The 56,561-nt window shown below is 68.8% G+C and carries 52 protein-coding genes and 3 pseudogenes (1 of these 55 running past the window's edge); 30 read left to right on the forward strand and 25 right to left on the reverse strand.

Annotated features, from left to right (window positions below; translation table 11 throughout):
* The first annotated feature begins 135 nt into the window (after nt 1-135).
* The 3 genes from IEZ09_RS46705 (at nt 136) to IEZ09_RS46710 (ending at nt 1,131) form a co-directional block, all read left to right on the forward strand.
* Complete coding sequence (locus tag IEZ09_RS46705) at nt 136-483, forward strand: alcohol dehydrogenase catalytic domain-containing protein (protein WP_268247648.1); 348 nt, start codon at nt 136-138, stop codon at nt 481-483.
* Nucleotides 437-559 (forward strand): hypothetical protein, encoded by a 123-nt coding sequence (locus tag IEZ09_RS47505; protein WP_268247649.1) that lies wholly within the window; start codon nt 437-439, stop codon nt 557-559. The genes IEZ09_RS46705 and IEZ09_RS47505 overlap by 47 nt, the downstream gene beginning before the upstream one ends.
* A gap of 425 nt (nt 560-984) precedes the next feature.
* Entirely contained in the window at nt 985-1,131 is a 147-nt protein-coding gene (locus IEZ09_RS46710) for a hypothetical protein (RefSeq protein ID WP_229812910.1), read from the forward strand.
* A gap of 667 nt (nt 1,132-1,798) precedes the next feature.
* On the opposite strand, the gene IEZ09_RS24590 is transcribed toward IEZ09_RS46710, so the two are convergent.
* From IEZ09_RS24590 to IEZ09_RS24605, 5 genes are all read right to left on the reverse strand, one after another.
* Nucleotides 1,799-2,986 carry an FAD-dependent monooxygenase gene (locus tag IEZ09_RS24590; protein ID WP_189256206.1) on the reverse strand — a complete coding sequence of 396 codons (1,188 nt, stop codon included), beginning with the start codon at nt 2,984-2,986 and terminating at the stop codon, nt 1,799-1,801.
* A 27-nt stretch (nt 2,987-3,013) separates the two neighbouring features.
* Nucleotides 3,014-3,259, reverse strand: a complete 246-nt coding sequence (locus IEZ09_RS46720; RefSeq protein ID WP_229812911.1) for a chorismate-binding protein — start codon at nt 3,257-3,259, stop codon at nt 3,014-3,016.
* On the reverse strand, nt 3,243-3,452 hold the full coding sequence (locus IEZ09_RS46725) for a chorismate-binding protein (RefSeq protein ID WP_229812933.1): 210 nt from the start codon (nt 3,450-3,452) through the stop codon (nt 3,243-3,245). Before IEZ09_RS46725 ends, IEZ09_RS46720 begins: the two co-directional genes overlap by 17 nt.
* 11 nt (nt 3,453-3,463) lie before the next feature.
* A complete protein-coding gene (locus tag IEZ09_RS24600) occupies nt 3,464-3,613 on the reverse strand; it encodes a hypothetical protein (RefSeq protein WP_189256116.1) in 150 nt (49 codons plus the stop codon).
* Nucleotides 3,614-3,790: 177 nt separating this feature from the next.
* Nucleotides 3,791-4,684, reverse strand: coding sequence for a serine hydrolase (locus IEZ09_RS24605; RefSeq protein ID WP_189256117.1), 894 nt, complete (start codon nt 4,682-4,684; stop codon nt 3,791-3,793).
* 904 nt (nt 4,685-5,588) lie between these two features.
* On the opposite strand from IEZ09_RS24605, the gene IEZ09_RS48145 reads away from it, so the two are divergent.
* From IEZ09_RS48145 to IEZ09_RS24630, 8 genes and pseudogenes are all read left to right on the forward strand, one after another.
* On the forward strand, nt 5,589-5,723 hold the full coding sequence (locus IEZ09_RS48145; protein WP_370467748.1) for a hypothetical protein: 135 nt from the start codon (nt 5,589-5,591) through the stop codon (nt 5,721-5,723).
* Nucleotides 5,724-5,888: 165 nt separating this feature from the next.
* Nucleotides 5,889-6,101, forward strand: a pseudogene (locus tag IEZ09_RS47960) (condensation domain-containing protein); the annotation flags it as partial.
* Nucleotides 6,102-6,121: 20 nt separating this feature from the next.
* Nucleotides 6,122-6,289 (forward strand): hypothetical protein, encoded by a 168-nt coding sequence (locus IEZ09_RS46735; protein ID WP_229812912.1) that lies wholly within the window; start codon nt 6,122-6,124, stop codon nt 6,287-6,289.
* Between the two features lie 145 nt (nt 6,290-6,434).
* Nucleotides 6,435-6,824 carry a hypothetical protein gene (locus IEZ09_RS24615; RefSeq protein WP_189256119.1) on the forward strand — a complete coding sequence of 130 codons (390 nt, stop codon included), beginning with the start codon at nt 6,435-6,437 and terminating at the stop codon, nt 6,822-6,824.
* Entirely contained in the window at nt 6,730-7,416 is a 687-nt protein-coding gene (locus IEZ09_RS47965) for a condensation domain-containing protein (RefSeq protein ID WP_368856187.1), read from the forward strand. Before IEZ09_RS24615 ends, IEZ09_RS47965 begins: the two co-directional genes overlap by 95 nt.
* Nucleotides 7,417-7,489: 73 nt before the next feature.
* Nucleotides 7,490-7,768, forward strand: coding sequence for a hypothetical protein (locus IEZ09_RS24625; RefSeq protein WP_189256121.1), 279 nt, complete (start codon nt 7,490-7,492; stop codon nt 7,766-7,768).
* Between the two features lie 198 nt (nt 7,769-7,966).
* The gene (locus tag IEZ09_RS46740; protein ID WP_229812913.1) at nt 7,967-8,239 is read left to right on the forward strand and encodes a hypothetical protein; all 273 of its coding nucleotides are present in this window, start codon (nt 7,967-7,969) and stop codon (nt 8,237-8,239) included.
* Between the two features lies 1 nt (nt 8,240).
* Complete coding sequence (locus IEZ09_RS24630) at nt 8,241-8,492, forward strand: hypothetical protein (RefSeq protein ID WP_229812914.1); 252 nt, start codon at nt 8,241-8,243, stop codon at nt 8,490-8,492.
* A 22-nt stretch (nt 8,493-8,514) separates the two neighbouring features.
* Here the strand turns inward: IEZ09_RS24630 and IEZ09_RS24635 are convergent, their stop codons facing one another.
* Nucleotides 8,515-9,543: a ribonucleotide-diphosphate reductase subunit beta gene (locus tag IEZ09_RS24635; protein ID WP_229812915.1), complete on the reverse strand. Its 1,029-nt coding sequence runs from the start codon at nt 9,541-9,543 to the stop codon at nt 8,515-8,517.
* 9 nt (nt 9,544-9,552) lie between these two features.
* Nucleotides 9,553-9,879, reverse strand: a complete 327-nt coding sequence (locus tag IEZ09_RS24640; RefSeq protein ID WP_308427935.1) for a ribonucleotide reductase barrel domain-containing protein — start codon at nt 9,877-9,879, stop codon at nt 9,553-9,555.
* On the opposite strand from IEZ09_RS24640, the pseudogene IEZ09_RS24645 reads away from it, so the two are divergent.
* Nucleotides 9,785-10,615: pseudogene (locus IEZ09_RS24645) on the forward strand (M48 family metalloprotease); the annotation flags it as partial. The gene IEZ09_RS24640 and the pseudogene IEZ09_RS24645 overlap by 95 nt on opposite strands.
* 52 nt (nt 10,616-10,667) lie before the next feature.
* The gene (locus IEZ09_RS24650) at nt 10,668-11,033 is read left to right on the forward strand and encodes an STAS domain-containing protein (protein WP_189256123.1); all 366 of its coding nucleotides are present in this window, start codon (nt 10,668-10,670) and stop codon (nt 11,031-11,033) included.
* A gap of 91 nt (nt 11,034-11,124) precedes the next feature.
* Here IEZ09_RS24650 and IEZ09_RS24655 read toward each other — a convergent pair whose 3' ends face one another.
* The 5 genes from IEZ09_RS24655 to IEZ09_RS24675 form a co-directional block, all read right to left on the reverse strand.
* Entirely contained in the window at nt 11,125-13,287 is a 2,163-nt protein-coding gene (locus IEZ09_RS24655) for an amylo-alpha-1,6-glucosidase (protein ID WP_189256124.1), read from the reverse strand.
* Nucleotides 13,284-14,441 (reverse strand): glycosyltransferase family 4 protein, encoded by a 1,158-nt coding sequence (locus IEZ09_RS24660; protein WP_189256208.1) that lies wholly within the window; start codon nt 14,439-14,441, stop codon nt 13,284-13,286. The genes IEZ09_RS24655 and IEZ09_RS24660 overlap by 4 nt, the downstream gene beginning before the upstream one ends.
* Nucleotides 14,442-14,623: 182 nt before the next feature.
* Nucleotides 14,624-16,855: an SseB family protein gene (locus IEZ09_RS24665; RefSeq protein ID WP_189256125.1), complete on the reverse strand. Its 2,232-nt coding sequence runs from the start codon at nt 16,853-16,855 to the stop codon at nt 14,624-14,626.
* 34 nt (nt 16,856-16,889) lie between these two features.
* Nucleotides 16,890-17,447, reverse strand: coding sequence for an SMI1/KNR4 family protein (locus IEZ09_RS24670; protein ID WP_189256126.1), 558 nt, complete (start codon nt 17,445-17,447; stop codon nt 16,890-16,892).
* Complete coding sequence (locus IEZ09_RS24675; RefSeq protein WP_189256127.1) at nt 17,444-20,503, reverse strand: DUF8616 domain-containing protein; 3,060 nt, start codon at nt 20,501-20,503, stop codon at nt 17,444-17,446. Before IEZ09_RS24675 ends, IEZ09_RS24670 begins: the two co-directional genes overlap by 4 nt.
* 646 nt (nt 20,504-21,149) lie before the next feature.
* On the opposite strand from IEZ09_RS24675, the gene IEZ09_RS24680 reads away from it, so the two are divergent.
* On the forward strand, nt 21,150-21,815 hold the full coding sequence (locus IEZ09_RS24680) for a hypothetical protein (protein WP_189256128.1): 666 nt from the start codon (nt 21,150-21,152) through the stop codon (nt 21,813-21,815).
* Between the two features lie 61 nt (nt 21,816-21,876).
* Here IEZ09_RS24680 and IEZ09_RS24685 read toward each other — a convergent pair whose 3' ends face one another.
* From IEZ09_RS24685 to IEZ09_RS24695, 3 genes are all read right to left on the reverse strand, one after another.
* Nucleotides 21,877-22,710: a WXG100 family type VII secretion target gene (locus tag IEZ09_RS24685; protein ID WP_189256129.1), complete on the reverse strand. Its 834-nt coding sequence runs from the start codon at nt 22,708-22,710 to the stop codon at nt 21,877-21,879.
* Between the two features lie 17 nt (nt 22,711-22,727).
* The gene (locus IEZ09_RS24690) at nt 22,728-23,234 is read right to left on the reverse strand and encodes a YbaB/EbfC family nucleoid-associated protein (protein ID WP_189256130.1); all 507 of its coding nucleotides are present in this window, start codon (nt 23,232-23,234) and stop codon (nt 22,728-22,730) included.
* A gap of 118 nt (nt 23,235-23,352) precedes the next feature.
* On the reverse strand, nt 23,353-23,748 hold the full coding sequence (locus IEZ09_RS24695; protein WP_189256131.1) for a hypothetical protein: 396 nt from the start codon (nt 23,746-23,748) through the stop codon (nt 23,353-23,355).
* A 58-nt stretch (nt 23,749-23,806) separates the two neighbouring features.
* On the opposite strand from IEZ09_RS24695, the gene IEZ09_RS24700 reads away from it, so the two are divergent.
* Nucleotides 23,807-24,295: a hypothetical protein gene (locus IEZ09_RS24700; RefSeq protein WP_189256132.1), complete on the forward strand. Its 489-nt coding sequence runs from the start codon at nt 23,807-23,809 to the stop codon at nt 24,293-24,295.
* On the opposite strand, the gene IEZ09_RS24705 is transcribed toward IEZ09_RS24700, so the two are convergent.
* Genes IEZ09_RS24705 through IEZ09_RS24715 form a run of 3 tightly spaced genes read right to left on the reverse strand, consistent with a single transcriptional unit; the run spans nt 24,292 to nt 28,423 of the window.
* Nucleotides 24,292-26,376 (reverse strand): M6 family metalloprotease domain-containing protein, encoded by a 2,085-nt coding sequence (locus IEZ09_RS24705; RefSeq protein WP_229812917.1) that lies wholly within the window; start codon nt 26,374-26,376, stop codon nt 24,292-24,294. The genes IEZ09_RS24700 and IEZ09_RS24705 overlap by 4 nt on opposite strands.
* Before the next feature lie 29 nt (nt 26,377-26,405).
* Complete coding sequence (locus IEZ09_RS24710; RefSeq protein WP_229812918.1) at nt 26,406-27,761, reverse strand: sensor histidine kinase; 1,356 nt, start codon at nt 27,759-27,761, stop codon at nt 26,406-26,408.
* Nucleotides 27,758-28,423: a response regulator transcription factor gene (locus tag IEZ09_RS24715; RefSeq protein ID WP_189256133.1), complete on the reverse strand. Its 666-nt coding sequence runs from the start codon at nt 28,421-28,423 to the stop codon at nt 27,758-27,760. Before IEZ09_RS24715 ends, IEZ09_RS24710 begins: the two co-directional genes overlap by 4 nt.
* A gap of 155 nt (nt 28,424-28,578) precedes the next feature.
* Here IEZ09_RS24715 and IEZ09_RS24720 point away from each other — a divergent pair, with 155 nt between their 5' ends.
* The 4 genes from IEZ09_RS24720 (at nt 28,579) to IEZ09_RS24735 (ending at nt 34,290) form a co-directional block, all read left to right on the forward strand.
* Nucleotides 28,579-29,796: a bifunctional glycosyltransferase family 2/GtrA family protein gene (locus IEZ09_RS24720; RefSeq protein ID WP_189256134.1), complete on the forward strand. Its 1,218-nt coding sequence runs from the start codon at nt 28,579-28,581 to the stop codon at nt 29,794-29,796.
* The gene (locus tag IEZ09_RS24725) at nt 29,793-31,772 is read left to right on the forward strand and encodes an ArnT family glycosyltransferase (protein ID WP_189256135.1); all 1,980 of its coding nucleotides are present in this window, start codon (nt 29,793-29,795) and stop codon (nt 31,770-31,772) included. Before IEZ09_RS24720 ends, IEZ09_RS24725 begins: the two co-directional genes overlap by 4 nt.
* A gap of 294 nt (nt 31,773-32,066) precedes the next feature.
* On the forward strand, nt 32,067-33,377 hold the full coding sequence (locus IEZ09_RS24730; RefSeq protein ID WP_189256136.1) for a DUF2252 domain-containing protein: 1,311 nt from the start codon (nt 32,067-32,069) through the stop codon (nt 33,375-33,377).
* Between the two features lie 46 nt (nt 33,378-33,423).
* Nucleotides 33,424-34,290: a Scr1 family TA system antitoxin-like transcriptional regulator gene (locus IEZ09_RS24735; RefSeq protein ID WP_189256137.1), complete on the forward strand. Its 867-nt coding sequence runs from the start codon at nt 33,424-33,426 to the stop codon at nt 34,288-34,290.
* Between the two features lie 400 nt (nt 34,291-34,690).
* On the opposite strand, the gene IEZ09_RS24740 is transcribed toward IEZ09_RS24735, so the two are convergent.
* Nucleotides 34,691-37,657, reverse strand: coding sequence for an ATP-binding protein (locus IEZ09_RS24740; RefSeq protein ID WP_189256138.1), 2,967 nt, complete (start codon nt 37,655-37,657; stop codon nt 34,691-34,693).
* Between the two features lie 232 nt (nt 37,658-37,889).
* Between IEZ09_RS24740 and IEZ09_RS24745 the strand changes: the two genes are divergently transcribed.
* Nucleotides 37,890-39,014, forward strand: a complete 1,125-nt coding sequence (locus IEZ09_RS24745) for a hypothetical protein (protein WP_189256139.1) — start codon at nt 37,890-37,892, stop codon at nt 39,012-39,014.
* 92 nt (nt 39,015-39,106) lie between these two features.
* Here the strand turns inward: IEZ09_RS24745 and IEZ09_RS24750 are convergent, their stop codons facing one another.
* Both IEZ09_RS24750 and IEZ09_RS47510 read right to left on the reverse strand, forming a co-directional pair.
* A complete protein-coding gene (locus tag IEZ09_RS24750; protein WP_189256140.1) occupies nt 39,107-41,122 on the reverse strand; it encodes an NB-ARC domain-containing protein in 2,016 nt (671 codons plus the stop codon).
* Nucleotides 41,123-41,326: 204 nt separating this feature from the next.
* Nucleotides 41,327-41,449 carry a hypothetical protein gene (locus IEZ09_RS47510; protein ID WP_268247647.1) on the reverse strand — a complete coding sequence of 41 codons (123 nt, stop codon included), beginning with the start codon at nt 41,447-41,449 and terminating at the stop codon, nt 41,327-41,329.
* Between IEZ09_RS47510 and IEZ09_RS24755 the strand changes: the two genes are divergently transcribed.
* From IEZ09_RS24755 to IEZ09_RS24765, 4 genes and pseudogenes are all read left to right on the forward strand, one after another.
* On the forward strand, nt 41,436-41,750 hold the full coding sequence (locus tag IEZ09_RS24755) for a nucleotide disphospho-sugar-binding domain-containing protein (RefSeq protein WP_229812919.1): 315 nt from the start codon (nt 41,436-41,438) through the stop codon (nt 41,748-41,750). The two genes, IEZ09_RS47510 and IEZ09_RS24755, sit on opposite strands and share 14 nt — an antisense overlap.
* 63 nt (nt 41,751-41,813) lie before the next feature.
* Nucleotides 41,814-41,894 (forward strand): annotated as a pseudogene (locus IEZ09_RS47515) (TetR family transcriptional regulator); the annotation flags it as partial.
* 32 nt (nt 41,895-41,926) lie between these two features.
* Entirely contained in the window at nt 41,927-42,199 is a 273-nt protein-coding gene (locus tag IEZ09_RS46750) for a hypothetical protein (protein ID WP_229812920.1), read from the forward strand.
* Entirely contained in the window at nt 42,196-42,795 is a 600-nt protein-coding gene (locus IEZ09_RS24765; protein WP_189256141.1) for a DsbA family protein, read from the forward strand. Before IEZ09_RS46750 ends, IEZ09_RS24765 begins: the two co-directional genes overlap by 4 nt.
* 2 nt (nt 42,796-42,797) lie before the next feature.
* Here IEZ09_RS24765 and IEZ09_RS24770 read toward each other — a convergent pair whose 3' ends face one another.
* Nucleotides 42,798-43,694, reverse strand: a complete 897-nt coding sequence (locus tag IEZ09_RS24770; protein WP_189256142.1) for a GGDEF domain-containing protein — start codon at nt 43,692-43,694, stop codon at nt 42,798-42,800.
* Between the two features lie 241 nt (nt 43,695-43,935).
* Here IEZ09_RS24770 and IEZ09_RS24775 point away from each other — a divergent pair, with 241 nt between their 5' ends.
* The 4 genes from IEZ09_RS24775 (at nt 43,936) to IEZ09_RS24790 (ending at nt 47,837) form a co-directional block, all read left to right on the forward strand.
* Nucleotides 43,936-44,643 carry a helix-turn-helix transcriptional regulator gene (locus tag IEZ09_RS24775; RefSeq protein WP_189256143.1) on the forward strand — a complete coding sequence of 236 codons (708 nt, stop codon included), beginning with the start codon at nt 43,936-43,938 and terminating at the stop codon, nt 44,641-44,643.
* Between the two features lie 64 nt (nt 44,644-44,707).
* Nucleotides 44,708-45,265, forward strand: coding sequence for a hypothetical protein (locus tag IEZ09_RS24780; protein WP_189256144.1), 558 nt, complete (start codon nt 44,708-44,710; stop codon nt 45,263-45,265).
* Nucleotides 45,252-46,460, forward strand: coding sequence for an MAB_1171c family putative transporter (locus IEZ09_RS24785; RefSeq protein ID WP_189256145.1), 1,209 nt, complete (start codon nt 45,252-45,254; stop codon nt 46,458-46,460). The genes IEZ09_RS24780 and IEZ09_RS24785 overlap by 14 nt, the downstream gene beginning before the upstream one ends.
* A complete protein-coding gene (locus tag IEZ09_RS24790; protein ID WP_189256146.1) occupies nt 46,461-47,837 on the forward strand; it encodes an FAD-dependent oxidoreductase in 1,377 nt (458 codons plus the stop codon).
* On the opposite strand, the gene IEZ09_RS24795 is transcribed toward IEZ09_RS24790, so the two are convergent.
* Nucleotides 47,821-48,294, reverse strand: a complete 474-nt coding sequence (locus IEZ09_RS24795; protein WP_189256147.1) for a VOC family protein — start codon at nt 48,292-48,294, stop codon at nt 47,821-47,823. The two genes, IEZ09_RS24790 and IEZ09_RS24795, sit on opposite strands and share 17 nt — an antisense overlap.
* A 438-nt stretch (nt 48,295-48,732) precedes the next feature.
* Between IEZ09_RS24795 and IEZ09_RS24800 the strand changes: the two genes are divergently transcribed.
* Nucleotides 48,733-49,692: a helix-turn-helix transcriptional regulator gene (locus tag IEZ09_RS24800; protein ID WP_189256148.1), complete on the forward strand. Its 960-nt coding sequence runs from the start codon at nt 48,733-48,735 to the stop codon at nt 49,690-49,692.
* On the opposite strand, the gene IEZ09_RS24805 is transcribed toward IEZ09_RS24800, so the two are convergent.
* The gene (locus tag IEZ09_RS24805; protein ID WP_189256149.1) at nt 49,667-50,146 is read right to left on the reverse strand and encodes a DUF4262 domain-containing protein; all 480 of its coding nucleotides are present in this window, start codon (nt 50,144-50,146) and stop codon (nt 49,667-49,669) included. The genes IEZ09_RS24800 and IEZ09_RS24805 overlap by 26 nt on opposite strands.
* Before the next feature lie 368 nt (nt 50,147-50,514).
* Between IEZ09_RS24805 and IEZ09_RS24810 the strand changes: the two genes are divergently transcribed.
* A complete protein-coding gene (locus tag IEZ09_RS24810) occupies nt 50,515-53,643 on the forward strand; it encodes a TIR domain-containing protein (protein WP_189256150.1) in 3,129 nt (1,042 codons plus the stop codon).
* 44 nt (nt 53,644-53,687) lie between these two features.
* On the opposite strand, the gene IEZ09_RS24815 is transcribed toward IEZ09_RS24810, so the two are convergent.
* Nucleotides 53,688-56,561, reverse strand: the 3' portion of a protein-coding gene (locus IEZ09_RS24815) for an SdrD B-like domain-containing protein (RefSeq protein ID WP_189256151.1). 3,354 nt of this gene lie beyond the right edge of the window; only the last 2,874 of its 6,228 coding nucleotides appear in the window; its start codon lies beyond the right edge, outside the window; its stop codon occupies nt 53,688-53,690.

Genomic DNA, 56,561 nt, shown 5'->3' on the forward strand with positions numbered 1-56,561 from the left:
GACCGAGTGGTCACAACCCTACCCATCAAGGTTGCACAAGGAATGGTGGCCTAATGAGCAGCGACATTGACCACGTTCGGCTCTCAGCTGAAGGTGCACGAGATACCGGACCCGCAAGCCGGTGGCGGTGAGGTGGTGGTCGAGGTCCTCGCGACGTGTGTGCCTCCGTACGCGAACGAGGTGTTCAGCGGCGAACGGCGTTACCCGCTCGAACCTCCGCCGGTCGTGCCGGGCGTCGGCGGAATCGGCCGCGTGGTGGCCGCGGGTCCGGACGCGACCAAGCTGCGTCTGGGGGACCTGGTGTGGTGCGACACGACGGTGCGCGCCCGCGATGAAGCCCTGACACCGGACATCACGCTGCAGGGCTGGAGCCCCCCGCGGCGAGGGCGGCGCACGCCTGGCCCAGTGCCTGGACGACGGATCGTTCGCCGAACGCATGCGGGTGCCCACCGAGAACGTCTACCCACTGCCCGCGTTCGCTGATCCGGCACGGCGGTCCGCGTTGGGCGTGAACACCATTCCCCACGGTGGGCTGCTGGCCGGACGGTTCGAGGCCTGAGAGACCTTGCTGGTAAGCGGGGCGACCGCCAACCTCGGCAACAGCGCGGTAGCCATCGCGCTCGCCATGGGCGTCGGCCACGTGGCGGCTCCCGGCCGCAACCGCGCCGTCCTCGACCTGCTCGCCGACCGGTTCGGCCGGGGCGCCCGGTCGAGCTCAGCGCGGACGAAGACACCGACCGTGTCGCGATGGCCGCAGCCGCCGACGGTCCGATCAAATGGTGCTCGACCTCCTGCCGCCTCGGGCACCCAGCTCGGCGGCACGTGCGGCGGCCATGACCGTGCGCGAGTACGGGCGGGTCGTGCTGATGGGCGGGGTTCGGCATGCTCGGCGGCACGGACTTCGCCCTGCCCTACCCCTGGATCATGCGCAACTCGGTGACCGTGCGCGGGCAATGAATGTATCCGCGCACCGCGAACGTGGGCATGATCCGGCTCATCGCCTCGGGCGCCCTGGACATCGCCGCCGACCGCATCACCCGATTCGATCTCGACCAGGTCAACGACGCGGTCACCTACGCCGCCGCGCACGGCGGGCCCTTCGACCACACCATCCTCATCCCTCGGGTCTGACGGCCACGGAGCTCAGCCGGGGAAACCGCGCCGTCGGCCTCCGTCGTGGCGGGCCTGGTCCTCATCCGCAGTGCGAGACACGTCTGCTGCAGCATGGCCCCGGCGGACGTGCTGGAGAAACGCGACGAGCAGCTACCCTCCGCCAGCCGCGAACGCTCCCACGGGCGCCGGCCCCTTGCCACAGGCGTGTTCGCCTGGTGTCCGTGGTGTCCTGGAGCACCTTCCGCGGACGGCCTCGTCGGCGCACCCCGCACCGGTGACCCCGCATCCTTCTTACGCCGTTCCACCGGTACAGGATGACCTTCGTGTCCCTGTCCGGGCGACCGAGCAGGAGCGAAGGCGTTCAAAACGATCATTCCCGCCCAGCAGGAACCACGCGACCACGACCCCGCAGACGCACGAAGGCTTCGAATGGCTGAATGAGATCGCAGCAGCGCAACAGCACAGCTGAGCGCTACCACCGCGTCCTGGCCTAAGAACTCCTCTTCGCCCGAACCTGGACCAGCGAACAACAGCGTACCGACACCCAGATGGTGTGGAACATGCGTGCAACAACCATCGCTCAGACGCCACCACCGGCCACCCTGCTCCACACCACCGTCACCAACGTCATGGCCTCATATACAGCTACCCGTCCGCTCTATTCCCACGAGTGGCAAGTGCGCCCTCAGCGCGCTGCACGGAGCAACGCGGCGGACTCGACTGGTCCGACATCATGCATGTGAATCCACGCGATCTTGTCAGCCAGTCCGGCAAGCTCTGCGTTTCTCACTCGGGCTTCAGGGCCGTCCGGCAGGTGCAGGACGGCCGACGCCTGCCAGGAGCTGCGTTGCACCGCGCGTGTGCGGGCCTGCCTGAGGAACTGGTAGCGCGCGAACCGCGCCTGATGGTCGTCTCGTGCCGCACCCAAACAGTTCGCAAGCACCACGGCGTCCTCGATTGTCTGGTTAGCGCCTTGTCCATGGTGCGGCAGCATCGCGTGGACTGCGTCGCCAAGCAGTACCACACGGCCCCGGAACCAGCGACGCAGCGGCGGCTGAGTGAGCAGCGCCCAACGAATGCCCGGCCGAGCTGCCGCGAACATCTCTCGCACGCAGGGATGCCAGTCAGAGAACGGCGAGGTGGCCTGGCCAAGGTCGATGGGCTCCGTCCAGCCGGATGCCGTCCAGGTCGCGGGTTCGTCCACAACAGCCAAGAAATTGATGAGCTTCCTACCGTCGAGCGGATAGTGCAGCACATGGGCACCAGGGCCCATCCAGAACTGCATAGCGCCAGAATCAGGCAGGGACGGGATGTCCTCGGCACGCACCAAGCCCCGTATCCCGCTGGTGCCCGAGTGGGCTGGCCCCGGCTCGGTGGTCACCCAGCTGCGCAGCACAGAATTCACGCCGTCAGAACCCACTACGAGTTGAGCCTGGATCTCTTCGCCATCATCGAACGTGAGCACTGCTGATGAGGGCAGCTCGCGCACCGACCGGACCTCGCGTCCCAGGTGCAGTTGCCGCGGATCCACTGCCGAGCTGAGCAGCCGCTGCAGATCCGCCCGGCGCACGCCGCAGTACGGAGCGCCGAAGCGATCGCGGTAGCTGCCGCCGATCGGATGGGCAGCTACCCGTCCGCCTGCCCTGTCCCTGAAGATCAGTTCGGTTGGCTCCGTACCCACCACGTCCAGTGCCTTGCCGAGTCCTAGACGGCTGAGCAGTCGCGTCGCGTTGGCCGACAGGGCCACTCCCGCTCCCACATCGCGCAACCGGTTGGCTCGCTCGAACACCGAGGCCTCGATGCCCTGCTCACGCAGGGCGATGGTGAGGGTCAGGCCGCCAATACCGGCCCCCACCACGGCGACTGGGATCATCACGGGCCCTTCTATCTCTAAAGTGTGTCAGTCGTGGCTGCGCGCTCCAGCGAGATGTTCGGCCACCGAACGCAACTTCTCGCAGGTCTCCTCAAACTCGCGCTCGGGCTGGGACTGTTCCACGATCCCCGCCCCTGCCCGCAACCATGTCCGACCGTTGCGCTGGAACACCGTTCGCAGCACCAGGGCGGCGTCCATCATGCCGCTTGAGTCCACCCAGAGCACGGCACCGCTGTAGAGCCCGCGCTCCTGCTCTTCACGTTCCGTGATCATCCGATAGGCAGCCCTTCTTCGGCACGCCCGAGGCGGTGGCAGCAGGGAACAACGCGGCCAGCGCCTGCCACGGTCCAACTTCTTTTGGAGGTTGTGCGCTCACTGAAGATGCCAGATGCTGCACGGTGCCGCGTTCCTTGATCGACATGAAATCCTCAACCACGACGCTGCTGCGGCCGCACAGTTCTGCCATCTCGTCCACCGCTATCCGAGACGGTCCTCGACCTTCACGGCACCGCTCTCGACCGCACCGCAGTCGCGGACGGACGCATCCGTCTTCCGGCCGCTGCCGGGCAGCAGCGCCTGTGCCAGCAGCCACAACGGCCCCAGGCACCACTTCTCCACATCGTCCATTGTTGATCAACGATATCGCCTAACTCGCAACACACCCAAACGAGATGCGGTCTTAGCACCCGCTGCCCGCCCCGTGTCACGTGCACCCAGGCGACGTAGGACGGCACCGCGCTCGACCGCATCGCCCCCTAACGCCCGGCGCCGGTCCCGGGCCCTGGACGCGGGACCGGCAGCGGGTCAGCCGAGGATGAGGTCCGCAAGGTGCACAGCGCGCGTGAGCCTGGTGATCCGATCGGCGGAGACGTTCCAGGTGGTGCCCACCGGCTCCAGCGTCAGCACGACCATGATCTTGCGGTCGTTGTGCCCGTAGGTGCCGGTGGTGTGCATCGCCGGACGCGTCAGGTCGACGTCGGCGGCCGAACGAGCGCCAAGGCCCAGCGGACCGTCCTTGGCGACGCCGGCGTAGGTCGGCGGCCTCGGCGACTCGACACACGGCTTCGGCGGCGTGTCACCGAATCGCGACCACCCCTGTTTGTAGGCCACCTCGCCGTGCACGACGCTCGGCAGGCCAAACGACTGGTCGAAGCCGTCGGTCGCGCACTTTGTCGCCTTGTGCAGGTTACCCATGATGAAATCGCGGAACTTCGGGTGTGCCCGGTCGAGCACATAACGGTAGATCTTGACGACGTCGGCCGCGCTGAGCGCCGTGTAGCCCCAGAATCCGACGTTGACCGGCGGTGCGGTGTCCTGAAGCCCAAGCTTGACGACCATGCGTTCGACGATCTTCTCCCAGCCCTCCTGGACCCAGAGCTCCGAAGCCGCGTTGTCGTCGCTCGACCTCAGCATCGGCTCCAGCCGTGCCAGGTCGGCCGGAGGGATCTCGGCATCGGGGCCGCGCTTCTCCAGGTAGTCGAGCGCGATGAGAATCTTGACAACCGACGCCGAACGGAACTGCGCGTGTTCGTCCCAGGCGATCGTGGTACGTCCGGTCTTGCGGTCGAACACGGCGAACGCCGCCTTGGCGTCCGGCGCGATCTCGGCCTGGGGGTCAGCGTTCGCGGGCATTGGCGCCAGGAGGATTGCCGTGACGGCTGCGGTGACGGCTGCGGCGACCAGGCGAAGTTTCTTCATGCTCTGTAGACGCTAGCCGTGCCGCCGAGGATGCCCAGTAGAATTACCCGCGTTTACCAAGTCGAGGGTCTAAAGGGGCAGCAGAGTCTTAAGGCCTGAGGTGGCGCAGGAGGCCCCACCAATGGCTGATTGCGAAGCATTCTTCCGGAACCCCGGCCGCCGGCCACCTTGGCGAACTTGTCGCCAGGCTTGGTCGATTCGATGCGGTTCTGCACATCCCACACGTGCTTGACCTGGTAGTACATGACCTTGCCTTGGATGAAGTTGTACTGGAACCACGACTCGAAATCCATGAAGACGAATCCGCCGTCGTTGTAGATCTTGTTTTCCTGCGCCGAGGAGGCGTTGTGCTCGTGAGCGTGAGAACATCGCCGTGACCAACGATGACCAGCCGGTAAGCGACTTAGCCGACCGTGTTGCAGACGCCGTTGCGACACTCAACCTTGTTGACCTTGATGGCAGCGCCGACGCAGGAGTTGAACCGATCCTAGTACCAGTACTTCGGCTCCTGTCGGGCGCCGAGGTCGTCGATGGTGCCCCTCCCGAGGAGCGCAAAGGAGGCGCTTGACGACCGGACCTCCTCCCGGATGACGTCCAACAGGTGCTCGTGAACTTCGCTAGCCAGGCGGTGGCCACGGTCCCAGTGATCACAGTTAACAGTGACCAAGGCTACCGCGCACAACGCCGGAGCAACCTGAGGCCGAACTGGCAATGGGCCATACAAAAGCGCTGGTCGGGAAGTGTTCTCCCAGCACGCGCGGGGGTGGTCCCAAGGGTTCCAGCAAAGTCGTGTTGGTACTGGTCAGGGGTGGATTCTGAGCAGGGTGAGTGGCCGGGTGAAGTCTCGGCTGGCGTGGGGGAGTCCGGTGGTGATGCTGGTGTGGCCGCGAGGCGATGTGCGTCGATGGCGAGGTTGCGTAAGGACGCCATGGTGCGGGGTGCGTGGCCGGTGCGGATGCGGGAGGCGTCTTCGGTGTGGGCGGTGTCGCGGATCCAGTGCAGCCGGTTCTCGATGCGCCAGTGGTTGCGGGTGTGGTAGGCCAGTTCTGTGGGACCGGCTCGGTCCGGGGTGAGGCTGGTGATGCCGAGGACGGCCACCGCGGTGCGTTTGGCGGTGGTGGGTGACGTAGCGTTCGATCAGAAACGCTTGTGCCGCACGGGGAAACGACACGTCCTCAGGTACCGGCAGGACCTGGATGGTGCGATGCTCCCGGCGGCCGTCGCCGGTGTCTACTGTGGTGAGTCGCTGCTGCTCGTCGTGCACCACCTCGCGGTGGACGGCGTGTCGTGGCGGATCATCGCGTCCGACCTCTCCTACCTGTGGACCATGCGAACGACAGACCTACCGTTGCCCGCCACGTCGTTCCGCCGCTGGGCGGCCAAACTGACAAGGACGGACCGAACTGCGGAGCTCGCGCAGTGGCGGGAGGGGCGGAGGTGCCCGATCCTGTGCTCGGTGCTCCGACCGGCGACACGGGTCGCAGCAACGGCCACCTTGCCACCGAGTTGCCACCGACGACCGCCACGCCGCTGTTGACGAGCGTCCCGGAGTCGTTCCACGCGAAGGTGGACGAGATCCTGCTCGTGGGTACGCCATCGCGATGAACCGGCACCACGTCGCGGGCCAGGCGGCACGGACAAGGGTGCTGAGGGTGGGGCCGCGGTCGCGCGCGGTTCCGCAGGACGTCGCGGATCGTTCGGCGGGACGGCCGACGAGCGTTCAACGCTGTCGCACACCCTCGAACTGAACGTGCTCGCCGAGGAGACACTGGACGGCACGGTACTCAGCGCCCACTGGTCGTGGGACAGGGCGAAGCTCACCGCAGTCGAGGTGGAACGGCTCGGACGGGCGTGGTGCGACGTGCTGTCACACCTCGCGGTACTCACAGCGGACTCGGGCGGCCATACCCCCTCGGACTTTCCGCTCGTGCGGCTCGACCAGGAACAGGTCGAAGAGGTTGAAGCGCTCTACCCGACGGTCGTGGACGTGTTGCCGGTCACGCCACTGCAGCAAGAATTGCCCCGCCACACGGCCCGCGTGAAGCATGGCGGCGACGTCTACAACGTCCAGGTCGACCTCGATCTCGACGGCGAGGTCGACCCGGACATCCGTGCGGCGGGCCGGACAGCGGCTGGTTGACCGGCACCCTGCTCTGCGGGCATGCTTCCCCGAGCCTGATCTCCAGATCGTGATGGGACACGCGGAGGTGCCGTGGCGACACACCGACGTGACCGGCATGGATGTCGGCACACGTGATTGCGCGCTGGAGTCGGCACTCACTGCCGATCGGGCTCAGCGGTTCGACCCAACGCTTCCACCGCTCGTGCAGTACCACTTGACCAAAATCGGGCCGGAGCGACACAGGTTCGTGCTGACCGTCCATCACGCCGTCTCCGACGGATGGTCACTATGGTCGGACCGTGGACGGCGGCAGAACCGAACCTGGCGCCCCAGGCGAAATCCGCCCGCCTCTCCCCCATTTGACCGACGTCCTGCGGAACCGCGCGCGACCGCGGCCCCCACCCTCAGCACCCTTGTCCGTGCCGCCTGGCCCGCGACGCTGCTGGGGGTGGCCGGCGGTGACGACGGGTTCGCGGCGACCGTCGCGGCCCGCTCGCCAGAAGTACCTGCGATGACGGAGATCGTCGGCCTGCACACCAACCTGGTACCGGTCCGGGCGAGGCGGCGGCCTAGCTACAACCCTGCTCGACCTGGCTCAAGAGCTGCATGAACAGCAGACCGCGACGTACACCCACCAGCACGACGACTGGCGCCTCGGTAGAAGCGGCCTGTTCACCGCGCACATGGTGTTCCACAACTACCCGCTCGACGCGGCAACACTGACTCGGATGGGAACGGTTACCGCGCGGGGAGTGGAAGTACGAGACGGCACGCACTACCCGCTGTCCCTTGTCGCCCGATTGGATCGTGACGCACTGGCGTTGCGGATCGACGACCGGCCGGATGCGTGGGGAGAGGAGGAAGCGCGCGCGTTGCTGTCGAAACTGACAAATCACCTACAACAGATGGCGCTGCCCCTCAGCACGACCCAGCAGGTTGTGGCAGCGCGCACATCCGCCTGAGCAGGCAACAGTAGAACGAGCGGGGACACAGTCGGTCGCACACCAGCGTCGTGTGCGCCGACCGGCCGAACCCGAGCTCGTGGTTGGCCAGGGCACGACCCCGACAAGATCAACTGAGGTAGGACACGGCGGTGCCCCTAAACGGGTTCATGGGCGGGGCCCGCATCCCCTCCCCGCACTGCCACACCGCTCACGCACATGCGCAAGCGTGAAAGCCTGTTCCGAACTTCTTGCCCAACAGTTGGACCTTCTGCTCGCGGCGCGCCGTTCTCATTCATCCGCATCGACTGTGCCCAGCGGGCGTTCCCGCAGGTCGGCCGCACGCTGGCGATCGACGAGAACCACGGCACCTTTTCGCACTATCCCGTGAACGAGTACAACAAGATCATGACGTCACGGATCACAGTCTGCCTAGGTTGCTGCTGCGGCACCAGCACAAGCACCCCGGCGTCGACCACGACCGGCAGCTGAGATGCTGCCTGAGCAGCTCCCGTCCGTAAAGGCGGCCGACTGCCTGGAGACGTGCGAGGTGTCGAACGTGGTCGTCGTGCAACCCAGCCCGGCAGCGAGAGCCGCCGGCGCGAAGCCGGTCTGGGCGGGGTCGATCCTCGACGTCGACGCGGTGCATGGCGTCGCCGACTGGGTCGACGCGGGCGGGCCCGATCTTGCCGCGCCACCACCCGCGATCGCAGACCTGATCGTCGCCACACCTGGCAGGAAGTGATCGCTCCGACCCCGGCAACGGCTCAGAAATCCTCGTCGAACGCCACCGTGCCGGTCACCCCTACCTGATAGGCCGACACGCGGCGCTCGAAGAAGTTCGACAGCTCTTGCACGTCCTGCAGCTCCATGAACGCGAACGGGTTCTTGGCCCCGTAGATCGGCTCGATGCCGACCGCCTGCAGGCGCCGGTCCGCGACGTGCGCCAGGTACGAGCGCATGTCGGCCACCGACATGCCAGCGACACCGCCACCGAGCAGGTCCTCGGCGAACTGCACCTCGGCGTCGACAGCCTCGCGCAGCATCTGCTTGACCTGCTCGTTCAGCTCGTCGTCGAACAGGTCGGGCTCCTCGCGCCGCACGGTGTCGACGACGTCGAACGCGAACGCCATGTGCATGGACTCGTCGCGGAACACCCAGTTGGTGCCCCAGGCGAGGCCGTTCAGCAACCCGCGCGAGCGCAGGAAGTAGACGTAGGCGAAGACGCCGTAGAAGAACAGGCCCTCGATGCAGGCCGCGAAGCAGATCAGGTTGAGCAGGAACGACCGGCGGTCCCCCCGCGTCTCCAGCCTCGTGAGGTCCGAGATCGAGTCGATCCACTTGTAGTAGAACTCGGCCTTGGCGCAGATCGACGGGATCGCCTCGACGGCGGCGAACGCGTCGGCGCGGTCGTTCACGTCGGGCAGGTAGGTGTCGAGCAGCGTCAGGTAGAACTGGACGTGCACGGCCTCCTCGAACAGCTGCCGCGACAGGTAAAGCCGCGCCTCCGGGGCGTTCACGTGCTCGTACAGGTTCAGGACCAGGTTGTTGGCGACGATGGAGTCGCCGGTCGCGAAGAACGCGACGAGCCGGTTCACCAGGTGCCGCTCGGCCTCCGGCAGCTTGTTCAGGTCGGCGAGGTCCGAGTGCAGGTCGACCTCTTCGACCGTCCAGGTGTTCTTGCTCGCGTCACGGAACCGGTCGTAGAACAGCGGGTAACGCATGGGCCGCAGCGTGAGGTCCATGCCGGGGTCGAACAGGGCATGCTTGCGGGTGGTGTTCCCGAGCGTGGTCACTGGCAGGCCTCACAGACAGGACTCGGGGTTTTCCGGGGAGCAGGCGACGGTGCCGGCCGAGGTGACCGTCGGAACGGTCGCCTGCTGGATGCGCGTCGCCGGGCGGGAGCGCAGGTAGTACGTGGTCTTCAGCCCGGCTTTCCAGGCGTCGAGGTAAATCGACGAGAGCTTGCCGATCGTCGGCGAGGCGACGAACAGGTTCAGCGACTGGCTCTGGTCGACGTGCGGGCCGCGCTGGCTCGGCCGCGGTCCAGGACTGATCATCGCAACCACGCTCTCGCTGGCCATGAACGGCGCGGCGTACTTCTGGTCCGACAAGCTCGCCCTGCGGGCCATGGCGGCCCGGCCGGTCGCCGAATGGCAGGCGCCGGAGCTGCACGCGACAGTGCGCGAACTGGCCACCGCGGCCGGGCAACCGTTGCCGCGCCTGTACATCAGCCCCATCGCCCAGCCGAACGCGTTCGCCACCGGCCGCAGTCCGCGCCACGCCGCGGTCTGCGTCACCGAAGGCGTCCTGCGCCTGCTCAGCCGACGTGAACTGCGGGCTGTCCTGGGGCACGAACTGTCCCACGTGTACAACCGGGACATCCTCATCTCCAGCGTGGCCGGGGCACTGGCCGGCATCATCACCTCGCTGGCCAACCTCGCCCTGTTCCTCCCACTCGGGGCCGACGACGAGGAGGCGCCCAACCCGCTGGCAGCGCTGCTGATGATGGTCCTCGGCCCCGTCGCAGCCGGACTGATCCAGCTGGCGATCAGCCGGAGCCGTGAGTACGAAGCCGACGCCGACGGTGCACACCTGTCCGGCGATCCGCTCGCGCTGGCCAGCGCCCTGGACAAGATCGAGCGCGGAGCACAGCGGCTCCCGCTGCCCTCCGACGGCCCGCACGCCTCCCAGGCCCACCTGATGATCGCCAACCCGCTCACCGGTGACGGGCTGGCCGCGCTGTTCCGCACCCACCCGCCCACAGCCGACCGCATCCGGCGCCTGCGCGAGATCGCGGGCCTCCCCGTGCACGGCGGTGGTCGAAAGTCCCGAATCAGTCCGTTACGTTTCGAAACGACCGGTTGAGCCAACAGCCGTCCGATGACGTCCGAATCTGGGTTTCGCGCGGAGGCTGGTCATGGATCTGGACGCGTTGACGGTGCGCATGGGGCGAGTGGGCAATGCCTTCGTGATGCGGGTGGCCGGCGAAATCGACATCGCGACGCGGCCGCTGCTGACCGCCGCCCTGCTCGACGCGTGCGGGCTCGTGGCCCCGTCGACCGTGCTGGTGCTGGATCTGAGCGGGGTGACCCACTTCGGCGCGGCCGGGATCGATGCCGTGGAGCTCGCCGAGCGGTGGTCTCGCGCTGAACGGATCGCGTTGCGAGTGGTGGTCACACCGCGGATCGGGTTCGTGCTCGGGCTCACGGAGGTCGGCCGGCGGGTGCGGCTGGAGGAGTCACTAGACGACGTGGTGTGCGGGACGGACGAAGCGGTGGGGTGACCGGCTGCCTCGTCTCGAACTCGCCGGGGAGGGACGGCCGGCGTCCGGCGTGGATTCAGCCGTCCCGTCCCCGGCTTCACCGCAGCAGGAGTCAGCCGTGGTGTTCGGGTTGCGTCGTCGAATCCTGCGCCTGGCAACGACCTTCCAGCGTCCAGTCGCCGGGCATTCCGCTCACGGTGGCGCTTTCGCCGGTCGCGCTGACGTGCAAGGTGGCGTTGCCCAGCCGCAGGTCCGTGAGCTTCACCGTGCCCCAGGCGGACGGCAGGTGCGGGTTCAGCTCCAGGCGGCGGCCCGGGACGTGTGGCCGCAGCCCGAGGAAGGACCGCACCAGCAGCAACGGTGCCGCGCTCGCCCACGCCTGCGGCGAGCACGAGGTCGGATAGGGCACCGGCGGGCTGAACTCCGACCGGGCGAACCCGCAGAACAGCTCGGGCAGCCTCCCGCCGAACGCCGCCGCCGCGTCGAGCAGTCCGAGCGCCAGCCGCTGCGCCAGCTCCACCGCGCCGGGAACGTGCGCGTACCGCAGCAGGCCCGCGACCGCCAGCGCGGTGTCGTGCGGCCACACCGACCCGTTGTGATAGCTCATCGGGTTGTACGCGCCCATGTTCGAGGCGAGCGTCCGCAAGCCGTAGCCGGTGTCCATGTCCTCGGACGCGAGACGTTCGACCAGCACGGCCGCGTGCTCGTCCGGCACGATGCCGCTCCACAGGCACTGCGCGGCGTTGCTGGTCAGGGCGTCCACCCGGTCTCCGCGGCCGTCCAGCGCCACCGCGTACCAGCCGCGGTCGGGCAGCCAGAAGGCCTCTGCGAACCGGTGCCGCAGCTTCGCCGCCTGCTCCCGCAGCCGGACCGCGGTCTCGGTGTCGCCGAACGCCTCCGCGAGCTCGGCCCGCGCGAGCCACGCGGCGTACACGTAGCCCTGCACCTCGCACAGCGCGATCGGCGAGGACGCGAGCCTGCCCGCGGCGTCGTTGATCCCGTCGAAGCTGTCCTTCCAGCCCTGGTTGATCAACCCGACGTCGGTGGATCGCCGGTAGGCCAGGAACCCGGCGCCGCACGACCGGTCGATCCACTCCAGCGCGGCGTCGGCGGCGGGCAGCAGTGCGCGGATCTCCGCCTCGTCGGCGCCCCACCGCCAGCACTCGCCCAGCAACGCGACGAACAGCGGCGTGGCGTCGACCGTGCCGTAGTAGTGACTGCCGCCGAGCACCCGGTTCGAGTCCGGGCCGACCCGCAGCTCGTGCAGGACGCGGCCCGGTTCTTCCTCGGTCACCGGGTCCACTCGCCTGCCCTGCTTGTCGGCCAGCGTCTGCAACGTGCCCAGGGCGAGACCGGTGTCCAGCGGCAACGCCATCCACGCGGTGAGCAGGCTGTCGCGGCCGAACAGCGTCATGAACCACGGCGCGCCCGCCGCGACGAACGGCCTGTCCGGCAGCGACGGGTCCCGGATCTGCAACGCGCCGAGGTCCCTCTCGCTGCAGCGCAGCACGTTGTCGAGCACGACGTCGTCCGCCTCGATCGTGGTGCTCGCGTCGCGCCACGCCTGGATGGTGCGCGCCGGGCCGCTGCTCTCGAGGTGCTCGCCGGGGTGGAACCGCGGCTGCACCCGCAGGTTCGCGACCGTCGGCTGCACCACGATCTCGGTCGTCCACACCTGCTGCGGCGGCACCACGACGCGCCAGACGAGTTCGCCGGGAAGGACGGTGGGCTCGGCCGATGCGCTGACCGACAGGCCGCGGGCACCGCGGGACCGGTCCCACAGCAGGAGCTCTGCGCCCACCACCGTCGCGTCCGCGCCGCCCCCGGACGTGCGGCCCTCCTTGACCGCGAACAGGTCGGCGAAGTCGGCGTCCACGTGCAGCGACAACGAGACCGCCGTGGCTTCCCTGCCGAGGTTGTGCAGAGTGATCGTCTCCCGCAGCCCGTCGCCGAGCAGCCGCTCGCGCACCACCAGCAGCGTGCTGTCCGCCTGACCGGGCTTCGGCGGCCTGCGCAGCATGAACCGCGCCGCGAACGCCTCCGGTGCCACCACGGACAACGCGTGTGGCGGCTGCCCGTCCAGGCGCAGTTCCCACCGCGACACCATCCGCGCGTCGCGGTAGAACAACCCGTGTGAGGTGCCGAGCTCGACGTCGCCGGTGGTGTTGGACAGGCAGAACGTGCTGCCGTCGACCAGCGTGACCGTGCCGTTGCCGGCCTGGCTCATCACCGGCTCGCCGGCGTTGAGCGCCGTGGGCGCCGGTCCCTCCGTCATGACCGATCTCCGCTGGTGCGCAGGCTGGCCGTGTCAGCGTTGTCGCGGAACCGCTTGCCGTAGCGCTGTTCCAGCGCGGAGTCCAGCACCGGGTACTCCTGACGCAGCGTCTCCAGCGCCGGCTGCGACCGTCGCAAGGCCTGGCGGTAAGCGGCCTCGTAGCCGGCACCGAGCCGGTCCGCGCCGAAGTTGTCCTTGACGTGCGCACGACACTTGGCCGGTTCGATGTCGCGCACGTCGTGCAGCGCGCTCACGAGCTCTTGCGGCTCGTCGCGGACCAGTCCGGTGACACCGTCCACAACGACCTCGGGCACCGCACCGCGGCGCAGCGCCACCACCGGCGTCCCGCACGCCATGGCCTCGATCATGACCATGCCGAACGGCTCCTCCCACTGGATCGGGAACAGCAGGCAACGCGCCCCTGCCAGGAGCTTGCGCTTCTGGGCGGCGTCCGCGACGCCGAACACGTGGTCGTTGTCGGTGAGTCGCGGCCGGACCTCGCGCTCGAAGTACTCCTGCTCGATCGGCTCCGCGCACTTGCCGGCGAGGATCAGCGGCACGCCGGCGGCGTGCGCCACGTCCAGGGCGAGGTGCGGCGCCTTGTCCGGGTGGAACCGGCCGAGGAACAACGCGTACTCGCCCTTGCGCTCCTCGTACGGCCAGTCCTCGACGTTCAGAGCGTTGTGCACGGTGCCGATCCAGTTCAGGTCCGGCGCCAGCTGACGTTGCCGATCGCTGATCGCGACCAGGTGCACGTCATCACCCAGTTCGCGGTAGTACCGGTGCAGGTCGTCGTTCACCGGCCCGTGCACCGTGACGACGGTCGGCACCCCCAGCGCGCGGTACGCGGCCGCGTTGAGCGGCCCCGCGAACGTGTGGTCGTGCACCACGTCGACACCCCCGGTCTCGACGAGCCGCTCGACCGCGCGGCGGCTGGCCACCGCGTGCACCACCTCGGGATAGGGCTCACCCAGGCGCTCCGGAACCGTGCGGTCCCAGACCGGTACGAACTCCGCCGCGGCGTCGCACTGACCGGCGCCGATCAGGGTCACCGCATGACCGCGGCCGGACAGTGCGTTCGTGAGGTCCGCGACAACGGCCTCGACGCCGCCGTATGCCTTGGGAGGAACGTCGAAGTAGGGCGGGGCGACCATGGCAACCCGCAACGACGAATCGACACAAGACACACTGCTCAACACCACTTCCCCTCCTCGAACCCCGAACCCGGGATTAGCACTCTTCGACATAGACTGCTAACAGGATTCGCCCACTGGCGCAACTGCCCTGCTGATCCAGGTCTTCGGGAGTGCCAGGGCCGGTTCGGGGCGGTGCTCGGCTAGGAAGTCGTGTTCAGGGCGGCGATCAGGTCGTCGCCCGGCAGCTCCACACCGAGCACGCCGCCGGGGTTGATCACCAGCACGCCGCCGGCGAGGGCCGGGGCCAGTTCGCGGCCGGTCGTCTGCATCGGGGAGGCGGCGTCCTGCGGTACGTGGCCCGGTGCTGTCCACACGGCCACGAAGCGTTGGCCGTCCCGGGTCACGCCCATGCGCAGGTTGCCCTGGCCGTCGGTTTCGGCGATCAGGTTGGCTTCCAGCGTGGCCGTCAGCAGGCGTTGCTGAGTGGCCCAGCCGACGGCGACGTAGCCCAGGACGACGTCGAGGTCCGACAGCGGTTCCGGGAAGCCGCGGCGGCGGGGGCCCGGGCTGTAGTTGGGGTTCAGGTAGGTCTCGCCGGTCAGTTCGCCGTCCTCGCCCACGGCGTAGGCGCCGAACAGGGTCGCGTCCGGGATGCCCTCGATGTAGTTCGGGTTGACCTCCGGGTCCGCGCACCACAGCCACTTGTCCGGGACCTGGCGGCGGGCCTGGTCGCGCAGGGACTCCGTGGCCGGGGGGAGGCCGGGGTGCAGGGTGAAGTCGTCGATGTAGTCCGGGTACTCGAGGAACGGCTTCGGCAGGACGTAGACGCGGGCGCCTTCCGCGGTGACGGCGGTGATCAGCGCCCACGGGCCCTTGAGGCGGTACAGGTGGTGTTCGCGGTCCGACTCGATCTCGGTCTCGTAGGCGAGGTTGCCGTCCGGGGCGCCGTAGCGGTGCACGAACAGGTCTTCGACCTTGGTGAACCGGATGTCGGACATCGTGTCGAGCGGCGGGTCGAGTTCGGAGATGACCTGGTACGGCGACTGCCACGCGGGGAGTTCTTCCCCGATCTCCCACTGCAGCGCGTCCTGGTTCTCGATGAGCTGGCCGATCAGGTAGGTGACGGCGTTGCGGATGTCCCCGAAACGCTCGTGCTTCTTCTTCAGGTCGCCCTCTGCCCAGTAGACCTCGTACCAGTCGCCGTCGCGGACCAGGCACCACGCCTGGTCGCGGTGACCCTCCAGGCTGTAGAAGCGCGGGCTGGTCTGGACGCGCTTGATCACGTCGAGGAGCGGGGTCAGGGCCTTGCGGAACGTCGCTTCGACCTGGTTCTCGCTGAACGGCCTGCCCATCGCGAGTGCGGCGGCGCGGGCTTTCGCGATCTCCGGGACGGCGTGGATCTCGTAGCGCTGCTGGCGGATGTGGTCGACCAGAGCCATCGACGGCGGGATCTCGTGCTTGCGCAGGTAGTACGCCACGCTCGCGGGCCACACCCACCGGCCGTCGGTGTGGAAGGCGAGCGGCACGACTTCCTCGTCGTCGCCGGTGAAGAGGTCCTTCGCCGAGCCTCGGGACGACAGGACGACAGGAGCGTTCTCCAGGTAGCGCAGCAGCAGAATCTGTTCCCAGGCACCGATCATCGGCCGGTACCAGACTCCCCTGCCGTCCTCGACCGCGTCGAACGGGCGCGCCAGTTCGAGCTTGGTGTCGGTGTCCTGCTGCGGTGTGATCACTCGGGAAAGGCCGTCCGCGTGGACCTTGCCGGCCGCGTGCCACATCCAGTCCGGCACCGCTTCGGGCCGCCGCGGCAACAGGCGCAGTTCGTCTGCGGCGTGTTCCAGTGCGACGTGATCATCGCGGCCTGGCGGGATCAGCCACTCGGGCCCGCCTTCGACCAGGAACCGGCGCGTGGTCTCACCACCGGCGACGAATTTGAGGTTCGCGACGAACCAGGTGCCCAGACTGTTGCGGAAGTCGCGCAGCCGCTGCCGGTGCAGCCACTGGCTGACCATCACCGGCGGCACCCACACGTGGGTGGTGCCGTCGATGATGACCGTCGCCTCGATCTCCATGCGGCGGACGAGCGCACGGCACTGGAGGTTGATCTGCTGCCAGCCCTCCGGAGCGTGCGCGACGAGAGCCTCCCCGACCTGGCCGGCGATCGAGGTGTTGGTGCGCGGCATCTTGTCGCCGGACGGCAGTGAGGGGTACTGCGGCCACGCCCCTGGCAGCGGTGGCAGTTCGCGGAGGAAGACCAGCCGTTCGTCGCTCAGGTGGCCCTGCAACGGGTCCAGGTCGGTCGGGGCCGCGCCCTCGTCGGTGACGCGCCAGATCTCGGCGCCCAGCACCGTCTCGAACTGCGCGGTCGTCGCGTCCGCGCCAGGCTCGATCCGGAACGCCTTGTTCCCGTCGATCGCGATGTCGAACTGCACGTGCTTCACTCCTCGGCGCACACAGGGAAAACGGTCACGACTGTCGCGGTTCGACGAACTCGGCCCACTTCGGCGGCTGCTTGCCCATCTCCTCCATCATCTCCAGCATGTCGCGGAGATCGGTGACGTTCGGCGAGGTGCCGGCGAACCAGTCGCTGACGCTGTCCCACGCCTTGCGCGCGCCCTCGCCCTCGACGACGTCCCAGACGGGCGGGTCGTCCTGGTCCAGGTCGGCGCCGTCGACGACGTGGTAGGCGTAGCCCTGGTGGGCCGTGAGGGCGAGCAGGCCGCGCGGGTCGGCGAGCTCGTGGTCGAGCTGGTTCAGCGTGGCGACGACGTGCCGTTTGCGTTCGGCCGTCATCGCGTTGACCCCGAACGCCGTGCCGGCGAGCCACAGTCCTGATTGGACACCCATGATCCGCAGAACCTCGCGCACCGCCTCGGGAACGCGGTCCACGCCCTGCTCCGCCGCCATCTGGTCGATCTCGTCGTCGGACGCGCCGACCACGGACCCGCGGCGCAGACCGGCCGCGCACACGCGGTCGAAGATGGCGTCGATGCGCTCGATCGGGTTGTCAGTCGGTTGGTTCACAGCGGGTAGAGCCTTTCTCCAGCTCGGTTGACGACTTCCAGTCGCATGTTCGGGAAAATGCGCTCGTAGGCGAGCATGACCTTCTGGCACGACATGCAGATCTGGAACTCGGCCGGTGTCCCGTCGCGCTTGGCCGACGGCAGGTCGACCACCATGCGGAGATCGCCCGAGATGTCGGCTGCGGAGAACGGCGTGTACGTCGTGCCGTTCGCCTCGGCCTGCGCCGCGGCGCGCTTGTTCAGCTCGTCGATCGCGAGGGACATGCGGTCCTGCGTGCGCTGCACCTCGCCCTTGAAGCCGTCCCGGTAGTAGTTCGGGTCTTCCTTGGCGAGGGTGTCGACCATCTTGTTGGCCTCGCGCAACGCCGCGTCGACCTCCTTGCGGGACAACCCGCTGTACTCGGCGAGCTGGTGCCGCGCGAGGTCCTCGAACATCTTCGGTTCCGAGTCGTTGACCCTGGGCGTGCCGCTGCCGTCGCGCCAGCCGCCGCTCTCCGGGTCGTACGAGGTCGCGTTGGACGTCTCGAAGAGGCGCTCGTTCTTCGGCGGCTGCTGCGGGGCTTCCGCCGCGGGACTCCAGTCGTGCTGCTTGCCGCTGAAGTTGTAGAAGTCGGCCGACTCGCCGTCGCGGTCGCTGCGGTAACGCGCCGTCGAGAGGGTGCGCTCGTGCGGGCGGCGTTCGGCGTCCGTGCTCGGGTTGCGGCCGGTCATCTCGCGAACGGAGTCGAGCCCCTCCTCGCGCTTCTCGCGGTTCTCCTCGCGCAGCTCGCGGAAGTCGTCCTCCCGCTCGCCTCGCCGCTCGGCGGACTCCGGCGCGGACTCGGGCGTTTCGTCGCCCCAGTTGGGCTCGTGCCCTGGCGGGTGAGGACTTTCGTGAATGGTCTGCGAGCCGTCCGGACCGAACGTGCGCCACTCGCCGTCCGGCGGCCAGCCGGGGCGGTTGTTGCTGTCGCTCCTGCTGGCGAAGAGGTTGCCGTCGTAGTCGACCCAGGCGTCCGTGTTCGGTGCGGTGACCGGCACGCCGAGCTCCTGGGCGAGCTGGGCCGCGAACCCGTCGTCCTGCTTGCCCGCGTCACAGCCGATGAGGGTGATCGGGTCGCCGGGCTTGTAGTCGGGGTTCGCGCGGACGATGTCTGCCACGTCCCTCGCGGTGAGAGGGTAGTTGCCCACATGTGCGTTGACCGCGTTGCTGTGCACGTCGACGACGAACTGGCCCGGGATCCTGGGCAGTGCGTCGGCCGAGTAGATGCTGTTGCCGTCCACGCTCTTGTCGTAGATCGACATGCCGGCCGGAGTGCTGCGCACGTGGTCGCGCACGACCGGGTCGAGTTCCTCGCTGAGCGAGCCGAGGCGGTCGCTGAGCGGTTTCCGCGGGCGTTGCGGGGGCTCTTCGTCGCGGCGGTCGGTGTCGTGGTGCTGGTCGTGATGCTGGTCGTGGTCCTGTTTGGACGGTTCGTCGTGGTGGTGCGCCTGGTCTTGCGGGGCCGGGTCGTGGTGTGGGCGGTCTTGGTCGTGGTGCGGGCGGTCCTGGTCGTGGAGCGGGCGGTCCTGGTCGTGGTGTGGACGGTCCTGGGCCGGATGCGGCTGATCCTGAACCGGGCGCGGCTGATCCTGGACCGGGCGCGGCTGGTCGGTCCGATCGGCTTCGGGCTTGGGATGGCTCGGCGGGGTGTGGTCCCGCGCGGTGTCGGGAGCCGGTCGGCTGGTGGAATCCTGCGCGTTCAGGCGGTCGAGCATCGACGGCGTGGACTGCCGGTCGGTGCGCGTCGGCGGCTGCTGGGACGTCGGCTGGGACGGCTGCGAGGTGTTGAGCCGGTCCGCGATGGACGGGCGTGGCAGGTCCGACTGCCGCGGCTGGGACGGCAGTGGTTGCGTCGGGCCTTGCCGGCGCTCTTCGGACGTGTCGGCCTTCGCCGGACTGTCACTGTGCTGCGGTGACACCGGTTCCCGGCTCGGACGCGGCCGCTCAGCTGGGCTGTCCGACTGCGCGGTGGTGCTGTCGGAGGTGGTCTTGTGGCCGACGAAGTCCGGGTTCGGCACGAACGGCCCGAGCACGTATCCGCCCGCCTCGTACCGGACCTGGTGCCAGCCCTCGACGTAACGCCAGTCGATGCCACCGGGGAAGAGCGTCTCCTTCTCGGAGTACTCGCGGTGATGGCCGACGTTGTGCAGCGTGTCGTCGGTCATGATGCCGCCCGGCGCCTTGACCACGTACATCTTGCCGGCGCCGACGCCTGCCTCCTCCATCGCGACGCGCTGGTCGGAGCTGGTGCTGACGTAGGCGTTGGTGTGCCCGTCGACGTGCCGGACCAGGTCCGGCTTCTCGTCGGGCCGCGGCACGTCGAAGCCGCCGGCCGCCTTGATCTCCTCCGGTGACCGCCGGTCGCCCCGGTACAGGGCGTTCTCGTCGCGCATCCAGCCGGGAACGTCCCGGTGCACGACCTTCGACGGGTCCACCCCGTACGTCGACGGATCGACGTACCGCATGGCGACCGGTGGGCCGCCGTCCGGGCCGGGAGGCGGCGGGGTGTGTTGCTGTTGCGGTTGCCGGGTGTCGGGCGTCCGGTGCTGAGTGTCCGGTGTGGACTGATGGGTGTCCGGCGTCCGGTGCTGGGTGTCCGGCGTCGGCTGGGAGCCGGTCGGGCCGAAGGAACCGGGGGCGGGCGGCACACCCGGATGCGGGCGCACGGGAGGCGCGAACGACTGCGGCGGCATGCCGGGACGGCGGTCGCCACCGTGCGGGACGGGCGGGTTGCCGTGGCCGGGCGGTGCCGGACGTGCCGGAGCGTGTCCCGCCGGCGCGGGCTGCTGGTGGAAGCCGGAGGGCGGACCGCCAGGACGAGGCGCACCAGGCCCGTTCGGAACGTTGGGGTGCAGGCCCGGCTGACGTCCGCCCATGCCGGGACCGTTGGGGTGTCCGGGGGCCATGCCGGGACGCATGGGCGGACCACCGGGAGGCATGCCCTGACCACCGGGACGCATGCCGGGACCGCCAGGAGGCATGCCGGGGTGAGCGCCTGGGCCGTCGGGGTGCGGGCCGGGTCCTCCCGGACGCATGCCGGGAGGTGCGCCGGGGTTCGGGCCGCCGAAGCCTTGAGGTGAGGTGCGAGGCGGCGGGCCGCCCGGGTTGGGAGCCGTGTTCGCCGGGCCGGGGCCGCCTCGGCCGGGTGCGGGGTGAACGGGTGCACCGGGATTGGGCGTGCCCATCGGGTGCGCCGGGGCGCCCGGCGGGCGGTTTTGGCCACCGGCCATCGGCGTTCCGGCGGGTGGCCCGCCAGCAGGGGTACGTCCCGGACCAGCCGCGGGCGCAGGTCCATGACCACCGCGCGCAGGTCCATGACCACCTGCCATCGGCATCCCAGCGGGAGGGCCACCAGCAGGACCACGTCCCTGACCGGGCGCGGGTGCGTGGCCACCAGGTGCACGGCTCTGACCGGCGGGCGCGGGTCCATGACCACCGGCCATCGGCGCACCAGCAGGCGGACCGCCGACAGGAGCGCGGCCCTGACCAGCCGCTGACGCAGCCACGGGCTGGCCACCGGGCGCACGACCCTGACCAGCCGCAGGCGGACCACCGGCAGACGGACGTCCTTGGCCACCGGCCATCGGCGCACCAGCGGGCAGACCACCCGCAGGAGCACGGCCCTGACCAGCCGCAGGCGGACCACCAGCGGGTGTCGTGCCAGGACGAGGTGCACCACCGGTGCCGGCGTTCAGCCCTGCCGGGCTGGGCATGCGCGGCGGCGCGCCACCCGAAGGCGGCTTGGCACCACCGGCAGGTGCCGTGGGAGCCGAAGACTTGGCCGGGCTGGTCGTCGGCGCACCCGAAGGCGTGGTCGAGCCGCCCGGCCGATCGGGCAGTTTCACCGACGGACCGGAGACGGAAGGCGTCTTCACGGACCCGTTGCCCGAGGTGCCGCCCGGAATCGGAGGCGGTGCCGAGGTGCGGTTGCCCGAGGATGACGACGTGGACGTCGGCGTGCTGGTCGACGAGGTGCTGGAGGTCCGGGTCTGCGCGTTCGGCTGGATGCGGTTCATCGACGACGCGACCGACTGGTCGGTGTTGCGCGCCGTTTGGGCGGTTTCCCTGGTTTTCGTGCCCGCGTGGTCTGCGGCGGCGGCTGCCTTCTCGGCGCCGCCGCGGGCGGTCTGGATCGCCTTGTCGGCTTGCTGCATCGCCACCTGGCCGAACACGCCCGCGCTGCCCGAGGTGGCGTTGATGTTCAGCTTGCTCGCGACGCTGGAGCGGACCTGGTCACCGCGGTTGGTGATCTTGCCGCCGAGCGACTCGACGGCGTCCGGGTCCATCCGGGTGCCGCGGCCACCCACACCACCCGGAGAAGACGACGGTGTCGACGGTGTGCTGTGACCGCTGCTGCTGTGTGAGCTACCGCCGTGATGAGAGGAGGATCCCCGAGTCTTGCCGGTCATCAGGCGGTGGCAGGCGGCATGTCGTAGGGCTTCACCGCGTCGTACGCGGACTTCGCGTAGCCGCCGTACTCAGCGAACCTCTCCAGCCCCTTGACCAGGCCTTCCATCTTCTGCGCCAGCTTGGCCATGCGACCGCCGAAGCGGGCCATCGCCGACGCCAGCTTCGACAGCCTGCCCGCGATCTTGGTCGCCATCATCGCGGCGCGCGTGCCCGCGTAGCCGGCGAACGCGGCGATGGAGCTGCCGAGCGTGACCACCGCCGACGCCGCGGCGATCAGCGCGCTCGCGATCAGCTCACCGATCAGGTCCGAGATCCAGCCGAACACCAGCGACCGCAGTTCGCAGACGAGCGCGCCGGAAAGCGCGTAGATCGCCGCGGTGCCGTCCATGGTCTTGCCGAGCGCCTCGTACTCGGCGGCCATCTGCTCCATCTCGCGCTTGAACGCGTCGCCGGCCTCGCCCTCCCAGTCGGCGACGGCGCGCAGGTCCTCGCGGTGCTCCTGGGCGATCATCTTCATCTCCAGCGCGGCCTGCTTGAGCTGGTCGGTGTTCGCGTTGATCTCGTCAGGGTTGCCCAGCAACGCGTCCAGCGGCTCCCGCAGGAAGTCCACGTGCTCCAGCAGCCAGCCGACACCGGCGGACGCGAGCATGCTCAGCGGGTTCGCCATCGTGGCGACCACGTCCACGACCATGCCGGCACCGCCGAGCGCGACGTCGATGACGTCCGGCCCTTCACCTTCCGACTCCGACGTCAGCGAATCGACGAAGCTCGCGACGCTGTCCACCACGCCGGCGCCGGACGACCACGTGGTCGTGCTGTTCTCCTCTGCCACGGTTCCCCCAGGGCCGATCAGCGGTTCTTGAAGATCGAGCTGTCGCCGAAGTCCTCGTCCTCATCGATGCTCGGACGCGGCGCGGGTCGACGGGCAGGCGGCGGTGGCGCGGCAGTCGCGGCGCGTTCCTCGTACTCCTCGTTGAACGCGTAACCCGACGTCTGCGGCTGCTCTTCCTCCTCCGGCGGCGGCAGGTACTCGGTGATCAGGCGATACGTCTCGGAGCCCTCGCCCTCGACGGCACCGAAGGTCTCCGCGACCTTCACCGCCGCACCGCGCTGCGCCTTGCGCGCGATCTCGAGGATCTCCCCGGACAACTGACCTGGCGCCTTCCGCATGGCGTCCGCCGTCAGCTCCAGGCCCGTCAGCGCACCGTTCGGCGCCACGGTCACCGTGATCGCCCCGTCGTTCGACGACGCCGAACCGCCCGCCTGTGCCAGTCCCTCCTGGACAGCGGCGGCCTTCGCCTGCGCCGCGGCGATCTTCGCCTCGAAGTCCCGCATCCACTCTTCGGGCGTCTTCACCTGCACTCCACCCCACACTCGACCGTACGGACCAGAGGATGGCACACCTCAGGCCGACGCGTTGTCCGAACGACCGGACCGGGGTCATCCGGGTTTCGTCGGAGGTCCGCCCAGAGGCTTACGCGATGCTGCCCTCCGCCGACGACGAGCAGTAGCGCACGCCGTTCACCTCGTCGAGGTTGTCGAAGGTGACCTTGTACCCGTTCAGGGTCGCGCCCTCGTAGTACAACGCCTGCTCGCCGCCCTGCACCACATGCCGTGCCACGCCTGAGGAGTCCGTTGTGGCCTGTGCGATCAGGCGCCCCTCCTCACCTGCGGGACCGGTGGCTCGCGTGTAGAACGCCACCCGGCCGCCGGAGACCGGTGTGCCGTCGGAGGACAGCACGGCCTCCAGAGCCAGGGGCGTGCCGGACGCCGGGCGGGCTTCGAGTGACGTGTCCGTGCAGAAGACGCCGCAGCCGGTCGCGGTCGTCGAGGCGGCGACCAGCACGACCGGCAGGAGATTCCTGATCACGAAACGAGATTCGCAGATCGGCAGTCGTCGCACCGGCGAAACTGACATCCTGGCCGCCATGATCGAGACAGCGAGGCTGGCAGGCTTCTTCGCCGCCCACGGTGTTTGGTGTGTCTCAGAAGGAGAGACGCTGATCCCGTTGCTCGGGTACCTGCACCCCGACGGCGAGTACGGAATGGACCGGCTGATGTTCGACGACTACGCCGAGGGTGCCCGCGCCGGGCAGGACGCGCTGGCGGACGGCGATCCCAGCTGGCTCGGCGCCGTGCTCGTGGCCGACGGCTACATCCACCTCGACCAGGGCAAGACGGACGCGTTGCTGATCGAGGCCGTCCACTACGGACCGCAGCGGCAGAGCATGCGGCTCGCTCTGCCCTACCGGCCAGCTCAGGACTCGCGCGGATTCGCCGTGCACAAGCCGAAGTTCATGGACGTGGACTGCGACGACCCGGAGTTCGACGCGATGGCGGAGGCGTTCTTCGTCGGTGCCGCGTCCCACACCGAGGCCCACGCGGTGTGGGACGCGCACCTGGACGAAACGGTCTAACGGCCGGTCACCGTGCAGGTGGCCGTGGCGGTCTTGGCCGGGTTGCTCTCCGAGGTGGCCGTGAGGGTCACCTTCGACGAGATCGGCCCACCGGTGCGCTGAGCGTGCACCGCGACGTCGACGCGCCCGCCGAACTTGGCCGTGGCCAAGGCGTTCGGCACGGAGACGGACCAGCCGTTCTCCGCCTTCGCGGTCACGCGGTACACGTCACCGTCGAGGTACTGGTCGACGGGCTCCGGGTGCTGGCTTCCCGGCGGCGCGGTGCGGCCCGTGTTGGTCAGCGGGAAGCGGCACGTCGCAACGCCTGTGCCGTCGACGCGAGCCGCGGTCGGGGTGACCCGCACGCCTCGCTGCTGCGGACCCGCGCCGTCCAGCGACCGGATCGCCACCGTGTAGGACAAGACGCCGCGCGAGTCGCGTTGCACGTCCAGCACGTAGAAGTGCAGCCGGTTGGCCGTGTCGACGTACTCGTACTCGCTGCCGGAGTTCGTACCCGCGTGGAACAGGGCGTCCGCCAGCTGCCGGTAGTCGCCGACCGTGATCGGGACCTTGGTGCCGTCGGGCAGGACGTAGTCGGTCATGCCGATGTCCTGCGGGTTGGCGTCGATCACCCACGTGAACGGGGCCGCGTCCTGGTTCTTCGTCTTGGCCAGCAACACACCCGCGTCCGGAGTGAACGAGTCGGCGCCCATCCTGTCGACGACCTCGAGCGTGTAGTTGTTGTAGCCGCCGCCATCGCAGAACGGGTTGGTCGCCACGTTGCAGGCGGGCGACTTGTCACCGGTGCCGAGCGCGAGGTTGATGCCCGTCAGGCCGGTCATCCCCGGGTTGACCTCGCGGGCGGTGATCTTCGCAATGACCACGCCGGAGCCGGAGAGCGCTTCCCTGGACAGCCGCAGCACGTTGCGCTCGTCGATGATGCCGAGCTTGATCCGGTTGCGGAACGTCTGCTGTGCGCCGAGCGACCCGCCACCGGTCGCGGGGATCGTCCAGCGCGAGTGGGGGCCGCCGGGGCCGTTGAACGAACCGCGCGACAGCATGTCCCACGGGCCGCTGTAGTCGCGGCGCGGCGGGCTGCCGTACGGGTTGTTGTAGTTGTCGCCGATGCCGAGGATGTGGCTCAGCTCGTGCGCGTACACGCCCTGGCCCGAGCTCTCGGCCTGCGCGGAGGAGCCACCGCCCGCGTTGGGCCAGATGCTCGAACCCGCGGCCCACGACGTCCAGTCGACATAACGGGTCTTCGACCAGTTCGGCAGTGCGGGGTCCGGCGGGCCGAAGTCGTCGGTGACGTCCTCCTTGGTCCGGAACTTCATCATCCCGAACTCCTGCCACGTGCCGGACTCGTCCTGGCCCGCGGACAGGTAGTAGATGAAGTCGTACCCGTTGGGCACCTCGTTGCCGACGTCGGCGACCCACGCGGCACGGCCGTCGGTGCGGATGTTGCGGTTGCACGAGTCACCGGCGGGGCAACCGGTGCCGCCCTGGAACTCCATGGCGTACTCGTGGTCCTTGCCCGGCATCGTGTACGGGCCGAACGCCTTCAGCTCGACGCCGTAGCGCCCGCCGGAGGTCTCCATCCAGTACTCGTGCACGGTGTGGCCGCGGTTGAGCCCGTTCGGCTTGTTGAGGAAGTCCTGGTAGAACTGCGCGACCTGGTTGCGAGGGACGTTGTTGGCCTCCGCACTCGGGTTGCCGAACACCGTGGAGTTCTTCGGTTGCGTGACGACGAACGGCTGGTTCGGGTAGTCCAGGAGGACCGGCGCGCCCTTGAAGTTGCGCACCGAGCCGCGGACAGCCGGGTCGGCCCAGTTCGTTCCCGGGATCTTCCTGTAGTCCCGTTCCCACGTCATGTGGTCCGGGTTGACCCAGTTCTGCGGGTCGATCGGGCCGGGGAACCCGTCGACGGCGGCCACGCGCGCCGCGTCCCTGGTCTGCTGCCAGGGCTGCTGCTGGGGCCAGTGGTCGTACTGCCACGGATGTGTTGGCTGGTCAGGGGAAGCGGCTGAGTTGCCGGCAGTGATCATCGCGACCGATAACAGCGCGGTGATCATCAGGGCAGGGCGCCGGTGTCTGCGGTCCATACCACCACCGTGGTGCAGAGCCGCCCGCGTCAACCACCGACGATCGTCGGCAGCTTGAGGCGTACTGAGGCGCCTTGTCCGGTGGGCAGGAACCGCACGGCACCTCCGTGCACCGCAACGATGTCCGCCACGATCGCCAGCCCCAGGCCGGAACCGGGCAGGCCGCGGGCACCGGGCGCGCGCCAGAACCGTTCGAACGCCGCCTCCCTGTGTTCGGCCGGCAGTCCGGGGCCCTCGTCGGTGACGGTGAGCCAGCCCGGCCGGGAGCGGACGGTGATCGTCGAACCGGGCGGGCCGAACTTCACCGCGTTGTCCAGCAGGTTCAGCACGCTGCGTTCGAGCGCGGCGGCGTCGCCGAGGGTTCGCCACGGCGAGCGGTCGACGTCGAAGACGTGGTCGTGGGCACGGCTGCGGGCGCGTTTCACGGCGCGGTCGATCACGTCGGCGACCTCGACGGGTTCGCGGGCCAGTTCGCGGTCGTCGCGGGCGAGCACGACGAGCTCGGTGACCAGGTCGCTGAACTCCTGGCTCTGGGCCTGCAGGCGGTCGAGGACCTCACCGCGCTGGGGCAGCTCGCGGCCCGTGCGTTCGCTGCGCACCAACAGATCGATGTTGGTGCGCAGGCTCGTCAACGGTGTGCGGAGCTCGTGGGCGGCGTCGTTGACGAGATCTCGCTGCCGGCGGCGGGATTCGGCCAGTGCGGCGGTCATCGACGTGAAGGCGCGGCCGAGTCTGCCGACCTCGTCCTGACCCGAGACGGTGACCGGGGTGCTCAGGTCCTCGGTGCGGGCGATGTGCTCGGCGGTTTCGGTGAGGCGTTCCATCGGGGCGAGCGCGCGGCGGGTCAGCCAGAGGCCGAGTGCGGCGACCAGCACCGCGCCGAAGACGGCGACGCTCACCAGCACCCCCGCCAGCGCGGCCAGCGTGTCGTCGATCTCGACCAGGCTGCGGCTGAGGATCAGGACGTCGCCGTTGTCCAGCGGTACCAGCAGAACCCGCACCGACGCCCCCGACGCCGTCAGGCCGTCGCGGAACGTCGTGGTGGTCACCTGGTCGTCGCCGGCGATGGTGACGACCGGGTCGACGCCGGGCGGCGCGCAGGTGCTGCCGTCGGACTTGAACAGCTGGATGCCCTGGAGGACCAGTTGCAGCCCCTGGCCGGGAACGCCCTCGTCGCACCGCAGCTTGAACTCCCGCCGCATCCCTGGCTCCGGTGGCCGCAGGACGGGTGGCGGCAGGCTCGCGAGCATCGACTTGTCCAGCTGGGTGCGCAGGTTGTGCTCGGTCACGAGCCAGGTGACGACGCTGATCCCGGCGATCGCGACCGCCACCACGCAAGCGGTGATCAACGCCAGTTTGCTGCGCAGCAACACCGGGGCCTTCACGACGACTCGCGCAGGATGAAACCCATGCCGCGCACCGTGTGCAGCAGACGGGACCGGCCGCCTGCCTCGGTCTTGCGGCGCAGGTAGCCGATGTACACGTCGAGGTTGTTGGTGCCCTGGTCGTGACCCCACACGGCGTGCTTGAGGTGCTGCTTGGTCAGCAACCGCTGCGGCTCGCGGAGGAACACCGCGAGCAGGTCGAACTCGGTCGGGGTCAGGTCGAGCCGCGTGCCGGCCCTGGTGACCTCGCGGGCCTGCGGATCCATGGCCAGGTCGGCGAAGCGCAGCGCGCTCGGGACCGGTCTCAGCCGGTTCTGCTTGAGCAGCGCGCGGACGCGGGCCAGGAGCTCCTCCAGCGCGAACGGCTTGACCAGGTAGTCGTCGGCGCCGGCGTCCAGGCCGGTGACCCGGTCGCCCAGCGCGTCACGGGCGGTGAGCATCAGCACCGGCAGGCGCTCTCCCGCCGCGCGCAACCGGCGGCAGGCCTCCGAACCGTCGACGTTCGGCATCATCAGGTCGAGGATCGCCAGGTCGATGCCGGTGAGCAGGCGCAACGCCTCGGCTCCGTCGGCGGCGGTGGTGACCTGGTAGCCCTCGAACTCGAGGCTGCGCCGCAGACTGTCCCGGACGTCCGGGTCGTCGTCCACCACGAGCAGTCGCATGCCGGTGACGGTAGAGACGGAACCTGTGAGCCCGCTGTGTGAAGCGGCCGCCTCTCACGAATCTCTCAGCAGAAGCCAAGGACGTTCTCACGACCGCGTCACCACTCTCGGTGGTGCAGCGATCACCGCTGTGTCCACAGTAGAACGGAGATCCAATGGCGGTGAGCACCGCACAGGCCACGGGGACGGTGGACATCATGATCCCCGTCTACAACGAGGAACGCGCCCTGCCTGGTTGCGTCGAGGTGCTGCACGCATTCCTCGAAGAGCAGTTCCCGTTCGACTGGTCGATCGTGGTCGTGGACAACGCCAGCACCGACGCAACCCTGGCGGTGGCCGAGAAGCTGGCCGCCCGGTACGAGCGGGTCCGCGTGCACCACCTCGACCGCAAGGGCCGCGGGCTCGCGTTGCGGGAGTCGTGGGGTGCCAGCGAGGCGGCCGTCGTCGTCTACATGGACGTCGACCTCTCCACCGGACTGGACGGGCTGCTGCCGCTGGTCGCGCCGCTGCTCAACGGGCACTCGGACCTCGCGATCGGCTCTCGGCTCGCACCCGGTTCGCGGACGGTGCGCGGACCACGCCGTGAGCTGGTCTCCCGCGCGTACAACGCGTTGATCCGGCTGACGCACGGCGCGCGGTTCAGCGACGCCCAGTGCGGCTTCAAGGCGGCGCGGACCGAGGTCGTCCGGCCGTTGCTCGACCGGGCGCGCGACGAGGCGTGGTTCTTCGACACCGAGCTGCTGCTCCTGGCCGAGCACAACGGTCTGCGGGTGCACGAGGTGCCGGTCGACTGGGTCGAGGACGTGGACAGCCGGGTCGACGTCGTGCGCACCGCGATCGACGACATCAAGGGCCTGATCCGAGTGGCGCGCGCCAAGGCCAACGGCACGGCGCTCGTTCGCGGTCTGCCGCAACGGCCCCAGCCCCGCGCCATCCACCCCGACGCCGTGCTGAGCCGCAGCGAGGGCGGGCTCTCCTGGCAGATGCTGTCGTTCGCGGTGATCGGCGTGATCTCCACGCTCGCGAACCTGGCTCTGTACGGCGTCTTCCGGCTGTGGTGGCCGGTGCTGACGGCCAACCTCGCCGCTCTGGTGATCACGACTCTCTTCAACACGGAGGCCAACCGCCGCTTCACCTTCACGGCCCGCAACACCGCCCGCGGCAGAACGCATCTGCAGGGCTTCGTGGTGTTCGGCCTCTACTACGCGTTCACGTCGGCCGCGCTGCTCGTCCTGCACGCGGCCGTTCCCGACCCGTCCCGCGCGCTGGAGCTGGCCGTGCTGCTCGGCTCGTCGGCCATCGGCACGGTGGGGCGCTTCTTCCTGTTGCGGAGCTGGGTGTTCCGCCGGGTCAACCGAAAGGACCAGGCATGACCGCCACTGCCGAAGTGGCTTCTCCCGCCGACACGCCGGAATCCCACCGGCCTTCCCGTTGGCACGTGTGGGCGCTCGTCGCGATCTGTGTAGTGGCAGGGGTTCTGTACGTGTGGGCGATCGGCTCCGGCCAGATCGGCAACGCGTACTACTCGGCCGCCGCGAAGTCCATGTCGACGAGCTTCACCAACTTCCTGTTCGGCTCCTTCGACCCCGCCGGGGTGGTGACCGTCGACAAGCCGCCGATGGCGTTGTGGCCTCAGGCCGTCGCCGTGTGGCTCTTCGGGTTCCACGGGTGGGCGGTGTTGCTGCCGCAGGTGATCGAGGGTGTGGCGGCGGTGTTCCTGTTGCACCGCACGGTCCGGCTGTGGGCGGACGAGAAGGTGGCGTTGCTCGCGGCGCTGATCCTGGCGCTGACGCCGATCACCGTGGCGATCAACCGGGACAACAACCCGGACACGCTGCTGGTGTTGCTGCTCGTGGCCGCGGCCTACGCGTTCACACGGTCTGTTCGCGCGGACGGGAGCAGGAAGTGGTTGCTGTGGTGCGCGTTCTTCCTCGGCTGCGGGTTCCTGACCAAGATGCTGCAGGCCTGGATCGTGGTGCCTGCCTTCGCTCTGGCGTACCTCGTCGGTGTGTCGACGCCGGTGAAGCGGCGGATTCTCGACCTGCTGGCGGCCGCCGCGGTGCTCGTGGCGTCGTCGTTCTGGTGGGTGGCGCTGCACGCGTGGTGGCCGGGATCCAAGCCGTACATCGGCGGCAGCACGGACGGCGGCGCCTGGGACCTGATCATCGGGTACAACGGTCTCGGCCGGGTGTTCGGCGGTGACGGCAACCGGGGTGGTTCCGGGCCGCCTCCGGAGATGGAGTTCGCCGGGCCCGGCGGTGGTGCGATGTTCGGCGGGCAGCCGGGGATCACGCGCATGTTCGACGCCTCGGTCGGTGGGCAGATCTCGTGGCTGTTGCCGTTGTGCCTGGTGGTGTTGGCCGCGGTCTCCGTCGCCGGCGTGCTGCGGTGGCGGGCGAAGGCCCCCGGCAATCCCGCCGAACGCGCCGGCTGGTTCATGTGGGGTGGCTGGCTGCTCGTCACGGCCGCGGTGTTCAGCTTCGCGCAGGGCATCTTCCACCCGTACTACACGACGATGCTGGCGCCGGCGGTGGCCGCGATCAGTGCTGCCGGGATCGTGATGTTCTGGCGCGCCAAGAGCTTTGTGCGGTTCCTGCTGCCGCTGACGGTCGCGATCACCGCGGTGTGGGCGTTCGTGGTGGTGTCGCGCGACACGTCGTTCCACGGGTGGACTCGCTGGGCGACGATCGGAGTCGCCGTGGTCGCGGTGGTCGTGCTCCTTCTCGGTCTGCGGCGGGTCGGGCTGGTGGCCGCGCTCGTCGCCGTGCTGCTGACCCCCGCGGTGTGGTCCACCGCCACCGCTGCCAGGGCGAGCAACAACGGCGTGATGCCCGCGGCCGGGCCGATCGATCGCGCCGGCGGTGGGTTCATCTACCGCAACGGCCAGCCGCCGCCGAACGGGATGCAGCCACCCGCTGGAATGCAACCACCCGGAGGCATGCGCAACCGCGGGCCGATGATCGGTGGTCCGGGTGGCATGCGCGGCGAGCTGACCGACGAGCAGAAGCGGATCCTGAAGTACGCCAAGGAGAACAGCGGCGGCGCCGAGATCACCCTGGCGGTCGACGGATCGGCGCAGGCGGCTTCGCCGTTCATCATGGGCTCGGACGAGGTGGTGATCGGCATGGGCGGGTTCTCCGGCTCGGACAACGCGCCGTCGGTCGACCAGCTCCAGTCGTGGGTGAGCGAGGGCAAGCTGAAGTTCGTGCTCGGCGGCGGAGAGCGCGGCGGCCCGCGCGGCGGCCGCGGCGACCACGGCCGCCAGGAGTGGATCCAGCAGCACTGCTCCACAGTGGACCCGAGCGCGTACGGCGGATCCACCGAGACCCTGCTGGAGTGCCACGCGTGAGGTGATGCGCCCAGGCCACGGCCCAGGCGCACGCCCCTAGTCCCGCGGCCGGTCTTCAGCCGCGGGAACGAGCACCTCCTCCCGTGGCAACTCCTCGTCATCGAGGCCGAGCACGTGACACACCTGTTCCCTGCTGGCTCCGAACATGAAGCACATGCCGTCGACGCTAGGCCGGCCCTCTCGCCGCAAGCTTCTCGATTCCTGCCCGTCTCGTGAAATTTGCAGACGCATGGCTCCGCACGAGCATCCTCGTGCTGGGATCTGCGTCCTGGAGGAGCGAGAGGGAGGGGCACCATGACCGATCGCGGTGACCGCATTGTGAGCGTGCTCGAGGACGCCTTCGCCGGGCTGATGTCCGCCGATCCCGCCGCGTTCCGGCACAAGTTCCGCAAGATGGCGGCCGAACCGTTCGCGTTCTACAGAGGCAGCGCCTGCCTGTTCTACGCCGACATGGCCGAATTGCCCGACGAATGGACCGACGACCGCACCAGCCGCATCTGGATCCAGGGCGACCTGCACGCGCAGAACTTCGGCACCTACATGGACTCCGAGGGCACGCTCGTCTTCGACGTCAACGACTTCTACGAGGCCTACCTCGGCTCGTTCACCTGGGACCTCCGCCGCTTCGCCGCCTCCATGGCCCTGCTGGGCTGGCGCAAGGCACTGCCGGACAGCGCGATCACCGACCTGATCCGCACCTACGTCGCCGCCTACGTGGCCCAGGTCCGCTCGTTCGCCGAACACCCGAACGACGAACTCTTCAGCCTGCGCCTCGACAGCACCGAGGGCGCCCTGCACCGAGTCCTGCAACGCGCCCGCCTCGCCACCCGAATCGGCCTGCTGGACGAGAAAACCGTCATCGTCGACTACGAACGCGTCTTCCGCCGCGACCGCGAGGGCACCCACGAGCTCGACCCGCAGGCGCGCGCCACCGTCGAGGAGGCCTTCGCGTCCTACCTCGACACCATCCCGACCGGCAAGCGGGCGAGCAGCCGCACCTACACCGTCAAGGACGTCGTCGGCCGCAGCGGCTTCGGCATCGGCTCAGCCGGCCTGCACGCCTACAACATCCTGGTCGAGGGCCGCACCCAGGCGCTGGAGAACGACGTCGTCCTGTCCATGAAGCAGGCCAACGTAGCCGCCCCCAGCCGGATCGTCCCCGACCAGCGCATCCGCGACTACTTCACCGACCACGGCCACCGCACCGCCGTCTCGCAACGGGCCCTGCAGGCCCACGCCGACCCGTGGCTCGGCCACACCCAGATCAACGGCGTCGGCTACGTCGTCGCCGAGCTCTCCCCCTACGAGGCCGACCTCGACTGGTCCGACCTCACCGAGCCCGCCGACATGCTCCCGGTCCTCGACCACCTGGGCCGCGCCACGGCCAAGATGCACTGCGTGGCCGACGAGGACTCCGAGCAGACCCTCGTCGCGTTCCAGTGCGAGGAAGCCATCGCCGCCGTGATCGGTGACCGGGAGACCGCGTTCACCGACGCCATCGTCGCGTTCGCCCTCGACTACGCGCGTCAGACCCGTGAGGACCACCGCCTGTTCGTGGACGCGTTCCGGGAGGGCCGGTTCCAGAGTGTCGGCTCGACCGCGTGAGCCGTTCGGCGGTACGTTTGCGGCCAATCGAACGACAGGAACCCCGATGGCCCGCTCCGACGACGCCCAGCACGACCTCGACGACCTGGGTGCTCTTCTCCGCACACAGCGGAAGAGGGCTGGGCTCACCGGGGTCGAGGCCGCTCGGCGGGCTGGGTTCACCCAGTCGAAGCTGTCCAGGATCGAGACCGGTCTGCTGCTGCCGAGCCCGGACGACGTGCGCCGGCTGGCCGCCGGGCTGGGCATGGAGGCCGATGCATCGGCACGAGCTCTCGAGTTGATCGACCGTCTGCAGGACGAACACGCGGCGCGTCGTGTCGTGCTGCGCCGTGGAGTCATCACGGAGCACACCGCACTGCTGGCCAAGTTCGGGAACGCCGGATACGTCGTGGCAGCGGACCCCGTCGTCGTGCCTGACTGGCTGCGCACCCGCGACTACCTGCTCGCGGCGGCAGGCCCGTTGTCCGAACGCAACACCGAGGCAGCAACGGCGCTGCTGCGCAGGCGGCAGCAAATGATGGCGACGCCGGGCTTCCGGTTCGAGTTCTACGTGTTCGCGTCGGCGCTGGGAACCCGTGTCGGCTCGTCGCGGATCATGGCGGAACAGACCTGGGAGCTGGCCACGATCAGCGATCGGTACCCGAACGTCGTACTTCGCGTGATCCACCACAAGAGCGAGCTCACGCCCGTCCTTCCCCACGGCTTCGAGGTGCACGACGACCGGCAGGCCGTGCTCACGCTGGTCCCCGGAGTAGTGGTGATCACGTCGGACAACGACGTGCAGCCGTTCCGCCACATCGTCAGCTCGCTGCGGAAGTGCGCGATGAACGCGGAGCAGTCGCGCGCTTACCTCGAACACTTCAGCAGGGCCTACGACATGGATCGGCAAACGGGCGAGAAGTACGCCTCCTGAGCTGGTGGGCGGCACACGTCCGCCCACCAGACAGAAGAAGAACGTGAACTGCTTTCAAAACGGGCACGCAAGCCGGAGTTCCAGCGCGATCGCCTAGTCGAGCTGGTCGTCGCCGCTGATCTCGTCGACCCAGTGTTTCGAGGCCGTCCTGACCTCGGTCGATGTCGCGTCGGCGTGGGTCATTGCCACAGCCGCCGCAACAGCGAACACGCCGAAGACGGCGCACACAAACCGACGTAGAGCCTTGTTCAAGGCCGTTCTCCTGGTTTCTTGTCGCTGAGATGCGAGGTGAGGTCGCATATAACACCCCGACGGGCACCGACGTCAACCAGTCGCACTTCAGTGCGACACTCGAACAGGGCAGTCGTCCGCGAAAGATACCTGTCAGTAAAGAACGCCGTCAGAAGGCTTCAGGACGCCGATCGACCACGGGCGAATCCGTGCGGGCGCCGGGCAAATCGATTTCACGCTGAAGTTCGCGCAGCTCAACCGCGATTCGCTCACCGCGCTCCGGCTGCAGGTCGGCCAGCAGAGCCGCAGCGATCGTCAGGGCCTCGACCGCGCCATCCCGCTGGCCGTCCCGCGCGAGAACACGGCCGAGCACGTGCAACGCAGTCGCTTCACTGAGCGGCGCGTCCGCGCGGCCGCAGAACTGGATCGCTTTGCGCGCATACTGTTTAGCTTCGAACATGTTGCCGTCTTCAAGCTCGATCTGACTCAGCAATGCGCAGACCTCACCGACACGACCCACCGCCAGCAAGCCGGCGTGTTTCCACAATGCCGCCTCGGCGAATCCACGCGCCTCCGCAGTGCGCTCCCTGGCAAAGCTCAACTCACCCAGCAGCTGCAGAACGGTGGCTTCGGAGGCCTCGTCTTCCTGGTCACGAGCCAACGCCAACGATTTGTGGTAGTACGAAGCGGCACGCTCGTACTCGAATGCTTCCTTGTACGCTTCACCAGCGCGGTAAAGAAAGACCTTCTCCATCCCCGGACCGCTTTCGCCGATCTTGCGGACCAGTGCGAGAGCGCGCTCATGGGAATCAATGCCCATGGTCACGTTGCCGGTGGCGACGAGTATCCGTGCACCGGTGTGCAAACAGGTCGCCACCCCGGAGGTCTGGTCGCCTTTCGCTCGCTGGTAGGCCAGGTGTGCGGAGTGCACGTAGTGCTCGGCCCGCCCGTACTCCTGACGGGCGAGGTAGGTGTGCCCGATCTGCTGCAGCAGCCCGGCGGCGTCCTCCTCCGCCGGCTCACCGAGCGCCTTCGCGGCAGCCAGACCGAGGTGCAGGACGTTCAGCACCTCTGCCGTCAGCCCCTGCCTCAGCCAGATCTGGCCGACCATCTGAGGAATTCGCATGGCGTGCTCGAAGTACCCTGCGTTGACCGCGAACCGCACCAGGGCAACGATGTTCTGCGCCTCCGCGGTGCACCAGCGATGTGCTGACACCCTGTCCCCGAACTCGAGCGCCTCGACGTTCTCATCGGCGTCCGATTTGGACACTCGAACCATCGTGGGGAGCACTCGTACGTCCGCGTTCTCGGCAGTCTTGAGGTAGAAGTCGAGCATGCGGCGTTCGATCGCGCGGCGCTCCGCCGCGTTGTCGAGCAGCCCTGCCGAGAACTCGCGCAGCAAGTCGTGCAACCGGTACCTGTCCAGTGCGCCGGCCTGCTCCAGCAGGTGAGCCTCCACCAAAGCGTCCAGCGCGTCGTGCACTCTGCGCGCGGGCAACGCCGCCATGGCGGACGCAGCACTCACGCTGATCACCGGACCCGGATGTGCGCCCAGTGTCCGGAACAGCAGATGCGCGGCAGTGTCCAAAGCCCGCAACGACTGCATGAAGACGGCACGCGGTCCGTGCATCGTGCCGATGTCGAGCACACCCCGTTCACGGAAGTGCGTCACGAACGCACCCAGCTGCACACCCGGCCGTGTCGCGATGTGGTTCGCGAGCACTTTCAACACGATCGGCAGGCCACCGCAGACCTGAGTCAGCTCCACGAGTTCGTCGCTTCCGCTGCCGCGATCACCGATGCGGTCGACGAGCAGTCGGCACGCTTCATCCGCGCTCAGCGGGTCGATCGAGATCCGTTGCGGTGCAAGTCGAGCCGCCAGGCCGGACAACCTGGACCGGCTCGTCACGACGACCACACCGGACGAGAACACCGGCAGCAGCTGGTGGATCTGATCGGTGTCCCTGACGTTGTCGAGAACCGTCAGCAGCCGCCGCCCGGACAGCAGTGACTGCAGCTTTGCGAGGCGGTGCTCAGGATTGGCGATCCGGTCCGGAGGCACGCCGAGGCCCTGCAGGAAGCGGTCGACGACGGATGAGGCTTCAACGATGGCACCGTCGGAGAATCCTTGCAGATCAACGAAAAGCACGCCGTCAGGGAAACGGGCTCGACGGGTGTGGGCCCAGTGGACGGTGAACGCGGTCTTGCCGACGCCGGCGGGGCCGTCCACGACAACGATTCCCGGCTGTGCCGCCATGGCGTCGAGCTTGGCGAACTTGTCGGCGTGACCGACGAACAGCGGAACGTCGAGTGGGAGTTGCTCGGGAATCAGCACACCCGCCGTGCCGCTCAACGGTGCGGTACGGGCGACACCATGTTCCCTGAGGCGGTCGTGGAACTCGCGCAGGTCCTGTGCCGCGGCTTCGTTGAGCGAGGCTTTGCAGGCCTGGTACGCACTCAGGTAGAGCTGAGTCGCCTCGTCGGTGCGCGACAACAGGTGCAGTGCCTCGAGCCGCCGCTTCAGCAAGGTCGGATGCGCCAGGTAGTCGGGCGCCAGGTCGTCGAGCACCTGCAGGACCGAGTGGTACTCACCCAGCACGAGATACTCGGTGCAGAGCAGGTCGTACGCGGGCATCTGGACGATCTGCAGGGCTCGGTCGCGCCACGCCTCGGCACGGTCGGATCTGAGGTCTTCGAGTGGACGTTGGTGGCGCCAGATGGTGAATGCGGCTCGAATCGCGTCCAATGCCTGCTGATGATCGCCACGCCTGGCCAGATCGCGGGCACGATCGACGAGCTCCCGGAACTGGAAGTAGTCGATCAATTTTCGTTCAACGGTGAGCCGATAAGCACCGTTCGTGACGAGCAATTCCACTCGATCTTGCATCGATTCGAGTGCTCGCCGGATCCGCCAGGAATACGAGTGGAGCGTTTGGGTCGGGTTCTTCGGCGGCTCATCGTCCTCGCACCACACCCAGTCCACGAGCTCCGCCGCAGGTACAGAGGCTCCTGGCTGCACCAGCAGAGCAGCCAGCATGGCGCGCAACTTGGGCGGGCCCCATTGCGTGTCGACGGTCTCGCCGACACGTATTCCCGTTTGTCCCAGAATCGTGAATCGCGCATCCACGAGCGCCACCCCTCATCCCCGCCGAAGAGTGTCCTCCCTGTTCAACACCGATGCAACGCACTCGTTCGGCCGAAGGTGACAGTTAAGTGACAGTCCATTGACATGCGCGTGTGAATGGTGGCGGCAACCCGTCTGATCGCCGTCGCCGGATGTGCTTTGAAGTGCGCGAAGAGTTTTTGACAGCTCAATGAACGGTCTCGGCCGGATGGTCTTGGCATCGCTTCTACGGAGGGAGGCCGGGATGAACTGGTTCACGACCCCGCTCGGCGCGGGAGGTGTGCACCGGGCGACGGTGCCGGGATGCCGCAAAGTGCTGGTGATCGTGCCCAGCGTGGTGGCGGGCACGCGGCTGCTCGACCTTTTGCCGTTGCTGGACAGCGATTTTCGCATCCAGGTGTACTTCACACTGCCTGAGCCGTGTGGCAGCACGACCAGGTTCCTCAGCGCGATCGGTGGGCTGGTCATTCCCTGGGAGATGGCGTTGCAGCACGAGTTCGACCTGGTGCTCGCGGCCAGCTACCGGTTCATCGACCGGGCGCCGGGGCCGGTGCTCGTGCTGCCGCACGGGGCGAGTGCGATGAAGTCGCGGCAACGGGTTCGCGCGGCAGGAGAAGGTGCGCGGCCGGTGCACGGGCTTGATCGGCAGCTGCTCATGCGCGACGGCAAGGTGCCCGCCTCGGCGATCGTGTTGTCGCACGACCAGGAGCTCGACGTGCTGGCCGAGTCGTGTCCGGAGGCGCTGCCGGCTGCGGTCGTGGCGGGGGACATCTGCCTCGACCGGATGCGGGCGAGCTTGCCGTTTCGCGAGCACTACCGGCGGGCGCTCGGCGTGGAACCCGGGGAGACGCTCGTCACGATCAGCTCCACCTGGACCGCGGAGTCGACGTTCCACCAACGCCCTGAGCTGTATCGGGAACTCCCCCGCAGCGGCAAGGTGGCCGCGGTGCTGCACCCGAACATCTGGGCGGCGCACGGCGAGTGGCAGGTGCGGTCGTGGCTCGCCGGCAGCGAGGTGATGATCATTCCGCCGGAGGAGGGCTGGCGGGCGACGGTGATCGCGAGCGATGTCGTCGTCGGTGATTTCGGGTCGACGACTCAGTACGCCGCCGCGGTCGGGACGCGCGTCCTGCTCGCCACGTGTCCAGAGGTCCGTGACGGCAGCCTCGCACACGCCCTGCGGCGAGTGGTGCCGATGTTCGCCGGTGACATCGCGGAAGCCGTTGCCGTACCCGGATTCGCGGACCTGATCAGCTCTCGGCTCGACCAGGCCGGCGCCATTCTGCGCGCCACCATGTACCGCCTGCTCGGCATCCAGGAACCCGCCCACGCCGTACCGGTGGCGCCGTGTTCGTTGACGACGGCGTGATCCGGGAGAACGGGGTGCTGCTCGTGCGAAGTGACCGGGCAGCACCGAAGTGGTGGACGCTGGCGGACGTGCTGCTGGCCGCGCCCGAGCTGTCAGCCGCGGTCGCGCTCGCGGTCGCCCGGCTGTTGCTGCAGAGGTACGTCGGCTGCTCGCTCGTCGTCGTCCCGATCCAGCGCGGCGAGCCGATCCCTGACGCGGTCGGCGCTCGGGTCGAAGGATTCGCCGTAGCAGGCCAGCGAGGAGCGGTAGTGGTCGCGAGCGTGCACCAGATCGCCTTGCCGCTCGGCGATTTCGCCCATCAACTCGAACGCGTCGGCGACGTGCAACGGTGAGCCCGCGTCGCGGACGTCTGCCAGCACGCCGTCGGCGAGTCGAGCAGCCTCGCCGAACCGCGAGGCGTGGAGAAGCGCGCGGGACAAGAACATCCGTGCGCGTGCCTTGTCGACCACGTTGTCCAGCAACGCCTCGGACTCCTGGAGTTCGGCGATCGCTTCGTCGATGCGGCCCATCGCGATGAGCACCTCGCCGACCCGTCGACGAGCGAGACCGACGCCACGCACGCGCCCGTGGCAGGTCTCCACGTCCACGCCTTCGCGGAAGTACCGGAGGGCGATGTCGAACTCGCCCTTCAACCGGTGGATGTGGCCCAGCTGCACCAGGGCCGTCGCCCGGCTGCCGAGATCGTGGTCACCCGCGAGGTCGAGCACGGTGCGGATCTGGAAGGTCGCCTCGTCGAGCCGGCCGAGGTTTCGCAACGCCACCGCCAGCTGGTTGCGCAGGCGCGCCTCCGCGGTCCGCTCACCGCACAACTGCGCCGCCCGCACGCCCAGTTCGTGGGTGTAGAGCCAGTCCGAGTAGTGGTGACGCCGCTGGAACAGCGCGAACATGGCCTCGGCGAGCTGCCAGACGAGTTCCGGCCAGCCGTGGACGTCGGCCGCGCGCAACGACTGCACGAGGTTGTCGCGCTCGTGGTCGAGCCAGTCGAGCGCTTCGGCCCGCGACCCGAACACGTCCGGGTCCGCCGACTTGAAGCGCAGTCCCACACGAGGACGGCCGGGGATCGCGGCGGAGTCGGCGACGGCGGCCTTGTCGAGGTAGAACTCCACGGCCCGGTGGATCGCTTCCACGCGTTCGGTGTCGTCCTGCCCACGGGCGTGGAGCCGCAGGAGGTCGTGGAACCGGAACCGGTCGTCACCGACCTCGATCAGCAGGTTCTTCTCCACCAGATCGTCGAGATCGTCCTCGACATCGGCGACGTCGTCGGCGAGCATCGCCGCCGCGGCCTCCACACCGAAACTGTGACCCGGATGCCACGCGGTCAGGCGGTACAGCTTGGCCTGTCGCTGCGGCAAGTCCACATAGGACAAGTCGAGCACCGCGCTCACCGACGTGGAACCGCCGAGGTCGAGGCCGGCCAGCCGGCGGTTCTCGGTTCTCAGCTCGTCGACCTCTCTCGCCAGAGTGCGCCGCGGCCGTCTGGACAACCGCGCGCCGATCACCCCGAGCGCGATCGGCATGCCACCGCACAGCCTGGCCAGCTCGCGCGCGGCGTCGGCTTCCACTGCGAGCCGGGGCTCCCCCACGACCTGTTCCAGCAGTTCGACCGACGCACTGAGGTCCATCGGGTCGACCTCGATGAACCTGGCGCCGTCCATGCCGAGCGGGCTGAGCCGCCACCGGCTGGTCACCACCACGACGCAGCTCGGCGAAGCGGGCAGCAGAGGCCTGACCTGGGCCGCACTGGCGGCGTTGTCGAGCAGGACCGCGAACGAGCGATCAGCCGTCAGCGACCGGAAGAGCGCCTGGCGTTGCGGAAGGCTCGGCGGCACGACCTCGACACCGAGCGCGCCGAGGAACCACTCGAGCACTTCGTCGGGCTGTGCGGCGTCCGCGTGGGCGCCCAGGTCGACGTAGAGCTGGCCGTCGGGGAACTGGTCGCGCGTGTCGTGCAGCCACCTCAGCGCCAGCGAGGTCTTGCCGACACCAGGAGGTCCGCTGACCACGACGAGCAACTGATGATCTTCGTGCTCGTGCCACCTGTCGAGCTCCGTCAGTTCCTCGACCCTGCTGACGAACACCCTGGGTGCGGGCGGCAACTGTTGCGGCACAGCGATTCCAGGCGGTCCGGAATGGATGTTCAGCGTACCGATCGTCCTGGCCTGCACCACGTTTCCACAGGTGGTTCCGGACATGGTGTTTTCGACTCTGGCCACCCGACATCACCCCGCGACCACGCTACGACGTGGAGGTCGGGCAAGACACCCACCGCAATTCGTCAGATGGGCACTCTGATGAATATGCGCATCCTCTTCTCAAGCGTTCCGCAGCACGGCCACCTGCTGCCGCTGCTCCCCCTCGCCCGCGCGTTCCAGGCCCGCGGGGACCTGGATCGACCTGACGGCGGACGAGGCGTTCGCGGTGGTGGAGGGCTTCAAGGCCGATCTGGTCGTGGCCCAGCTCTGCGATTACGTGGGGCCGTTGGTGGCTCATGAAAGGTGTGCCGCTGGTGGTGCTGCCGCAGGGGCCGACCAGTTCTTCCAGGCCGAGCGGGTGGCGGCGGCCGGGGCCGGGATCGCGCTCGACCCGCCCGCGCAGGCACCGGAGGCGTTGGTGGCGGCCGTGCGGTCGGTGCTGGAGGACGTGAGCTTCCGGGAGAACGTCTCCGCGATCGCCAAGGAGATCGCCGCGATGCCGGACGCGGATGAGGTGGTCCTGATGCTGGAAGCCGGTCCATGACGAGGTCCTACCACTCGCCGCGCCGTGCCTGGGACGCCGCCGACACCCGTCGAGGGTGCGGCCGTGGAGTTGTTCTCCGCCAACGGGTACGCGCGGGTCACGGTGGCGGACATCGCGAAGCAGGCCGGGGTCGCGCCGCAGACCGTCTACTCGAGCGCGGGCAGCAGGTGGTCGAGGTGCTCTACGCGGCGATCCCTGCGCACGAGGACGGGGCAGCGCTCTGGGAGCGGAGCACGACGGCGTACCGGCAGGCGCTGCGGAATGTCGCGGAACACCTGTGCGACAAAGGTCTTCTCGGCATGGAGGTCGACAAGGCCACGGACGTGCTGTGGTTCTGCTTCGGGTTCGGGGCGTGGCGGACGCTCGTCAAGGAGTGCGGCTGGTCCTGGAGTGCCGGTCGTCACAGACGGAAATATTCCACGCGATCAGGTGCTTTGCTTCCACCGTGAAGCTCGTCTACGTCTTCGACGCCTACTGCGGCTGGTCGCACGCCTTCTCCGGCACCCTGGAGCAGGTCATCGCGCGTCATCCCGACCTGCCGGTCGAGGTGGTCTCCGGTGGGCTGTTCACCGGGCAGCGGCGGGTGCCGATTCGCGAGTACGGGTTCATCAAGGCCGCCAACGTCCAGGTCACCGCGCAGACCGGGGCGTGGTTCGGCGAGGCCTTCAACGCGGTGCTCGACGAGGGCACGTTCGTCATGGACTCCGGGGACGCCGCGCGGGGGCTGATCGCGCTGCGCCAGGCCGCGCCGGAGAAGGCCGCCGAGCTGGCGATCGCGATGCAGAAGGCGTACTTCCACGACGGGTTGAGCCTGTCCGACGCGAAGACCTACCGGAAGATCGCCGACGACTTCGGCCTCGACTCCGACGCGGTCGTGGGCGCGTTCAAGACCGCTGTGCCCGACGCCGACTTCCAGCTGGCGGCACGGCTCGGCGTGAGCAGCTTTCCGACGCTGATCGCGGTCAAGGGGAGCAACGCGTACGCGCTCGCACGTGGACACGCCACGGTCGAGCAGGTCGAGGCCAGGCTGGCCGCCCTGCTCTGACGTCAGTTGGTGTGGTGACGGTTGGTCCACGCGGCCACGGCGGGCAGCACGTCGGTGATCCACTCGCGGGCGGCTGCGGTGAGCTCGTAGCGCGCCGCCCGGCGGTGCACGAAACCGTTGTCCTGCAGGTGGTCCAGCGTGCGGTGCACGTTCGGGCCGAGTGCTGAGACCAGTTCGTCGAGCACCTTGGCGCCGTCGGACAACGCGACGAGCACGTGCGGCAGCTGGTCGGTGCTCATCAGGTCCTGCAACGCGATCAGGTGGTGCAGCGCCGAGGTGTCGGGGTTCCGCTCTGCCGCGAAAGCGCTCGCGTCGTGCACCTGGACGCGGGCCCTGCCCTTGCGCTTCGCCCGCTGCAACGCCGCGTCGGTGTCGCGGACCAGGTCGATCAACGTGTCGTCGCTGCCGGGGACGTGGGACGCGACGCCGATGGACGCCGTCTGGCCGTACAACGTCATGCCGTAGCCGTCGTTGGTGGTGATCTCGGTCTGCAGCGCGCGGATTCCGCGCAGGATCCGTTCGGCCACGACAGCGGCCTCACCCGCCGTGGTGCGCGGCAGCAGAACGAGGAACTCGTCGCCGCCGTACCGGCACACGAGGTCCGACGAGCGCGTGTGTGCTTTCAGGACACCGGCCACGTCGCCCAGCACGACGTCCCCTGCGGGGTGGCCGTACTCGTCGTTGATCTTCTTGAAGCGGTCGAGGTCGATCATCAGCAGCGCGACCTGCTCCCAGCGGCGCTGAGCGCGGCGGTACAGCGCGGGCGCCTGGTCGTCCCAGCCCCAGCGGCCGAGCAGGCCCGTCAGCCGATCCGTCGCCCATGCGCCAACGGGTTGTGCGCACGTGCCACAGCGCGAGGGAGCGCTCTCGTCGTGCAGACGCAGAGAACCGTGGTCCACCGGAAGCCCCATCCGCGCAGTCGCCATGAGTCCCCCCAGACATCAGCTCTGACTGGCTCGAACTGCCACTTTCAACTGAAGTGACGTCGTTCGGATCAAACGCGACACATCAGTTGAAGCGGCGGAGTGTGATCATAGGGCTACACAGTGGTGGATTCAACCCCTGTGATGCCATATGCTCTGCGGGTTCCACAACAGTGGAATGATCGCTGGCCAGGGGTCGCTCCAGCGGAGGTGTGGCGTGAGGCCGTTCGCCGAGATGCTCAACGAGCTGTGCAACAACCCGCCCAACGGCCAGGGCAAGGTGACCAACGTAGCGCTCGCCGCCGCGGTGAAGTCGCGGGGTGGCGACATCGGGCACGGCTACATCTCGCAGCTCCGCCTCGGCGTGAAGGACAACCCGACCTGCCAGGCCATCGTCGACCTCGCCGGCGCGCTCGGCGTGCACCCCGCCGTGTTCGTCGGCGGCCGCCGCGAGCTGCACCCCGGTGAGCGGCCCGGCTGGCGTCCCACCGCGTTGAGCACCCTGTTCGAGGCCGTGCACCCGCCGGACCGCGGGCCGTGGTCGCCGGAGGAGGTCGCGGCGGCCATCAGCTCGTCCGGCCAGTTCGGCAGCATCTCCGCGAGCTACATCCGCGAACTGCTGAGCAACACCAGCGACAACCCGCGTCTCAAGCACATCCTCGGTCTGGCGGACCACTTCGGCGCCGACCCCGCGTACTTCTTCGACGACGACCTCGCGGCCAGGGTCGACTCGGAGCTGACGGACTTCCTGGCACTGCGCGAACTCGGCGTCGTCGAGTTCGTCACCCGCTTGGCCGAACGTACGGGCGAACTCTCCCCGCAGGCCAGGGCCGCTGCGGTAGAAGGGTTCCGGCAGGCGCTCGAAGTCGGGGAGGGCTGGTCGTTCCCGCTGAACAGCCGCCGTACATCCGCGGACCACACTTGATGACGACACCGGCGTGAAGATCTCTGCTTGGACCGCTGCAGACGACATCGAGAGGAGGCGACGGGTGAACCGCAGGAAACTGCGCAAGCTGGTCGACGAGGTCGCCCGAGACCTCGACCTGCCGCCCGACGCCACGCACCGGGACGCGAGCCGCCGGGTCTGCGAGCTCATGAGCGAACGGCTCGGGCGCGCGGTCGACGTCCGCTTCGCCGCGATCACGAACGCCGTCTGCCTGAGCGGCGCGACCGCGTTGCTGGAGAACGGTACGTATCTCGTGATCTGCGCGGACTCCCCGTCCTGGTACCACCGCCTGCACGTGCTGCTGCACGAGTTCGCGCACGTGCTGCTGGAGCACCAGCCGGTGGCGCTCGGCCGCAGCGAGGGCATGCGCAGGCTCGCGCCGCACCTGCTGCCGCGGATGGCGCAGATCATCGCCGGGCGCACGACGCTGACCGAGGACGAGGAGCGCGAGGCCGAGAACCTCGCCGACCACCTGCTGGAGCGCCTCACGGAACACCGGGTGTGGGCCGACACGGCCGCCACCGAGGAGCCCGCGCACGTGCGCCGGGTGGCCGAGTCTCTCGAAGGAAGATCTCGCTGGGTGCGTCGTGGCGATCTTTAACCTGATCTACCTCTCGTGCGGCATCGTCGGTCTGCTCCTCCTCGCGTACAAGATCCGTGCGCTGCGGTCGAGCTGGGGCAGCCCGCGGGTCGTGGCGTTGATCTCCACCGTGTTCTTCTCGGCGTTCGCCGTGCTGTTCGCCGCGCCCGCGAACATCACGTGGATCAACTGGACGACCGGCGTGCCGAACTTCGCGGCGCTGCTCGTCTACAGCCTCGTGGTCTGCTTCGCCGGCGCGTCGTTCTCCCTGGTGCTGTACTGGCGCTACCCGGCAGCCCTGGCGTGGCAACGGGTCCGGCTGATCGTCGTCAGCTACACCTCGATCGTCGCGGCGATGATCGTGCTGTTCTTCAAGTCCGAGGTCGACGAGGAGCGCCAGGTCGACTTCGACACGTTCTACGCCACGCAGCCAACGGTGGCGGTGTTCCTGTTCATCTACCTCGTGGCGACCGGGGTCGGGTGCGGCGGCCAGGCGTACCACTGCTGGCAGGGTGCGCGGGACGAGGCGATCTCCGCCCGGCCGTGGCTCGCTCGCGGCCTGCGCTGGTACTGCTTCGCCGGCCTCTTCCCGGTGGCGTTCGCGGCCATCAAGCTGTTCGTGCTGATGATGGACTGGGCCGGTGAGCGCAGCTTCGACATCCTGAGCCTCACCGCGCCGCTGATGGCGTCGCTGAGCATGATCCCGCTGGTGATCGCGATGGCGCTGCCGGTCTTCGGCCCGCGCCGCCCGTCGCCGTCGCTGTGGCTGCGGCGGTGGCGGACGTACTTCGCCCTGCGCCCGCTGCACCGCGCTCTGGTGCACGTGAACCCCGGCATCGTGCTGGTGGCGCCGGGCAAGTTCCTCAACCCGCACCACCGGGTGCGGCGGCAGATCATCGAGCTCAACGACTGGCGCTGGGCGCTCACGCCGTACTTCGACCTGTCCGTGGGTGAGACCGCGACCTCCCTCGCACGCCAGGCCGCCCTGCCCAAGGACGAGGTCGCCGCCGTGGTCGAGGCGGCCCAGCTGCGGGCAGCGGGATCCGGCGGTCGCAGGACGCCCGCCAAGCGCCGTCCCGCCGCGGAGATCGTCGACGGCACCGACCTCACCACCGAGCACGACAGGTGGGTGCGCATCTCGCGGGCGTTCCAGCACTCGCCGATCGTGGACGCGGCGGTCGCCACTCGTGTGGAAGCAGCAGGGGGAATGGATTAGATGGCACCCACACACGCCGTTGTCCTGGGAGGAGGACTCGCGGGCATGCTCGCGGCGTCCGTTCTCGTCAGACACGTCGACGAGGTCACCGTCGTCGAGCGCGACAAGCTGCCGGACGGACCCTCACCGCGGTCCGGTGTGCCCCAGGCCAGGCACGCGCACCTGCTGATGTCGGGTGGCGCCCGTGCGATCGAGTCGTTGTTGCCGGGGACTTTGGACGCGTTGTTCGCCGCGGGCGCGCACCGGATCGGGGTGCCGAACGACCTGGTGTCGCTGAGCGCCCAGGGGTGGGTGCCGCGGTTCCCCGAGATGCAGTTCATCGTCTCGTGCAGCCGCGGACTGCTGGACTGGGTGGTGCGCAGCCAGGCGTTGCGGGACAACAAGATCTCGGTGCTGACCGGCACCGAGCCCGTGTCGTTGCTGGGTGATCGGCACGCCGTCACCGGTGTGCTGGTGGAGGACCGGATCTCGCGCGAGCAGATCTCGCTGGAGGCCACCCTGGTCGTGGACGCGACCGGACGCGGCTCACGGCTGCCGGGCTGGCTGACCTCGTTGGGGTTGCCCGCGGTGCACTCCGAGAGCGTCGACTCCGGACTTGCTTACGCCACCCGGATTTTCCGGGCTCCTCCTTCCGCTGCTTCGAACTTTCCGATCGTCAACGTGCAGGCGAACCCCCGTGATCCGCACCCCGGCTGCACGGCCACACTGCTGCCCATCGAGGACGGCCGGTGGCTCGTGACGCTGTCCGGGACTCGAGGCGGCGAGCCGTCCACCGACGAGTCGGAGTTCGTGGACTTCGCCCGATCCGTGCGCAATCCCGTGGTGGGCGAGCTGATCGCGTCGGCCGAACCGCTGTCGCCCGTGTACGGGTCACGCAGCACGGCCAACCGCCGGATGTTCTACGAGCGCTTGAAGTCCTGGCCCAGCGGGTTGCTGGCACTGGGCGACTCGGTGGCCACCTACAACCCCGTCTACGGGCACGGGATGTCGATCGCGGCGCAGAGCGCCCAGGTCCTGGACGCCGGGTTGGCGGCAGGGCACGGCGCCCAGCGCATCCAGCGCGGCATCGGCAAGGTCGTCGACGGCGCCTGGGCCATGGCCACCAACCAGGACATCCTCTATCCGGGCGCCGTGGGGAAGCCGTTGCCGTTGGCAGGGCGGGTTCTCCAGCGCTACGTGGAACGGCTGGTGCGCACGGCCACCACCGAGGCGGCGGTGACGCGGGTGTTCCTGGACGCGTTCACGTTGTCCGGGCCCATGGCCAGGCTGCTCAGCCCCAGGATGATGTGGGCGACGATGCGCGGGCCCCGGCGAGAGGTGTCGCCGGAACCCACGCTGAGGCCCGATGAGCGGGAGCGGGTCACATCGCCGGAGTGAACTGCGCGCCCTGCACGTACTCCATGGCCTTGATGAACGCCGGATCGTGCATCCTGGCGTTCATCTCCTCCGGAGACGGGTCCGCGACGCGCTGGTGCAACCACCACAGGTTGCCGAACGGGTCGGTGAAGCGGCTGACCCGGTCGCCCCAGAACAACTCCGTCGGATCCGTGACCACGGTGCTTCCCAGCGCCTCCGCCTTCTTCAGCGTCGCCAGGTCGTCGGCGACGTAGACGCGGAGGAAGACCGGGATCTTCGGCCAGTTCGGCACGTCGAACATCATCACCACCGAGTCGCCGATGCGGACCTCGGCGTGGCCGATCTCCGGGGCCTCGCCGATGCGGCCGAGCTCGGTCGCGTCGAACACCTCCGTGACGAAGTCGATCAGCTCGGCGGTGCGGCCGTTCGTGATCATCCACGGGGTTACGGTGTGGTAGCCCTCGGGCACGACGTTCATCAGTCCATCCCTTCGATGTTGTGCAGCACGACCGTACGGTGGATGCAGGACAGGTCCGGTCCTACTTTTCGGGTGATGTTGTGGGAGTTGGGTCTTGCCCTGTGTTCGGTGGGCAGATGGCGGCGCTTGGTGCGCGCTGAGTGGCGAAGACACCGCGAAGGTCGGCTGCTGAGCGGCAAAGACACCGCGCCCGGTCCAGGACCGAAGGTCGGCTGTGCAGCAGGCAGCCATCGCCCCGCACTCAGCGGTCACACGGCCACATCGCGCCGCCGACCCCACGTCTTCGGCGGGCACACCACATTGCGTGCCGACCCCACGACCGGAACACCGGCGGCCGGTCGCGAGGTGGCCTGCTGAGCGGCGAAGGCGCGGCGAAGATCGGCTGTGCAGCGGCGAAGACACCGCGAAGATCGGCTGTGCGGCACTAGCTTTGCGGGCATGAGTGATGCGGCCCGGTTGTTGCGCCTGCTGTCGCTGTTGCAGACGCCGCGGGAGTGGCCAGGCAGTGAGCTGGCCGAGCGGCTCGACGTGACGCCGCGGACCGTGCGGCGGGACATCGACCGGCTGCGCGAGCTCGGGTATCCCGTCGAGGCCACGATGGGGGTGCTCGGCGGGTATCGGCTGGTCGCGGGCAAGGCCATGCCGCCATTGCTGCTCGACGACGAGGAGGCCGTCGCCATCGCGGTCGGGCTGCGGACGGCTGCCCGGCAACCCGTGGCGGGTATCGCCGAGGCGTCGTTGCGGGCGCTGGCGAAGCTGCAGCAGGTGTTGCCGCCACGGCTCGCGCGGCGGGTGTCGTCGCTGACGTCGGCCACCGCGTCGGCTGCGGCCTCGTTCGCCTCGCTGGTCGACCCGGCACAGCTCACGGTGATCGCCGGGGCGGTGCACGCTCGGGAACGGGTGCGGTTCGCGTACGTGTCGAACGACGGGGTGGTGTCGAAGCGGCACGTCGAGCCTGTTCAGTTGGTCGCGCTCGGCCGGCGCTGGTACCTCCTCGCCTTCGACGTGGAACGGGACGACTGGCGGATCTTCCGGATGGACCGCATCTCCGACGCGGTGGGCACCGGGGCGCGGTTCGCGGCACGGGACGCGCCCGGCGGGGACGCGACGGAGTACGTGACGCAGAAGATGTACGAGTCGGCGCCCACCTACCGGGCGCGCGCGACTCTGCGGCTGCCCGTGGACCTGGCACGGGCTCGGCTGGCGGACTTCGCCGGCGACCTGTCAGCCCTCGACGACGGCTCGTGCGTCTGGCACAGCGTCGAGGACACGATCGACTACCTCGCGTTCCGCCTGACCTCGCTGGGGTGTGACTTCACCGTCCACGAGCCGCCGGAGCTGGTGGACCACCTGCGCGTGCTGGGTGAGCGGATCACCCGCTCGGTGGACTCGCCCTGACGCCCAGGACCGGCTGACCGCCGAGCACGCCTTGGTAGGAGCTGTCCCACGGCCAGTTGCCGGACTCGTCGGCGTGGACGAGCTGCAGCGCCTCGATGCCCTCGCCGAACAGCCGGGCGGACACCAGCAGGTGCGCCCACGGGCGGGCCACGCGGACCACCTCCAGCAACGGGCCGCCTTCCAGGGCGAAGCGCCGGCCAGGCGACGGGACGCAGCTGTGGGCCAGGTGCTCGGCCGTGTCGTCGAGGAGGCGGCCCGCCTCCAGGACGGGCATGCCCGTGACGACGAGCTCAGGCAGGCCGCGCAGGGTCAGGCCCACGGTGTAGGCCCAGGGCGGGTGGGCGCGGTCGCGTTCCACCACCTGCACGGCCCAGCCGCGTGCGTCGATGCAGCGGCGCAGGGTGGCCAGGTGTTCGTCCATGCGGCTGGCGGGATGGTCGCAGTCCCAGCACATCAGGGGTCTCCTCGGGGTTGGAGTGAGCGGGGGAGGTCGTGTCTCGTCCAGTGTGCCGAGGAGCACCGACAAGATCGTTTGGGCAGTTCGTGGACAGAAAGTGGACAAACGATCTGTCGGCCGTCTGGCTCGTTAGTCTGCGACGCACGGAGGATCGTGCATGCGCAAACGAACGCTTCTGATCGCGTTGGCCGCAGTCGCAATCATTGCGGCTGCGGGCATTGCGACCGTGCTTCGCCCCGATGACGTTGCGGTGCAACAGCGTCATCACGGTCGGAGAAGTGACCGCGGGCAAGGAACAACGGCCCGGCCGCGCGGATCGTCCTGATCTGCCCGCAGGACGACAACGCGAAGGGCTGCGGTGACTGATGGACGTCGAACCCGGCACACCCCTCGCCGACGCGATCAGGGCCGCGCAGGCCGCCGCCCGCCGTGGTGACGTGCACGGGGTCGACCACGCCTACACCGAAGCCGCCAAGATCACCCGGATCGTCGCCCACGACCACTGCGCCACCCTGCTCGACCTCGGCGCGATCGGCAAAGCGGCCCAGCGCTGCGACGAGTACCTAACGACGGACGACACCGGCCTGAGAGTCCTCCGCGCCCAGATCCGCAGTGCCGCGACCGAGCACGCCGAGGCAGCGCAGGACGTGCGGGCGCTGCGCAGGCGAGACCTCACCGAACTGCAGCAGGCGGTGCTGGCGAGGGTCGCCGCGCTGGCCGCCGCCGACCGCGGCGATTACCCCACCGCGGAAAGCGAACTGGACGCGGCCGAACGTCACTTCCGGCGCGCGGAACGCACCGAGTTCCTGGAAGCGATCGGCAACGACAGGCTTCTCCTCGACGTGCGCAGAGGCAGCCGCGTCTCCACGACCGACGAGCGGACTCCGCGCACCCCCGCCGAGTACCTGAGGCGGGCAACGGCTCTGCGACGCGACCTCCGCTACGAGGAAGCACTGGCGCTGATGACGAAGTGCGTCACCGGCTACGAGATCGAGCCCGCGCTGCGGTTCGCCGTCCTCTACGAGCTCACCGTCCTGCTCGTCCTGACCAGGCAGGCCGGTGCGGCCCGCCGACTCTTCCCGTTGCTGGTGGCCGCGGCCGGTCCTGAGGTGCTCTCGAAGCTGCCCGACGCGACCAGGACGCTCAGCCAGGAACGCCACCTCCACCACGTCCGCCGCCTCATCGCCGAAGACGAGCTGACCGAGGCGGAAGGTCTGCTGGGACAGGGAACCTCGGCGCTCTGGCACCTCACCGCGGCCGAGCTCGCCTACGCGGGCGGCAGGCTCGACGAGGCGGCCCGGCACTTCCAGCAGGCCGCTCGCACCGGTCACGCCGAGCTCAAGGCGCTGGCACTGCGCAAACTCGGCGACACGTACGCGGACGCAGGGGACGAAGACCGGGCGGCGAAGTGCTGGAACGAATCCCACCACGTCGAAGAGGACATCGCCGACCACCAGGACAGCCCCGGCATCAGGCTGCGGATGCTGCGCGCGGCGCCGGACGAACACGACGGCCGCGTCCTGGCCGCGGTCCGCCGTGTCCAGCGCGACGGCCGGAAAGCCCTGGCGGGCCTCGCGGTCGCCGTCGAGGCAGCCAGAGGCGCCACGATCCTGGCCGAATCCCGCGACCTGCCGAGGTTCACCGACCTGCGCGCGGCACAACGCTGGCTGCGCAGGACGATCAAACACCTGCCGCGCGACCAGGTGGTGTGGATGATGCACGCCACCCCGGAGCAGCTGCACCACGTGCTCATCGGCCGCAGCATCACGCACGTCGCCATCGACGTCCACGTCAGCGAGCTGGCCGAGACGATCCGCAGGCTCAAGGCGTGGAAACCGAGGTACGACCCGGCGATCCTCGGCAGCCTGCTCGCCGAGCTGACGAACCTGATCGCGCTGGAAGACGTGATCAGAGCCCTGCCGCGGAAGATCACGAGGATCGCCGTCGTGGCAGGCGACGTCCTGGCGGACGTCCCGCTGGCAGGCCTGCCCGTGCCCGGCACCGGCCTCCGCCTCGGCCTCACGCACGCCCTGTCCAGCCTGCCGTGCCTGTCGGCCCTGCCGGTGCTGCACCGCCGCTCCCGCGGGCAGCGGGGCGACGACACGGCGATCTTCAGCCCGGACCCGCGACTCCGCAGGGCCACGACGCGGGGCGAGCAGTTCTCCACGGCCGGGGAACTCGAACGCGTTCTGGAAGAACACCGGTTCCAACGCATCCGCATCGACGCCCACGGCAAGTACAACCGCGTGAACCCCGACCAGTCCTGGCTGACGTTCGGCACCGAGAGGGTGTCCGCGGAAGCGTTGGGAAACATGGACTTCAGCGCGTGCGGCACGGTGGTACTCGGTGCCTGCGAGTCCGGCGTGGCCCAGCAACGGGGACGAGACGAGAAGACCGGCTTCGTCCGCTCGACGATCGCCGCGGGTGCCGCCGCGGTCGTGGCCGCCCGCTGGCAGGCCGAGGACGAGGCGGCGCGGCAGGTGCTCGACGCGTTCGACCGGAACCTGGCCAGGATGCCCCGCGACCGCGCGCTGCAGCACGCGTTGCGAGAGGTGGCCGACCGCCATCCGGCGGACTGGGCGTGCTGGTCGCTGCACGGCGACGCGGGCATCCAGACCAAGGCGGGCCCACTGCGCAGAAGACTCAGGAAGAACGGAGAACCCGTGCCGCTCGAAACCCGCCCCGAGGTGTTCCTGTCGTTCGCCGGCAAGGACCGCCCGCACGCCGAGCAGCTGCGTGCCGACCTGGAGGCGCGCAACATCAACGCCTATCTCGACGAGAACGAGCTAGCGCCCGGCACCAACGTCGTCGGCGCCATCAACGACGCGCTGGCCACGTCCGACTACTACGTGCTGCTGTGGTCGGCGAACACCCCGCAACGCGAGTGGGTCACCGCGGAGTGGACCGCGGCGTTCAACCTCGAGATGACCCGCCGCCGCGCCTTTCTGTTCATCGTGCGGCTCGACGAGGAACCGCTGCCTCCCCTCCTCTCACCGCGCAAGCACATCGACCTCGTGGAGGCCGCCGACCGGCTGGTCGCGACGTGGCGCGCGGACCGCAGGTCGGAGCTTCCCGTCTTCCCGCAACCGGTGCCGCCGACGCCGGACGGTCCGACCGTCGCGATCTCGGTGCGCAGCCACGACCTCGGCGTCACGCACGTCGTCATGACCCCGTTGCACCTGACCGGAGCGGAGCTGTACCGGACGGTGTTCCAGGCGTTGCGGCTGCCGGCCGAACAGGCCACGTTCGACGGCGCGATCGGGATGCGGTTCTCCTACGAGCTGTTCCAGCAGAACGAACCCATCCCCGACGACCAGTCCACTGTGGAGCTGACGTCCGACCTCGTCGACCTCGCGGTCCGCGTCGAGTCGTTCGGCCCGCGCGGCCCCTACAACAACAAGGAGTTCCGTCCGGACGACGAACTGGACGAAGGACTGGACGTCGACCAGCAGCGCATGCTGCTGGTCGCCGCGTTCCGCCATCTCCTGCCGTAGTGCCCCTGCCCCCGGGAGACGAACTCCCGGGGGCAGGGTGCTTCTCAGGACCTGCGCCGGCGCGCGATCAGGGTCATGAACGCGCCACCGAGCAGCAGGGCCAGACCGGAACCGAGCAGAGCCCACACCGCGGCACCCGTTGCGGCCAACGGCGGCTTGGGCAGCAGACCCGCGTCGAGGGTCAGATCGACGCGCTTGTCCTTGCCCAGCTTGACGACGTGGGTGCATCCGGACGCCGGGTCGGCGTCGGAGTCCTTGCCGTCGTCACCGACGTGCGGCTTGGTCAGCTGGCGACCAGCGACCAGACCGGTTTGCGGATCGGCGTTGAAGCAGACCTTGTACTCACCGTCGACCAGATCGGTGAACAGGTACTTGCCGTCCTTGTCCGTCTTGGTCTGCGCCACGGGCTTGCCGGTGCCGTCCTGCAGGAACACCGGCAGGTCCGGCACGCCGGGTTCGCCGGCGTCCTGCAGCCCGTTGGAGTTGTTGTCGTACCAGACGAAGTCACCGACGCGGTTGGTCGGCGGCACCAGACCCAGGTCCAGGGTCGGGTTGTCCCGCTTGCCCACGCCGACCGTCACCGGCGGCGTGCACCCGGTCGCGGGGTCGACGTCGGAGTCCTTCGCGTCGTCGCCCACGTTCGGCTTGGTCGCGACGTATCCGGCGTACTCACCCGGCAACGCGTTCATCTCGAAGCAGACCTTGTAGGTGCCGTCCGGGATGTTCGGGAACTCGTACTTCCCGTTCTTGTCGGTCTTCACCGGGTCCCCGACGGGTTTGCCGTTCGAGTCGACCAGCTTGACCGGCACACCGGGAACACCCGGCTCGCCCGGATCCTGCACGCCGTTGCGGTTGGTGTCGGACCACACGAGGTCGCCGATGCGGTTCGGCGGTGCGACCAGGCCCGCGTCCAGCGTCAGGTTCTTGCGCTTGCCCACCCCGAGGACCACCGGCAGCGTGCAGCCCGTCGCCGGATCGGCGTCGGAGTCCTTCGCGTCGTCACCGGCGTTGACCTTGGTGAGGGTGTGGTCCTTCACCGCGGCCGGCAGGTTCGCGACGTCGAAGCACACCTTGTACTCGCCGTCGGCCAGATCCCGGAACAGGTAGATGCCGTACTGGTCGGTCTTCGTGGTGGCACCGGTGTTCAGCTTCACGGTCACGTCGGCCACGGGCTTCTCGCCCTCGTCCTGCAGACCGTTCTTGTTCGCGTCGATCCACACGAAGTCGCCGAGCAGGTTGATCGGCGCGTGGATGCCTGCGTCGACGGTGAGGTCCTCACGCTTGCCGACGCCCAGCGTCACCTCAGGGGTGCAACCGGTGTCCACGTTCGCGTCGGAGTCCTTCGCGTCGTCCGAGCCCGCATTCGGCTTGGTGTAGAAGAAGTCCTTCACCGCGTCCGGCATCGGGCCGAAGCACACCGTGTACTTGCCGTCCGGCAGGTTGTCGAACAGGTACTTGCCCTGCGCGTCCGTCTTCGTGGTCGCGCCGTTGGACAACTTCACCGGCACGTCGGGAACGCCGGGTTCGCCGTCGTCCTGAACGCCGTTCTTGTTGTCGTCCCGCCACACCAGGTCGCCGAGCTTGTTCGGCGGTGCGACGAGACCCATGTCCAGGGTCAGGTCGACGCGCTTGCCCACGCCCAGCGTCGTCTCCGCGACACAACCCGTGGCCGGATCGGCGTCCGAGTCCTTCGCGTCGTCGCCACCCGCGTTCTGCTTGGTGACCTTGTAGTCCTTCACCGCGTCCGGCAGGTTCGCGATGTCGAAGCACACCGTGTACTTGCCGTCGGCCAGGTTGTCGAACAGGTACTTGCCCTGCGCGTCCGTCTTCGTGGTCGCACCGGTGTTGAGCTTCACCGTCACGCCCTCGACCGGAACGTCGGTCGCGTCCTGCAGGCCGTCGGAGTTCACGTCGACCCACACGTAGTCACCGAGACGGTTCACCGGCGAGATCAGACCCAGGTCGAGCGTCGGGTCCTCCGGCTTGTCCACGTTCAGCGTCGTGGGCGGCGTGCACCCGGTCGACACGTCGGCGTCGGAGTCCTTCGCGTCGTCGCCACCGGCGTTCGGCGTCGTCGGCACGTAGTCCTTCACCGCGTCAGGCAGGTTCGCGATGTCGAAGCACACCGTGTACGTGCCGTCGGGCAGGTTCGGGAACTCGTAGCGGCCCTGGTCGTTCGTCGTCGTGGTCTTGTCGCCCACCTTGACGGTCACACCGGGGACACCGGGCTCGTCCGGGTCCTGGACACCGTTGGAGTTCGTGTCCTTCCAGACCGTGTCACCGAGCTTGTTCGGCGGCCTGATGCCGAGGTCCAGCGTGAGGTCCTCGCGCTTGGCGGCACCCAGTGACGTCGGCGGCGTGCAGCCGTCCGCACCGGCGTCGGAGTCCTTCGCGTCATCCCCGCCCGCGTCGGGTCGAGTGACCAAATAGGACTGGTACGGCGCCGGCATGTTCTTGATGTCGAAGCACACCGTGTAGGTGCCGTCGGGCAGGTCGTCGAACAGGTACTTGCCCTGGTCGTTCGTGGTCGTGGTCTTGTCGCCGACCTTGACCGTCACGCCGGGGACAGGCGCCTCGCCGTTGTCCTGGACGCCGTTGCGGTTGGCGTCGACCCAGACGTAGTCGCCGAGCTTGTTCGGCGGCGAGACCAGACCCAGGTCGAGCGTCAGGTCCACCCGCTTTCCGGTGCCCAGCGTGGTTTCCGCCGTGCAGCCGTCCGCACCCGCGTCGGAGTCCTTCGCGTCGTCGGAGCCCGCGTTCTGCGTGGTGACCTTGTAGTCCTTCACCGCGGCAGGCAGGTTCGCGAGGTCGAAGCACACCTTGTAGGTGCCGTCCGCCAGGTCGTCGAAGACGTACTTGCCCTGCGCGTCGGTCTTCGTCGTCGCGCCGGTGCTCAGCTTCGCCGTCACGCCCTCGAC

It is taken from the genome of Lentzea flava (genome assembly GCF_014648475.1).
GTDB lineage: Bacteria > Actinomycetota > Actinomycetes > Mycobacteriales > Pseudonocardiaceae > Lentzea > Lentzea flava.

What these genes read in the sequence shown, in the direction of transcription:
- IEZ09_RS46740 (WP_229812913.1), top strand. Translation starts at nt 7,967, where the DNA reads ATGCGCAAGCGTGAAAGCCTGTTCCGAACTTCTTGCCCAACAGTTGGA.
- IEZ09_RS24600 (WP_189256116.1), bottom strand. Translation starts at nt 3,613, where the DNA reads ATGGACGATGTGGAGAAGTGGTGCCTGGGGCCGTTGTGGCTGCTGGCA.
- IEZ09_RS24705 (WP_229812917.1), bottom strand. Translation starts at nt 26,376, where the DNA reads ATGGACCGCAGACACCGGCGCCCTGCCCTGATGATCACCGCGCTGTTA.
- IEZ09_RS24655 (WP_189256124.1), bottom strand. Translation starts at nt 13,287, where the DNA reads ATGACGGAGGGACCGGCGCCCACGGCGCTCAACGCCGGCGAGCCGGTG.
- IEZ09_RS24625 (WP_189256121.1), top strand. Translation starts at nt 7,490, where the DNA reads ATGGTGTTCCACAACTACCCGCTCGACGCGGCAACACTGACTCGGATG.
- IEZ09_RS48145 (WP_370467748.1), top strand. Translation starts at nt 5,589, where the DNA reads ATGGCGAGGTTGCGTAAGGACGCCATGGTGCGGGGTGCGTGGCCGGTG.
- IEZ09_RS24795 (WP_189256147.1), bottom strand. Translation starts at nt 48,294, where the DNA reads ATGAACGTCGTGCCCGAGGGCTACCACACCGTAACCCCGTGGATGATC.
- IEZ09_RS24730 (WP_189256136.1), top strand. Translation starts at nt 32,067, where the DNA reads ATGACCGATCGCGGTGACCGCATTGTGAGCGTGCTCGAGGACGCCTTC.
- IEZ09_RS24675 (WP_189256127.1), bottom strand. Translation starts at nt 20,503, where the DNA reads ATGCGTCCGGGAGGACCCGGCCCGCACCCCGACGGCCCAGGCGCTCAC.
- IEZ09_RS24715 (WP_189256133.1), bottom strand. Translation starts at nt 28,423, where the DNA reads ATGCGACTGCTCGTGGTGGACGACGACCCGGACGTCCGGGACAGTCTG.
- IEZ09_RS24800 (WP_189256148.1), top strand. Translation starts at nt 48,733, where the DNA reads ATGAGTGATGCGGCCCGGTTGTTGCGCCTGCTGTCGCTGTTGCAGACG.
- IEZ09_RS24605 (WP_189256117.1), bottom strand. Translation starts at nt 4,684, where the DNA reads ATGAAGAAACTTCGCCTGGTCGCCGCAGCCGTCACCGCAGCCGTCACG.
- IEZ09_RS24735 (WP_189256137.1), top strand. Translation starts at nt 33,424, where the DNA reads ATGGCCCGCTCCGACGACGCCCAGCACGACCTCGACGACCTGGGTGCT.
- IEZ09_RS46725 (WP_229812933.1), bottom strand. Translation starts at nt 3,452, where the DNA reads ATGGCAGAACTGTGCGGCCGCAGCAGCGTCGTGGTTGAGGATTTCATG.
- IEZ09_RS46710 (WP_229812910.1), top strand. Translation starts at nt 985, where the DNA reads ATGATCCGGCTCATCGCCTCGGGCGCCCTGGACATCGCCGCCGACCGC.
- IEZ09_RS24805 (WP_189256149.1), bottom strand. Translation starts at nt 50,146, where the DNA reads ATGTGCTGGGACTGCGACCATCCCGCCAGCCGCATGGACGAACACCTG.
- IEZ09_RS24630 (WP_229812914.1), top strand. Translation starts at nt 8,241, where the DNA reads ATGCTGCCTGAGCAGCTCCCGTCCGTAAAGGCGGCCGACTGCCTGGAG.
- IEZ09_RS24720 (WP_189256134.1), top strand. Translation starts at nt 28,579, where the DNA reads ATGGCGGTGAGCACCGCACAGGCCACGGGGACGGTGGACATCATGATC.
- IEZ09_RS46720 (WP_229812911.1), bottom strand. Translation starts at nt 3,259, where the DNA reads ATGATCACGGAACGTGAAGAGCAGGAGCGCGGGCTCTACAGCGGTGCC.
- IEZ09_RS24810 (WP_189256150.1), top strand. Translation starts at nt 50,515, where the DNA reads ATGGACGTCGAACCCGGCACACCCCTCGCCGACGCGATCAGGGCCGCG.
- IEZ09_RS24660 (WP_189256208.1), bottom strand. Translation starts at nt 14,441, where the DNA reads ATGGTCGCCCCGCCCTACTTCGACGTTCCTCCCAAGGCATACGGCGGC.
- IEZ09_RS24640 (WP_308427935.1), bottom strand. Translation starts at nt 9,879, where the DNA reads ATGGCCCGCAGGGCGAGCTTGTCGGACCAGAAGTACGCCGCGCCGTTC.
- IEZ09_RS24725 (WP_189256135.1), top strand. Translation starts at nt 29,793, where the DNA reads ATGACCGCCACTGCCGAAGTGGCTTCTCCCGCCGACACGCCGGAATCC.
- IEZ09_RS24790 (WP_189256146.1), top strand. Translation starts at nt 46,461, where the DNA reads ATGGCACCCACACACGCCGTTGTCCTGGGAGGAGGACTCGCGGGCATG.
- IEZ09_RS24590 (WP_189256206.1), bottom strand. Translation starts at nt 2,986, where the DNA reads ATGATCCCAGTCGCCGTGGTGGGGGCCGGTATTGGCGGCCTGACCCTC.
- IEZ09_RS24650 (WP_189256123.1), top strand. Translation starts at nt 10,668, where the DNA reads ATGGATCTGGACGCGTTGACGGTGCGCATGGGGCGAGTGGGCAATGCC.
- IEZ09_RS24745 (WP_189256139.1), top strand. Translation starts at nt 37,890, where the DNA reads ATGAACTGGTTCACGACCCCGCTCGGCGCGGGAGGTGTGCACCGGGCG.
- IEZ09_RS47505 (WP_268247649.1), top strand. Translation starts at nt 437, where the DNA reads ATGCGGGTGCCCACCGAGAACGTCTACCCACTGCCCGCGTTCGCTGAT.
- IEZ09_RS47965 (WP_368856187.1), top strand. Translation starts at nt 6,730, where the DNA reads ATGGCGGCGACGTCTACAACGTCCAGGTCGACCTCGATCTCGACGGCG.
- IEZ09_RS24700 (WP_189256132.1), top strand. Translation starts at nt 23,807, where the DNA reads ATGATCGAGACAGCGAGGCTGGCAGGCTTCTTCGCCGCCCACGGTGTT.